This is a genomic window from Variovorax sp. V35, assembly GCF_041154465.1.
Classification (GTDB): Bacteria; Pseudomonadota; Gammaproteobacteria; order Burkholderiales; family Burkholderiaceae_C; genus Variovorax; species Variovorax boronicumulans.
On the sequence record NZ_AP028666.1, the window covers coordinates 2719989 to 2773841 of the forward strand.

Genomic DNA, 53853 nt, shown 5'->3' on the forward strand with positions numbered 1-53853 from the left:
GCCGCGCTCGGCCTGGCCGCCAGCGTCGGCTTCGACAAGCTGCAGGTCGCGCGCAAGCCGCGCGTGGCCATGCTCTCCACCGGCGACGAACTGGTGATGCCCGGCGAGGTCGCGCCCGACGCGATGAAGCCCGGTGCGATCTACAACTCGAACCGCTTCTTCATGCGCGCGCTGCTGCACCGCCTGGGCTGCGAGGTGAACGACCTGGGCATCGTGCCCGACAACCGCGAGGCCACCATCGCCGCGCTGCGCGAGGCGGCCGAGGCGAACGACCTGATCATCACCACCGGCGGCGTCTCGGTCGGCGAAGAAGACCACATCCGCGCGGCGCTGCAGTCGCTCGGCGAGCTGCAGCTGTGGTCGCTGTCGATGAAGCCCGGCAAGCCCTTTGCCTACGGCTCGATCGCGCGAAGGAACGGGCAGGGCGCCTGCCATGTCACGGGGCTGCCCGGCAACCCGGTGTCGAGCTTCCTGACCTTCCTGATGCTGGTGCGGCCCTTCCTGCTCGCGCTGCAGGGCGCCACGCGCGTGGCGCCCGCGGCCGTGCCGTTGCGCGCCGATTTCGACTGGCCGCGCGCCGACAAGCGCCGCGAGTTCCTGCGCGTGCGGCGGAACGCGGCGGGCGGGCTCGACCTGTTCGCCAACCAGAGTTCGGGCGTGCTCACCTCGATGGTCTGGGGCGACGGGCTGGTCGACAACCCGGCGGGCCGGACCATCCAGGCCGGCGACACCGTGAACTTCATTCCCCTCGCATCGCTGCTCGGCTGAACCACCCCATGAAGGTCCGCATCCGTTATTTCGCCTCCGTGCGCGAGGCACTGTCCAGCAGCGGTGAAACCGTCGACACGGCCGCCGGCACGCTGGCCGCCCTGCGCGACGAACTCATAGCCCGCGGCGGGGCCTACGCCATTGCGCTCGCACGCGGCAAGGCCGTGCGCATGGCGCTCGACCAGGCCATGAGCGACGAAGCCGCCGCGCTGAACGACGACTGCGAAGTCGCGTTCTTCCCGCCCGTCACGGGCGGCTGAGCCGCGCGTCCAGCGCCACGAGGCGCTCGCGCAGGCCGTCCGACGCGCGCGTCATCGGCGAGCGCAGTTCGTCGCGCAGTTCGCCCGCATGCGCCAGCAGCGCCTTCAGCGGGCCCGGGTTGGGTTCGGCAAACAGCATCTCCAGCAGCGGTTGCAGCGGTTGCCATTCGGCGCGCGCCTCGGCCAGCCGGTTCTCGGCCAGCAGGCGCACCAGCCGCACGAGGTGCTTCGTCTGCACATGGCCGCTGGCCGCGATGGCGCCCACGCCGCCTTCGGCCATGGTGGCGAAGATCTGGTGGTCTTCGCCCGTGAGCACCTGCAGCCGGCCGTCGGCGATCACCGCGCGCGTCTTGGCCATGTCGCCGCCGCAGTCCTTGATGCCGCGGATGCGCGGGTGCTCGGCCAGCGCCAGCATCGTCTCGCGCGAGATGGTCACGCCCGTGCGGTAGGGGATGTCGTAGACCAGCACGGGCACCGTGCTGGCATCGGCGATGGCGTGGAACCACTCGAGCACGCCGGCCTGCGACGGGCGGATGTAGTGCGGCGCGGCCACCAGCAGGCCCGCCAGCGGGCGTTCCGAGAGCCTGCGCACCCATGCCGTGGTCTTGCCCAGGTGGTAGCCCGACACGCCCATCACGACCGGCAGGCCACCCGCGGCGGTCAGCACGGTGTCGAGCACGGCCAGCTGCTCGGCCTCGTCGAGCGCGGCGGCTTCGCCGGTCGAGCCGCAGGGCACGAAGCCGGTCACGCCGTCGTTGGCGAGCCGGCGCACGAGCGCCGCCAGGGCGGTGTGGTCGACGGCGCCGTCGCGGAACGGGGTGACGAGGGCGACCCACAGGCCCGAGAAATCGGTGGCGGTGGCGGTGTCGGCGGTTGGTTGTTGATGTGGCACGCAGGCTTCCTTTCAGGAATCGACCGATGGAAAGAACCACCGTCCGATGCGCGCGCAACCCAAGAGGGGCCAAAGCCTTGGCAGGTTCCGTCGCTCATCCGACGACGGAACCTCGGCTCCGGTCAGACGAGCTTTGGTTTTTTGGCTTTGTTGCCCTGGCGCGCGCGTGCCTGGCCTTCGAACGAAGGCGAGAGGCGGATGGACGTGCGGCGCGAAGGCATGGGCTGCATTGTCGCGCCTAGGCCGGCGGTGCGGTGGCGCTGCGTTGCAGGCTCACGACACGGCCGCCCTCGGCGGCGCGGGCATTGCCCAGGAATTCGACCGTGACCTGGTTGCCCAGCTGCGCGTCGGTCTTGAGGTCGAGCGCGCCGAACAGCTGGCCGTCGACCCGGAACCAGCGCACCTCCGCCGTGTGCTTGCCCTGCGGCACCTGGGCCGTGAGGATTTCGGTGACCGGCCCGCTCACCGTGTGCAGGTGCGTGAACCGGCGTGCGCGCAGCAGCTGCGGCAGCACGCCGACCGCGAACACCAGCGCACAGATGGCGGCCGCGTACCCCGCCATGAACAGGCCGAAGCCCGGGCGAAAACCGTCGGCCCACGCCGTCCCGATCGCCAGGACCGCGCCGCCCGCCAGCACGACGCTCATGAAGCGGCGGTCCGAGCGCCCGGCGCGCCGACGGTCGCGCGAGGTGGCTGGCCGCTCGCTGCGCATGGCCTGGCGCGCCATCGGATAACGCGTGCGCAGCAGCAGATGCACGGCGTTGTCGCGCGCCACGCATTCGATCTCGACGGGCGCCTGCGCCAGGTGCCGCACCGCCGTCAGTGGTCGGCCCGTGGCGTGGCTGCGAGGCGCGTCCAGGCCCAGCACCGGCACGACGTCGACGTGGAACTGGCCGTCGACCGTGTAGCGCAGCGCGCCGCCGGGCAGGGCGGCCACGTGGTCCACGGTGCCGGCCACGGTGAACTTGCTATTTTTCGCCAGGGCCTCGCGGGTGGCCTGGGCCAGGCGCCGGTCGATCCGCGCCCGATGGGTGAACAGCCACACGCCCAGCAGCAAGGTGACCAGTGCCGCCGCGTTCATCGCCAGGGCCAGGCCCGGCGGGGCGCCGGCCAGCCGCCCGATCACCACGAAGACGAGGGCGCAGCCCGCCAGCAGCACGGCGAGCACCGCCAGGCCGGCGGCCGGGGTGCGCGCGGCAAGGTCGACGCGCCGCAGCATCTCGACATCGTCGGGTGTCAGGGGCTGCGACGTGGGGGCCGGCATCGGCGCAGTGTAGGGCGGCAGTGCCACAATTTGGGCATGTCCTCGCTCCCTCGCGTTTCCATCCAGACGGCCGACTTCGATGCCGGTGCCGAGATCGCCGCCCTGCGCGCGGCCGACGCGCGCGTCGGCGCCGTCTGCAGCTTCATCGGCACCGTGCGCGACCGCAACGACGGCAGCACCATCGCCTCGATGGAGCTGGAGCACTACCCCGGCATGACCGAGAAGGCCATCGAGGCCATGATCGACGAAGCCCACCGGCGCTTCGACATCCTGGGCGCGCGCGTCATCCACCGCGTGGGGCTGCTGCAGCCGCTGGACCAGATCATGATGGTGGCGGTGGTGTCCGCCCACCGCGGCCAGAGCTTCCAGGCCTGCGAGTTCCTGATGGACTACCTGAAGACGCAGGCCCCGTTCTGGAAGAAGGAGCAGACGCCCGAGGGCGCGCGCTGGGTCGATGCCCGCGTGACCGACGACGAGGCGCTGGCGCGCTGGGGCATCGCCGCCTCGAACAGCGCCACCTGAGCAGCGCGGTCGAGACTTACGGTGCGATCAGCGCCGAGGTCGCCAGCGCCTTGGCTTCCGCGTCGCAATCCTGAGCGGGCACCGCACCCGCCGCGCGTGCCTTCGCAATCTCCGAGCGGGCACCCGCCATCTGCGCCTGGAACACCGGATTCGTGTGCAGCTTCGCCACCGTCGCCGCGCCGACCAGCCGGCCGTTCTCGATGTCGCTCTGCCAGTGCACGCCGCAGATCGCGCGGCTCTGCGAGAAGGCCCGGCCGCGCTGCAGCAGCGCATCGGCGCGTTCGGGGGCGAGCTCCGTCAGCACCAGCGCCCAGGCCCAGCCCACGGCCGAGTGGCCCGAGGGGTAGGAGCCGTCCTTGGCCAGCGAGGCTTCTTCGGCGGGCGTGCAACTGCCGGTCTTGAACGCCACGAAGGGGCGCGTGCGGTTGTAGGTGTTCTTGGCCTTGTAGGTGGCCGAGCCGGCATCGGCGAGCGTGCGGCGCAGCAGCATGTTCAGGTTCGGCGTGGCTTGCTCGGAAATGGGCATGCCCAGCGCGCACGAGAACACCTCGGCGGCCTTCGGAAACTTGAGGTTGGCGTCCTGCACCGCCAGCGCACCGCGCGGCGTGCCCTGCAGGGCCGTGAGCGCGCGGAAGGTGGCGCCGTCGGCCGCCAGCGCGGCCGAGCCTTCGGCCGGGGGCGCCGGCAGCAAGGCGAGGCTGTCGGGCAGCTCGGCCGCCGGCAGGTAGCCCTTGAGGTAGCCCGAACCCGGGCGCAATTCGCCGACTTCGGCGGGGGAGATCGGCGCGGTGCTGCCGCAGGCGCCGAGCAGCAGCGCGGCCGCCAGCGAGGCGGCGAGGGTCGTGAATCGCATGAGGGATGTGTCTCCGGCTTTGTTGTTGGAAGGCGAGGGCCCATCGTAGAGGGGCCCCGCCGGGCCGGAAGATCACCCAGGTGACGGCCGTGCCGGGTCGTACCAGATCGCGCGACTCAGGGCTTGAAGCCGCTCGCCTGGATGATCTTTTCCCAGGTCTGCGTGTAGGTGCGCACGCGGCCCGCGAACTGGCCCTGGGGCTCGTAGCCGACCGTCAGGCCCATGGTGGTGAGCTTCTGCTTCACGTCGGGCATGGCCAGCACCTTCTGCAGCGCGTCGCCGTACCTGTCGATGACGGCTTGCGGCGTGCCCACTGGCGCGAAGATGCCGTAGTAGGGCAGGTCTTCCAGGTTCGCAAAGCCCAGCTCGGTGAAGGTCGGCACGTTCGGCAGCAGCGCCTGGCGCTTGGCGCCGATGGAGGCCACGATGCGCACCTTGCCGGCGCGGTGGTTCTCGATGAAGTCGGGCACCGAGGCGATGCCCGCCGTGATCTGGTTGCCCAGCATGTCGGCCGTCATGGGCGCGCTGCCGCGGTAGGGCGCGGGCTGCACGTCGATCTTGTACTTGTCCGAGATCATCTTCACGAGGAACTCGGGGATCGACGCCGGTGCGGGCACGCCGATGGTCTCCTTGCCGCCCTTTTGCGTGCGGATCCACTTCACGTACTCGTCGATGCTCTTGGCCGGCGTGCCGCCCGACACCGCCAGCACGTTGGCGAAGGTGGCAAAGCCGGCCACGGGCACGAAGTCGGTGGCGGGGTTGAAGCCCGGGTTCTTCACCACCTGCGGCAGGATCGAGATGGAGTGGTCATGCGACAGGAACAGCGTGTGGCCGTCGGCCGGCGCCGCCTTCAGCGCCTGCGCCGCGATCTGGCCGCCCGCGCCCGCGCGGTTCTCGACCACCACGGGCACGCCCAGCACGTCCTTGAGTTTTTCGCCCAGGGTGCGCGCAATGGCGTCGGTGCCCGCGCCGGCGGGAAAACCCACCAAGAGGCGCACCGGCGTGCCGCTCTGGGCCTGCGCCAGGCCGGCCATGCCCATGGCCGCTGCCAGGAGACCCACGCTGAACGCGCGGCGCATCGGTTGGACGCGCTGCATTGAAAAAACCATGATCGACTCCATTCGAATAAAGAAAGAGAGAAATGCCTACGGCAGGATGGTGCGGGGCCCGGTGCAATACCCGTGCCCAGGGTGCAAATCCGATTCGCAACCTTGAATCGTGCCCGAACAGCCCTATTTTGGATGCAGGAATACCACCATGCGACAAGACAAACTCACCACCAAATTTCAGGAAGCACTGAGCGACGCCCAGTCGCTCGCCCTTGGCAGCGACAACGCCTACATCGAACCGGCCCACCTGCTGGTCGCGATGCTGCGCCAGGACGACGGCCCGCGCGCCCTGCTGGAGCGTGCTGGCGTCAACGTGCCCGGGCTGCTGCAGGCCGCCGAGGGCGCCATCAAGAAACTGCCCCAGGTGCAGGGCCACGACATCGTGCAGGTCGGCCCCGAGTTGGGCAAGCTGCTGCAGGCGACCGAGAAGGAAGCCATCAAGCGCAATGACCAGTTCATCGCGGGCGAACTCTTTCTGCTCGCCGTGGCCGACAGCAAGGCCGACATCGGCAAGCTCGCCAAGGACAACGGCCTGAGCCGCAAGTCCCTCGAGGCCGCCATCGAGGCCGTGCGCGGCGGGCAGGGCGTGAACAGCGCCGACGCCGAAGGCCAGCGCGAAGCCCTCAAGAAATACTGCCTGGACCTCACCGAGCGCGCCCGCCTGGGCAAGCTCGACCCGGTCATCGGCCGCGACGAGGAAATCCGCCGCGCCATCCAGGTGCTGCAACGCCGCACCAAGAACAACCCCGTGCTCATCGGCGAACCCGGCGTGGGCAAGACCGCCATCGTCGAGGGCCTGGCCCAACGCATCGTCGCGGGCGAGGTGCCCGAGTCGCTCAAGGGCAAACGCGTGCTGTCGCTCGACATGGCCGCGCTGCTGGCCGGTGCCAAGTTCCGCGGCGAATTCGAGGAGCGCCTGAAGACCGTGCTCAACGAACTCGCGAAGGACGAAGGCCAGACCATCGTCTTCATCGACGAGCTGCACACCATGGTCGGCGCCGGCAAGGCCGAAGGCGCCATGGACGCGGGCAACATGCTCAAGCCCGCGCTCGCGCGCGGCGAGCTGCACTGCGTGGGCGCCACCACGCTGGACGAATACCGCAAGTACATCGAGAAGGACGCCGCGCTGGAGCGCCGCTTCCAGAAGATCATCGTGGGCGAGCCCAGCGTCGAGGCCACCATCGCCATCCTGCGCGGCCTGCAGGAGAAGTACGAAGTGCACCACGGCGTGCAGATCACCGACCCGGCCATCGTGGCCGCGGCCGAGCTGTCTGATCGCTATATCACCGACCGCTTCCTGCCCGACAAGGCCATCGACCTGATCGACGAGGCCGCGGCCAAGATCAAGATCGAGATGGACTCCAAGCCCGAGGTAATGGACCGCCTGGACCGCCGCCTGATCCAGCTGCAGATCGAACGCGAAGCCGTGCGCCGCGAGAAGGACGAAGCCTCGCAGAAGCGCTTCGGCCTCATCGAGGACGAGATCACCAAGCTGCAAAAGGAAATCGCCGACTACGACGAGATCTGGCAGGCCGAGAAGGCCCAGGCCCAGGGCAGCGCGCACGTGCGCGAAGACATCGACAAGATCAAGTTCCAGATCGAAGAGTGGAAGCGCAAGGGCGACTTCAACAAGGTTGCCGAGCTGCAATACGGCCAGCTGCCGGCGCTCGAGAAGCGCCTGAAGGAAGCCGAGGAAAGCGAAGCGAGCAAGGGCAAGTCCAGTGCGCCCACGCTGCTGCGCACGCAGGTCGGCTCGGAAGAAATCGCCGAGGTCGTGGCGCGCGCCACCGGCATCCCGGTCGCCAAGCTCATGCAAGGCGAGCGCGACAAGCTGCTCGTCATGGAAGACAAGCTGCACGAGCGCGTGGTCGGCCAGGACGAAGCCATCGGTGCGGTCGCCAACGCGATCCGCCGCTCGCGCTCGGGCCTGAGCGATCCGAACCGCCCCACGGGTTCGTTCCTGTTCCTCGGCCCCACGGGCGTGGGCAAGACCGAGCTGTGCAAGGCGCTTGCGGGCTTCCTGTTCGACAGCGAAGACCACCTGATCCGCATCGACATGAGCGAGTTCATGGAGAAGCACTCGGTCGCGCGCCTCATCGGCGCGCCGCCGGGCTACGTGGGCTACGAAGAGGGCGGCTACCTCACGGAAGCCGTGCGCCGCAAGCCCTACAGCGTGGTGCTGCTCGACGAGGTCGAGAAGGCCCACCCCGATGTGTTCAACGTGCTGCTGCAGGTGCTCGACGACGGCCGCCTCACGGACGGCCAGGGCCGCACCGTGGACTTCAAGAACACCGTCATCGTGATGACCAGCAACATCGGCTCGCCGATCATCCAGTCGATGGTGGGCCAGCCGAGCGAGGAGATCAAGGAAGCGGTGTGGGACGAGCTGAAGAACTACTTCCGCCCCGAGTTCCTGAACCGCATCGACGAGACGGTCGTGTTCCACGCGCTCGACGCGAAGAACATCGAATCGATCGCCGCGATCCAGCTCAAGGTGCTGCAGGCGCGCCTGGCGAAGATGGACCTGGGCCTGCAGGTGTCGCCTGCGGCGCTGGCCGAGATCGCCAAGGTCGGCTTCGACCCGGTGTTCGGTGCGCGGCCGCTCAAGCGTGCGATCCAGCAGCGCATCGAGAACCCGCTCTCGAAGCTGTTGCTGGACGGCAGCTTCGGGCCGAAGGACACGATCGAGGTCGAAACCGACCCGATCCAGTCGCCGGGCCAGTTCTCGTTCCGAAAGGGCGGGGAACCAACGGCGGCTGCATCGGCCTAAAGTCGGATGATGAACTTCATTCTTCGCGTCATTCTTCTGCTCCTGGGGCTGGTCTTCGCGGCCAGCCTGGCCGTGGCGGCCCTGCTGCTGGCGGCGGTGTGGGGTGTGCGCTACGCCTGGGGGCGCCTCACGGGCAAGCCCGTGACGCCCTGGGTCATGCGTTTCAACCCGCGCTCAGGCTTCGACCGTTTTCGCCATGCGGCACAACAGCCGGCCGAGCCCACGGCGGCCGACGTGGTCAGCGCCCGTGCGCGCGGCGAATCGGTGCGCAGCCCGGTCGTGCTGGGCCCCGCCGACGATGTGACCGACGTGCGGGCCCGGCCCGTGCGCGGCGACTGATCCTTTTTCTTCCCGATCAGGCGCTGTACAGCGCCTCGATCTCGTCGGCGTAGGCCTTGTAGATGCTGGAGCGCCGCACCTTCATGGTCGCGGTGACTTCACCGTCGTCATGGTCCAACTCTTTGGTGAGCAGGTGAAAACGCCTGATCTGCGACACCTGCGCCAGCTTCCCATTGCCGCGCGCCACTTCGGCCTCGATCAGCGCGCGCACCTTGGGTTCTTCCACCAGCGAGCGGAAATGCGTGAAGGGCAGGCGCTGCGCCTCGGCCCATTTGCCGACCGTCTCGTAGTCGATCTGCAGCAGCGCGCCCACGAACTTGCGGCCGTCCGCCACCACGATGCATTCCTTGATGAAGGGGCTGCCCTTCATGGTGTTCTCGATCTCCGAGGGCGTGAGGTTCTTGCCGCCGGCGGTGATCATGATGTCCTTCAGCCGGTCGACGATGCGCAGCTGTCCGCCGGCTTCCTCGCGCACCACGTCGCCCGTGTGCAGCCATCCATCGCGGATCGATGAGGCCGTGGCCTCGGGGTTCTTGTAGTAGCCCTCGAAGACCATGTCGCCGCGCACCAGCAGCTCGCCGGCTTCGCCCACGCGGTGCTCGGTGCCCAGCGTGGGCGGGCCGACGGTGCCGATGGTCACGGCGTCGGCGCGGTGGCCCGAGACCATGCCGGTCGATTCGGTGAGCCCGTACACCTCGACCAGCGGCACGCCCAGCGTGCGAAAGAAGCGCACCACGTCCGCCGGGATCGGCGCCGCGCCCGTGAGCGCGATGCGCGCGCGGCGCAGGCCGATGAAGTTCTGCAGCGCGCGCAGCACGGTCCAGTAGGCGAGGGCGAAGCGGCCGCGCTCGGCCAGCGTCCAGGCGCTGCGCGGCTTCTCGGCCAGCGGCGCGCAGGCCTCGATGGCCTTGCGGAACAGTGCGCGCTGCAATCTGCCTGTTTCCTGCATCTTGATGCTGATGCCCGCGTGCAGCTTTTCCCAGATGCGCGGTACGCCGAGGAACATGGTGGGCGCCACCTCGCGCAGGTCTTCCTGCACGGTGCGGATCGATTCGCCGAAGTTGACCTGCGAGCCCAGGTACAGCGGCACGAAGGCCGTGAGCATCTGTTCGGCCACGTGGCACAGCGGCAGGTACGACAGGTGCGTGGTGCCGCCGTCGAGCCCGAGCCGATCGACGATGCCAGGCACGACGCCGCGGATGTTGCGGTACGAAATCATCGCGCCCTTGGGCTTGCCGGTGGAGCCCGAGGTGTAGATCATCAAACCGATGTCGGCGAGCGTCTGGCGCTGCAGCGCGGCGTCGATCAGCGCGGTGCCGTCGCGTGCCAGCACCTCGGCGCCGGCCTGCTCGACTTCCGCAAAGGTCGCGATGCGCTCGCGCACCTCGGGCGGGTAGCTCGCGAGGCCCTTGGTCTCGATCACGACGATCTTGCGCAGGCGCGGCAGCTGGTCGAGGGCGTCGAGCACCTTGTCGGTCTGCTCCTGGTCCTCGCAGACGATCACCTCGATGTCCGCATGACCGACCACGTAGGCGACCTCGTTGCTCGGGCTGGTGGGGTACACGCCCACGGTCACGGCGCCGATGAGCCCCGCGCCCATCTGCGCGAGCAGCCACTCGACGCGGTTCTCGGAGATCACGCCCAGGTGCCCGCCGGGCGCGAGGCCCATCGCGTGCAGGCCCAGGCCGAAGCGGCTCGCGCGCTGCAGGTAGCCGGCCCAGTCCAGCGGATGCCAGATGCCGAAGTCCTTCTGCCGGATCGCGATGCGCTGCGGCTGCAGGCGTGCCTGCTCGCGCAGCATCTGCGGCAGGGTGAGCGAAGGGAGCGCGTTCATCGTCGGGGTCGTCATGACAGCCAGCGCTTGCGGCGCTTGTAGTGCTTCAGCTCGCGGAAGCTGCGCGATTCGCCGCTGCCGCCCACGCCCAGGTAGAACTCGCGCACGTCGGGGTCGGCGGCGAGGCGCTCGGCGCTGCCGTCGATCACGACCTTGCCGCTTTCCATGATGTAGCCCGTGTGGGCGATGGCCAGCGCCACGCTGGCGTTCTGTTCCACCAGCAGCATCGAGGTGCCGCGCTCGGCGTTGATGCGCGCGATGATCGTGAAGATGTCCTCGACCAGCTTGGGCGAGAGGCCCAGCGAGGGCTCGTCGAGCAAGATCAGTTGAGGCTGCGCGACCAGCGCGCGCCCGATGGCGAGCATCTGCTGCTCGCCACCCGAGAGATAGCCCGCAAGGCCCTTGCGGCGCTCGTGCAGGCGAGGGAAGTAGGCATAGACGTCGTCGAAGTTGCGCGACGCGGGCGCGACGCCCGTGCGGCCGGTCAGCGCGTAGGTCGCGGCCACCAGGTTCTCTTCGACCGTGAGGTCTTCGAACACGCGCCGGCCTTCCATCACATGGCTCAGGCCGCGCCGCACCAGTTGCTGCGGCGCGAGCCGCTCGGTGGGTGCGCCGTCGAACACGATGCGCCCGGCCTCGACCTCGCCGTCTTCCAGCGCGAGCAGGCCCGACACCGCCTTCAGCGTGGTCGACTTGCCCGCGCCGTTGCTGCCCAGCAGCGCCACGATCTGTCCGCGCGGCACGGCCAGCGACAGGCCGCGCAGCACCTGCACGACCTTGTTGTAGACCACCTCGATGTTGTTGACCTCCAAGACGAGGTCGGGCGGTGCCGCGCGCGCGTCCATCGTGTCGGTCAGTTCAGTGCGATCCAGTCCGACGCCGGCACCATCTTCTGCGCCTTCATGTCGGCCTTGTAGACGCGGCCCACGGGAATGGAGTTGCCCTTGATGGTGATCGGCGTGCCGATGATCCCGCCGGTGTCGAAGTCCTTGATGGTGTTGAGCGCGGCCTTCAGGTTCTTGCCGTCCAGCGGCTTGCCGGCGTCGAGCGTGCGCTTGGCGGCTTCGGTGAACAGCATCGCCGTGAGGAAGCCCTGCGTGTAGGCCGTGCTCTGGTACTCGGGGCGCAGCGCGCGGATCTTGTCGAGCATCGGCGCCTTGGCCGAGGTGTCGTAGTAGTAGCGGTAGGGCATGACGCCCATGAAGCCGTCGCCGCCTTCGCCCATCTTCATGACGGTGGAGCTGTCCATGGTCCAGAAGGTGCCCATCCACTTGCTGGTCATGCCCATCTGCTTGCCCTGCTGCACGAACTCGGGAATGGGCGCCAGGATGTAGCCGTGGAAGATCGTGTAGTCGGGCGCGGCGCGACGCAGCTTGATGACCTCGGTCGACACGTCGACGCTGCCCGCGGGCGTCATGAGCTTCACCGGCACGCTCAGGCCCAGCTTCTTGGCAGCAGCTTCGCTGGCCTCGATGGGGTCGCGGCCGAACTCGGAATCGGAGTACACGAAGGCCACCTTCGCGCCCGGCTTTTCCTTGGCGATGTGGCGCAGCAGGATGCCGATCTGCTCGGTGTAGTCGGGGCCGACCAGGAACTGATTCGGGTACTTGGCCGGGTCGTTGAGCTCGGTGGCGAACGAGGCGCCCGCCATCAAAATCTGGCCGCCGCGGTCCAGCTCGGGGTTGATGGTTTTCGAGAAACCGGTGGAATCGCCGTAGTAGAGGTTGACCTTGTTCTGGCTCGTGATCTTCTTGAAGGCCGCCACCGACACGTCGACCTTGTAGCCCGTGTCTTCCGGCACGTAGCGCAGCTTGCGGCCCTTGATGCCGCCCGCGTCGTTGACCATCTTCACGTAGTCGGCAATGCCGGCGTTGATGCCGACGCCCGCGAAGGCGAACACGCCGGTCATGGGAATCGAGCCGCCGATGACGATGTCCTCGTTGCCTTGCGCGTTCGCCGCGAAGGGCACGGCGGCGGCCAGGCCCGCGGCGATCAGCAGGGCGCGGCGCTGGGGGGAAAGCTTCTTCGTTGTCTTGGGCATGTGTGTCTCCTGGTTCTAGTTACGGAACGGCCATAGGTGAAAGAAGCGGCGTATGCGCCGCCACACTTCTGCGAGCCCGTGCGGCTCGAACACCAGAAATCCGACGATGAGCAGGCCGAAGACGACGGTGCGCACCGGCGAGAGGAACACGGTCATCTCGACGCCGCCCGGCAGCAGGTCGACCACCAGCTTGAGCAGCTCGGGCACCATGGTCATGAACACGGCGCCGAAGATGCCGCCCAGGATGGTGCCCATGCCGCCGACGATGATGGCCGCCAGGAAGAAGATCGACATCAGGAGCGGAAAGCTCTCGGGCGTGACGACGCGGAAGAAGTAGGCCCACAGGCCACCCGCCACGCCCGCGTAGAACGACGACAGCCCGAACGACAGCAGCTTGTAGCGCAAGAGCGGAATGCCCAGCACCTCGGCCGAGATGTCGCGGTCGCGGATGGCGATGAAGGCGCGCCCCACGCGCGTGCGAAACAGGTTGGCCGCGCCGAGCACCATGAGCACCATCACCGGCACGATCACCCAGTACAGGCGAAACGAGGTGTCCAGCGGCAGGCCGAAGAGCTGCGCGGGCGGCAGCGAGATGCCCGTGGTGCCGCCCGTGAGCTTGAGGTTGGCGAACAGGAAGTGCGTGATGAACGACGCGGCGATGGTCGCGATGGCCAGGTACAGGCCCTTCACGCGCAGCGATGGAATGCCGACGACCAGCCCGCCGAGCATCGCGACCACGCCGCCCGCGAGGATGTTCAGCAGGAAGGGCGTGCCCAGCCGCGTCTGCATGATCGCGACGGTGTAGGCGCCCAGCCCCATGAACGCGGCCTGCCCGAGGCTCACGAGGCCCGTGTAGCCCGTGAGGATGTTCAGCCCCGTGGCGCTGGCGACGTTGATGGCGACGAGGCACGCGAGGTACAGCCAGTAGTCGCTGGCCATGAAGGGGAACAGCACGAGCAGCGCCGCGCCGATCGCGAGCCACGCCTTCTGCGTGCGCGAATCGAACAGCGCCGCGTCGGCGATGTAGCTTTGCTTGAGGGTGCCGATGCGCATGGCTAGAGTCTCTCGATCTCGTGCGTGCCGAAGAGGCCGTAGGGCCGCACCATCAGCACGAACACCAGCACGATGAAGGTGGCGAGCAGCTTGTATTCGCCGCCCAGGTAAGAGCCGGCCAGCGCTTCGATGAGTCCGATGAGCACGCCGCCGACCAGCGCGCCGAGCACGCTGTCGAGCCCGCCGACGATCACCACCACCAGCACCGACAGCCCGAACACGCCCATCGACGACGAGATGCCGCCGATGGCGCCCACGATGATGCCGGCCACCGCCGCGATCATGGCCGAGGCCACCCAGGCCAGCGAGAACACGCGCGGCACGTGGATGCCCATCGAGTAAGCGGCGGCCTGGTCCGAGGCCGTGGCCCGCAACGCCACGCCGCCGCGCCAGAAGCGGAACAGCAGCAGCACCAGCCCGATCAGCACCACCGCGATCAATGCGCCGTAGGCGATCTTGGGCGCCAGGAAGGCCTCGCCGATCATCACGGGCGTGTTGGGCAGGAACTCGGGCAGGCGGCGCTGGTCGGCGGTCCAGATGATCTCGACCAGCCCGACGAGGATCGACGCCAGCCCCACCGTCACCATGAACACCGAGATCGGCGGCTCGCCCAGCAGCGGGCGGATCATGGTGCGCTCGATCACCGCGCCCAGCAGGCCGGTGCCGATCACCGAGCCCAGCACCGCCATCCAGATCGGCAGCGAGAAGCTCGCGGCGAAGGTGAAGAACAGGTAGGCGCCGACCATCAGCATCTCGCCGATGGCGATGTTGACCACGCGCGTGGCCTTGTAGACCAGCACGAAGGCCAGCGCCGCCAGCGCATACAGGCCGCCGCCGGCGATGCCGGTGAGTGCGATCTCGAAGAGGTAGGCCCAATCCATCAGACGGCTCCCACGGCAGCTTCGCCGCGCAGCCGGCGGCGCAGCTCGCCCACGTCGCCTGCGCCGAGGTAGGCGCGGATCACTTCCGGGTCGGCCTGCACCTGCGCCGGCGTGCCTTGCGCGATGACCTGGCCGAAGTTGAGCACCACCACGTGGTCCGACAGGTCCATCACCATGCCCATGTCGTGCTCCACCATCAGCACCGTGACGCCCCATTCGCGCCGCACGTCGAGGATGAAGCGCGCCATGTCTTCGGTCTCCTCGCGGTTCATGCCGGCCACGGGTTCGTCGAGCATCAGCACCTTGGGCTGCATGGCCAGTGCGCGCGCCATTTCCACGCGCTTCTGCAGGCCGTAGGGCAGGGCGGCGACGGAGGCGTGGCGGATGTGGTCGATCTCGAGGAAATCGATGATGCGTTCTTCCACGTCGCGGCGCAGCTCGGCCTCTTCGCGGCGCGCGCGGCCCAGGTAGAAGAGGGCGTCGAACACGTTGGTCTTCAGGTGGGCGTGGCGGCCGAGCTTGATGTTGTCGAGCACGGTCATGCCGCGGAACAGCGCGATGTTCTGGAAGCTGCGCGCCAGGCCGAGCGCCGCGCGCTTCGGGGCGGGCAGGCGGGTGATGTCGGCGCCCTCGAACAGCACGCGGCCCTGCGAGGGCTTGTAGAAGCCCGAGATGGTGTTGAACAGCGAGGTCTTGCCCGCGCCGTTGGGCCCGATCACCGCGGTGATGGAGCCGGGCGCGACGCTGAAGCCGACGTTGGTGAGCGCCTTCACGCCGCCGAATGCCAGCGTCAACGCCTCGGCCTGCAGCACCGGGGCCGTGGCGGAAGGTGCGGACATGGAGGTATCCCGTCGAGTCTCGTCAGGCATGGCTAAGGGGCGCGCCGCAAGGTCAGGGTTTGTGTCCAGCAGCGAAATGCTACTGGCCCGTAAAATTCCTACTGGCCGGTAATGTCCGTGTTCGCCGCAGTTCGCGGCATCGGGACTTTCCCCGCCCGCACAAACCCCATGCCCCGTTCCACCGCCGTTCCTGCTTCAGCCTCCCCGTGGGCGCCCGCCGACCGCCGTGCGCAGCAGCGCGAGGTCAAGCGCATGGCCGTGTTGCGCACGGCCGCCCAGCTCTTCAACGAGCGCGGCTTCCACGCGACCTCGCTCGACGACATTGCCGAGCGGCTCAACGTGAGCAAGCCCACGCTGTACTACTACATCGAGAACAAGGACCAGATCCTGCTCGAGTGCGTGAAGATGGCACTGGACCTCATGCAGTCTGGCATCGGCGAGGTGCGCGCCGCGGGCGGCAGCGCCATCGACCAGCTCAAGGCCTGCATGCGCATCTACTCGGGCGTGGTCACGCAGGACTTCGGCATGTGCGTGATCCGCATCGGCGAAGACCCGCTGCCCGACCCGCTCAAGAAGGAGCTGCGCCGCCTCAAGGCCGGCATCGACGGGCATTTCCGCCGCCTCATCGAAGAGGGCGTGGCCGAAGGCGCGCTCGCGCCCTGCGACCCGAAGATGGCGGCCTTCATGCTGGCCGGCGCCCTGAGCTGGATCGGCCGCTGGTACCGCCCCGACGGCGACCTCACGCCCGACCAGATCGCCGACCAGGGCATCGAGCTGCTGCTCAACGGCGTGCTGCAGCGCGCCCCTATTCAAGTGAACCCATGACGACCCAAGAGACTTCTTCTTCCGCCCCCCTGCTGGTGGGCCGCGAAGGCGCGGTGGCCACGCTGCGCTTCAACCGGCCGGCCGCGCTCAATGCCATCGACGTGCCGATGGCCACCGCCTTCCTCGCCGCCGCGCGCACCCTGGCTGCCGACAAGAGCGTGCGCGCCGTGCTGCTGAGCGGCGCGGGCAAGGGTTTCATGGCCGGCGGCGACCTCGGCGTGCTGAGCGCCGACCCGAAGCAGGGCGCGGCCGACCTCATCGGCCCGCTGCACGAGGCGTTGACCGTGCTCGACGCCATGGACGCGCCGCTGGTCGCGCAGGTGCACGGCGTGGCGGCCGGCGCGGGCCTGAGCCTGATGCTGCAGGCCGACTTCGTGCTCGCGGCCGAGGGCACGCGATTCAACCTGGCCTACGTGAACGTCGGCACCAGCTGCGACGTCGGCGCCTCGTGGGCGCTGCCGCGCCTGGTCGGCATGCGCCGCGCGCTGGAGATCGCGATGCTCGGCGACACCTACGACACCGCCGCCGCCGAACGCCTGGGCCTCATCAACCGCGTGGTGCCCGCGGCCGAGCTCGAAGCCGAGGCCATGGCCCTCGCGCAGCGGCTGGCCAAGGGCCCGACCGTGGCGCTGGGCCACCTGCGCCGGCTGATGCGCGGCTCGCTCGACCGCGACCTCGCGAGCCAGCTCGACGCCGAGTCGGCCGCGTTCCAGTCGTGCGCCGCCACCGCCGATTTCCGCATCGGCCTCGATGCCTTTTTCGGCAAGAAGCCCGCGGCCTTCACGGGCCGCTGAAGAATTCCTTGTTTTCGTTTTTTCAATCCAGGAGACCCATCCCATGACCCAACGCGACATCTTCGTGGTCGGCACCGCCCGCACCGCCATCGGCACCTTCGGCGGTGCGCTCAAGGACGTGCCCAACACGCAACTGGCCACCACCGCCGTCAAGGCCGCCATCGAGCGCAGCGGCGTGGCCGCCGACGCCATCGGCCATGTGGTCATGGGCAACGTGATCCCCACCGACGTGAAGGACGCGTACCTGAGCCGCGTGGCCGCCATCGACGCGGGCTGCCCGATCGAGACGCCGGCCTTCAACGTGAACCGCCTGTGCGGCTCGGGCCTGCAGGCCATCGTGTCGGCGGCGCAGGCCATTGCGCTGGGCGACTGCGACATCGCCATCGGCGGCGGCTCCGAATCGATGAGCCGCGGCCCGTACTTCGACACCTCGGCCCGCTACGGCGCGCGCATGGGCGACGCGGTGCTGGTCGACTACATGCTGGGCATCCTGCACGACCCGTGGGAGAAGATCCACATGGGCATCACGGCCGAGAACGTGGCCGCGCGCTACGGCATCACGCGCGAGCAGATGGACGAACTGGCCGTGACCAGTCAGCAGCGCGCCGCCGCCGCCATTGCCGCGGGCCGCTTCAAGGAGCAGATCGTTCCGGTCGAGGTGAAGACGCGCAAGGGCGTCGTGCTGTTCGACACCGACGAGCACGTGCGCGCCGACACCACCGTCGACACGCTGTCGAAGATGAAGCCCGCGTTCAAGAAGGACGGCCTCGTGACCGCCGGCAACGCCTCGGGCATCAACGACGGCGCCGCCGCCGTGGTGCTGGCCGAGGGCGGGCGCGTGAAGGCGCTGGGCCTGAAGCCGCTGGCGCGCCTCGTGGGCTACGCGCACGCAGGCGTCGAGCCGGCGTACATGGGCATCGGCCCGGTGCCGGCCACGCGCAAGGTGCTGGAGCGCACGGGCCTGAAGGTCGGCGACTTCGACGTGATCGAGTCGAACGAAGCCTTTGCCGCGCAGGCTTGCGCCGTCATCAAGGAACTGGGCTTCGACCCCGCCAAGGTGAACCCCAACGGCTCGGGCATCTCGCTGGGCCACCCAGTGGGTGCGACCGGCGCGATCATCACGACGAAGGCGATCGCCGAGCTGCACCGCACGGGCGGCCGCTATGCGCTGGTCACGATGTGCATCGGCGGCGGCCAAGGCATCGCCGCTGTCTTCGAACGCGTTTGAGGGCACACTCGCGGGCATGCTCCGCCCCCCACTCCTGATCGATCCCGACGAGGTCGACTTCAGCGCCATCCGCGCGCAGGGGGCGGGCGGGCAGAACGTCAACAAGGTGTCGAGCGCGGTGCACCTGCGCTACGACATCCATGCCAGCTCGCTGCCCGCCGATGTGAAGGAGCGGCTGCTCGCCCTGCGCGACAGCCGCATCACGCAGGAAGGCGTGTTCGTGCTCAAGGCGCAGCAGCACCGCACGCAGGAGATGAACCGCGCCGACGCGCTCGCGCGGCTGCAGGCGGTGATCGACAGCGTGGCCACGCCGCCGCGCGTGCGGCGCGCCACCAAGCCCACCTACGGTTCGAAGCAGCGCCGGCTCGAAGGCAAGAGCCAGCGCTCGCAAATCAAAAGCCTGCGCGGGCGGGTGCAGGACTGACGGGCTTGTCGCCGCGCAGCCGCTTGATCTGCAGCGTCACGCCGACCACGTACAGCGCGCCGAGCACCGCGGTGATCGCCTTCAGTTCGGGCGCCTCGGCGTTCGGCAGCAGCGGCGCGCCCAGCGGCAGGCGCGTCAGCGTTTCGGTGAAGGCCGGAATCCAGTGGAAGAGAAAGCTCGCCGAATAGGCGACGGCCTCGATGTAGCGCGACTTGGCCCCGAGCCGTCCGTATCCCGCCAGCGCCCCGACGGCCAGCGCCACCAAAGTGATGATGCCCAGCGCATGCGGCTTGCCGAAGCCGCCGTGCTGGAAGATGCCGAAGCCCGTGAGGCAGGTCAGCACCGTGGCCCAGACGAAGACCTGGCCCAGGCCAGTGCGCAGGGTGATTTCCTTGTAGCGCAGCAGGGCCCAGATGCCTGTGAACACGGCGATCAGGCTGATCGCCGTGTGAACCGTGCCGAGTGACGTCAATCCAAGCCATCCTGTGGGTGCCATGCGAATCTCCTCGTGGTCGTGGTGCGGGATTCTGGCGCTGCCTGTAACTTGTGTCATCTGTTTCAAAAAAACCGCAAGTCCTGCTTTGCACGCCTGAAACATGCCGCAAGCACAATGGAGGCATGAGTGCTTTCGTTTCGCGCGTCGTGTCGGCGTTGCTTGTGACCTTCGCGTGCATCGGACTGGCCGGCTGTGGCCAGGAGGGGGCGGGCGGGCAGGCCGCGGTCGCGCCGACCGCAAAGGAGTTGCCGTGGGACGCGCTGATCCCCAAGGAATGGGACCCCACCCAGCGCTACCGCAACATCAGCCTCGAGGCGCTGCGCGACAACGACCCGCGCGCGATCCAGATGCTCGACGAGATGCGCGCCGTCTGGGACAACGCGCCGGTCAACGTCGCGCTCGACGGCAAGCCCGCCACGCTCTCGGGCTTCGTCGTGCCGCTCGATGCCACGCAAGACGGCATCCGCGAATTTTTGCTGGTGCCGTACTTCGGCGCCTGCATCCACACCCCGCCGCCGCCCGCCAACCAGATCGTGCACGTGATCGCGCCCGCGCCCGTCAAGGGGCTGCACGCCATGGACACGGTGCGCGTGAGCGGCACGCTGAAGGCGGCGCGCTACGCATCGGCCGACATGGGCGTGAGCGGCTACGAGATCGCGTCGGCGGCGGTGGAGCGGGTGGCGGTCACGCAGGGGCCGTGAAGGCCGCCAGTTCGCCCAGCGCCGGCTGCAGCAGCCGGTAGCTCAGCCGCTCGGTCACCTGGAACGCGCCGAGCCCTTCATAGAACGCGATGCCCCGCGCATTCGTCGCCTTCACGGGCCAGTCGATGCGGTGGCACCCTTGGGCGACGGCGCGCGCCGCCACCCAGGCCATGAGGGCGCGGCCCGCCCCGGCGCTGCGGTGGCCCGACTTCACGTAGAGCTCCTTGAGCTGGCAGTGCCTGCGTTGCTCCGGTGCGAAGTCGACCAGCGAAAAGACCCAGGTGATCGCGGCCAGCCCGACCACGGTGCGCGCGTCTGTCGATGCCACCACGAGCTGGTGCGGCGAGCCGGGCGCCAGGAGATTGCCCAGCAGGTGTTCGCGCACCAGCTCGCGCGGCACGCGCGCGCCTTCGTTGTAGAAGGCGTGCAGCTCGGTCAGCAGCTCGATGAGCGAATCGTGTTGGGCTTCGGACATCAGGTCGACGTGCATGGCATTTCCTTGGGGATGTGTCTTCGTGACTGCCGGATTCTGGCCCGCCCCGGATTCACGACGATCTTGTTACTCCCCGCTCCAGCCTTCGCGCGACTAGATTGCCCTTCACCACTTCGAAAAGGACAAGAACCATGAACCCGGCCTACACCGGCGGTTGCGCATGCGGCGCCATCCGCTACGAGATTTCAGGGGAACCCGTGTTCCAGAACGACTGCCAGTGCCTGGACTGCCAGCACAAGAGCGGCACGGGCCACGGCTCGTACCTCAGCTTCGCGGGCGCCGAGGTGAAGCAGACCGGCGCGGCCACGCTGTGGAGCCTCAAGGGCGACAGCGGCAACATGAAGACGCGCGCGTTCTGCCCGACCTGCGGCTCGCCCGTGTACATGACCTTCGCGGCGATGCCCGGCGTCTTCACCGTGCATGCCGCCAGCCTGGACGACCCGGGGCGCTACCGGCCGCAGGCGGTCACGTACGCGGTGCGCGGGCACGCCTGGGACTTCCTCGACCCGGCGCTGCCGAAGTTCGAGCGGATGCCGCCGGGCTGAACTCAGCCGGTCAGCCCATCCGCTGCGACAGGAAATCGAGGAACGAGGTGATGCGCGCCGACAGCTGCGTGTTGCGGTAGTACACGGCGTTGACGGGCTGGCGCACGTCGACCGTGTCCTTGGGCAGCACCTGCACCAGCGCGCCGCTGGCGCGGTCGGTGGCGGTCATGAAGTCCGACAGGCAGACGATGCCCACGCCGGCCAGCGCGAGCTGGCGCAGCGTCTCGCCGCTGGACGCGACCACGGTGGGCGCGATGGTCCATTCGTCGCCGTGCACGCCGCGCAGCGGCCAGCGGTTGAGCGACTCGGGTTGGGTGAAGCCCAGCAGCGCGTGGCCGGCCAGCTCGTCGACCTTGCGCGGCTTGCCGTGGGCCTCGAGGTAGGCGGGGCTCGCGAGCACGCGCAGCCGGTGCGTGCCGAGCGGGCGCGCATGCAGCGTGGAGTCGCGCAGCGGGCCGATGCGGATCGCCACGTCGGTGCGCCGCTCCAGCAGGTCGATGGGCAGGTCGTCGGTGTCGAGTTCGAGGCTGATCTGCGGGTAGAGCCGGCGGAACTCCGGCACCAGCGGCACGATGGCGTGCAGCATGAAGGGCGAGGCCGCGTTCACGCGCAGCCGGCCGGCCGGCTGCTGGCGGCGCGCGGCCATGTGTTCCTCGGCGTCGTCGATCGCGTCGAGGATGGCGCGCGTGCGCTGCAAAAAGGCGGCGCCTTCCTCGGTGAGTTCGAGCCGCCGCGTGGTGCGGCGCATCAGCGTGGTGCCGAGCTTCTGTTCGAGCCGGCTCAGCGCGCGGCTGATGCCCGACACGGTCTGGTCCAGCTGCTCGGCCGCGGCGGTGATCGAGCCGGTGTCCACCACGGCGCGGAAGGCGACCAGTTCTTCGATGGTGGTTTTCATGGCGCCCGCGTCTGCGAAGAGAGGGGCGCGGTCAGGCCGCGGCTTCGGCCTCTTCGGGCATGTCGATGCGCGGCATCAGCGCGGCCAGCGCCTCGGCGTCGGTGCGGTAGCTGAAGAGCATCGGCCCCGGTGCGAGCAGGCCGGCGCGTTCCAGCACCTGCATCGCGGGCAGCTTCATACCGCTCAGGTGCAGGCGCACGCCCTTGGATTCCATCATCCGGCGGATCGAGCCGAACACCTCGGCACCGGTGATGTCGATGCGGTTGATCGGCTGTGCGAACAGGCACACGTCGGTCAGGTCGGGGCGCTCGGCCAGCGCGACCGTGAGCGCGCGCTCCAGCGTGGAGGCGGAGGCGAAGTCGAGTTCGGCGTCCATGCGCACCGCATACAGCTGCGGCGCGAGTGGCGGCAGCTTCCAGAGGTGGCGGTCGCGCAGGCTGCCGTCGGGGTGCAGGCCCACTTCGATGATGCGTGGGTGCAGGTGGCGGTACATGTAGTGCGCCAGGCTGGCGAGCAGGCCGCCCAGCACGCCCCAGTAGATGCTCGGCGCGGTGGCGATGGTGAGCACGAAGGTGCCGAAGGCGATGCCGGCCTCCAGCTTCGAGATGCGCCACAGCGCCGTGAAGCTCGACGGCTTCACCAGCCCGAGGATGGCCGTGACCACCACCGCCGCCAGCACGGCCTGGGGCACGTGGTATAGCAGCGGCATGAGCCACAGCAGCGCGCCGGCCACCACGGCCACGCTGAACAGCGTCGCCCAGCCGGTCTGTGCGCCCGCGTAGAGCGTGATGGCCGAGCGCGAGAATGACGAGCTGGTGGGGAACGACCCCGTGAAGCCCGAGGCCAGCTTGGCCAGGCCCTGGCCGATCAGGTCCTGGTTTTCGTTCCACAGCGTGCCGGCGCGGCCGTTGTCGACCTTGGCGCTCGACGCGGTTTCGAGAAAGCTCACCAGCGTGATCATCAGCGCGGGCAGCACCAGCGCGCTGAAGGTGTGCGCCGGCAGCAGGCCGGGCCAGTAGAACGAGGGTAGGCCCGAGGGCAGGGCGCCCACCACGGCGCCGCCGCGCAGCGCGTAGTTGATGCTCCAGCTGATGGCGGCCGCACCGGCCACCAGCGCCATCGTGGTCGGGAAGCGCGGCACCCAGCGCTTGCCCAGCCACAGCACGGCGATGCTGCCCAGGCCGAAGGCGATGGCCGTGAGGTCGGGCAGCGGTCCGCCCTGCAGCACTTGCGGAATGGTGCGGCCCGTGAAGCCCAGCAGCGCGGGCAGCTGCGAGATCGCGATCAGCACCGCCGCGCCCTGCGTGAAGCCGATCAGCACCGGCGAATTGACCAGCCGCAGCAGCCAGCCGAAGCGCCCCGCGCCGAGCACGATCTGGATCGCGCCCGACATCAGCGTGAGCCACACCGCCATCGACACCCACTCGTCGCTGCCCGCCACCGCCAGCGGCGCGAGCGACGCTCCCACCAGCAGGCTGGTGAGCGCGGTCGGCCCTACCGACAGCCGCTGCGACGAGCTGAACATCACGGCGATGAGCGCCGGGAACAGCGCCGCGTACACGCCCGTGACCAGCGGCATGCCGGCCAGCGCCGCATAGGCCACGCCCTGCGGCAGCACCATCAGCGCGACGGTGATGCCGGCCATGGCCTCGTTGCGCAGCAGTGCGGCGGATGGGCGGGGCCAGCCAAGACAGGGAACCCAGCGTGCGAGGCGCTGGCGAAGAGACGGTGCGGGGGAAGAGGAGGGAGAAGCCGGATTCATGAAGCGGGGAGCGCGCACGGCGGGCACGCCGCGCGCGGAGAGCGGGAGAGAGAAAGAGCCTAGATCAGTGAGGTCGCGTTCTTCAGGACGTAGTCGCAGGCCTTTTCCTTGACCTTCGACGACAGCCCCTTGAGGTTGAGCGACTTGCCGTCGCCGCCCTTGAGCAGGCCCTTGGCGCCGCTCGCGAAGTCGTTTTCCTGTTTCTTCTGGCCGGTGATCTTGGCGAGCAGCTTGTCCTTGACGGAGGCGGCATCGCCGCCGAGGTAGTTGTTCTTGACGCAGTACTCGAGCACGCCGGCCGCGCTGCCGATGGTGCTGGAGCCGATGGCGGGCATCTTGAAGCCGCCGAGGCTGAGGTTGCTGAGCGCCGAGCCGCCACCGCCACCGCTGCTGCTGCTGCCTTGCGAGTTGACCGCCGCGCCGGCCTGTTCTTTCAGCTGGTCGAGCAGGTTGTTGGCCTGCACCGAGGCACCTGCGGCGAGCAGGGCAAGGGCGACGAATGTGGAGCGAACGTGCATGGTGGCCTCCTTGGACGGACATGGGGGGAGAAGCGCCCACCAGCATACCGGAGAGCCCGGAATGTCTCTATCGCGCGGGGCACAGCGCCACGGGGTGCGCATGGCCCACAAGTGCGCGCGGTTCAGCCCCGGCGGAACAGCAGCACGGAGTTCGTGCCGCCGAAGGCGAAGGAGTTGCTGATGGCGGCCTCGAGCGCGGGTGCGGCGCTGTCGCCGGGGGCGACGAGGTTCATCCGGCAGTCGGGGTCGACCTCGCGGCAGTTCGCGTTGGGCGGCAGCTCGCGCCGGTACAGCGCCAGCACCGTGATGAGCGCCTCGATGGCCCCGGCCGCGCCCAGCATGTGGCCGTGCAGCGCCTTGGTCGAGCTGACGCGCAGGGCATCGAAATCGGCGCCCCAGACCTCGGCCAGCGCGTTGCGCTCGACCACGTCGCCGATGCGCGTGGCCGTGCCGTGGGCATTGCAGTAGCCCACGTCGCGTGGCTGCAGGCCGGCCTGGCGCAGCGCGGCGCGCAGGGCGCGGGCCTGGCCCGGTGCGTCGGGCTTGGTGAGGTGGGTGGCGTCGCTGCTCAGGCCCCAGCCGGCCAGCGTGGCGTAGCGGCGGGCGCCGCGCGCGCGGGCGCGTTCGGCCGATTCGAGGATGAGGAAGGCCGAGCCTTCGCCCAGTGCGAAGCCGCTGCGGTCGGTGGCAAAGGGGCGCACCGCGCCGGCCGCTTCGCCGGGCTGGAAGCCGGCCAGCGTCTGCATGGCCTGCCAGGCGAGCACCACGCCCGGGACGATCAGCGCTTCGCTGCCGCCCGCGATGGCGATGTCGACCTCGCCGCGCTGCACCGCCTTGGCGGCCTCGGCGATGGCCACCGACGACGAGGCGCAGGCGACCGAGTACGTGAGCACCGGGCCCAGCACGCCGTTGCGCATCGCCACATGGGCGGCCGGCGCGTTGGGCATGAAGGCGGGAATGGTGAGCGGCGAGACCCGTCCGTTGCCGCGGTAGGCGGCTTCGAGCGCGGCGGCGCCGCCCATGCCGCAGCCGGCGTAGACCCCGACGCGCTCGGCATCGATGCCGGTGTTGCCCAAGGCCAGGCCGGCATCGCGCAGGGCGAGGTCGGCGGCGGCCACGGCCAGCTGGCTCACGCGGTCGACGCCGGCGAGCTGCAGCTTGGTGAACCAGCGCGTCTCGTCGAAGGCGACCGTGGCGGCGGCGGCGGGTTTGGGGAGTTCAGGAAAGACCGGGGCGATGGCCGAGCGGCCCTGCAACAGCGCGTCGAACAGCGCGTCGGGCGCGTCGCCATGCGGCGCCATGACGCCCAGCCCGGTGACGGCGACTTCGTGCGTGCTCACGCTGTCTTGGCGGCCCGGACCTTGTCGACCAGCTGCGCGAGCTCGGCCAGGGTGTCGATGCTCGCGTCGTCGTCGGGCATGGTGATGCCGAAATGGTCTTCGATGGCGAACAGGAATTCGGCCAGGGCCAGCGAATCGAGTCCGCCGGTTTCACGCATCGAGGCGTGGGGGTCGAGCTTGGACGGTTCGATGCCGTACTTCTCGTGGATCAGGTCCTGCAATTCCTTCAGCGAACTCATCTGCGATGCCTGTCGTCTTGTGCCGCCGTTGATCGATGGGCTGCCTGTCCCTTGCGGGTGGCGGGCCACGGGGTCGATCCCTTCCTCGTTCGGCCTGTGTTGATGATCAATGGTGATTGATGATATCCGCTTCGACCTTAGGGAAATCCTCGGGGCGGCCCCGGATCAACGGGGGCCGGGGCGCCAGCGCAACGAGGGCAGCGCAAAGGCCAGCCCGAGCAGCGCGCCGGCCACCGCGTCCAGCACCACATGCTGCTTGACCGCCAGCGTGGAATAGGCAATGGCGGCAAACCAGGCCCAGTTGATCGCCTGCAGCAGCCACGGCGTGCGCGCCGCGCGCAGCACGTCGGCCAGGCGCACGGCGGTGAAGATGGCCACCGCCACGTGCATCGAGGGGCAGGCGTTGCCCGCCGCGTCCACGCCCTGCAGCATCGCGAAGCCGGGGTAGCCCGAGACGTCGATGTCCAGCGGCGGGATCTGCGTCGGCCAGAAGTAGAAAAGGCCCAGGCCGCTCAGGCACAGCGCGCCGATCCACAGCCCGTAGACCACCAGCTCGCGAAACGTGAGCTGCAGCCCCGGCGCAAAGCCCACGTACACCCACAGCGACAGGTAGGCACCGAGCGTGTAGGGCTGGAACGGAATCAGGTGGTCCAGCGGCGTCAGCGGCATCACCGTGACCGGAAAGGCCGGGTTGCGCAGCAGGTGGAAGTAGCCGATGAAGAACAGCCAGGTGAAGGCCGTGGTGCCGACCGCCTTCAGCAGGAAATGGCGGCGGATGCGCAGCCAGATGTCGGCGGTCCACGTTGCAGGCCTGGCCTCGGCCGCGATGTGCAGGGGGATCGGTGAGTGCATGGTGTCGGTGTCGGTCGCCGATCTTGCCAGAGCACCATGGCGTGCCCGGTCCATGCCCTGCGGCATCAAAGGGTGGCCGGTCGCTTGCGGTGCTGGAACGAGGTGGGCGAGCGCCCGGTGGCCGCCTTGAACATGGCGCAGAAGGCGCTGTCGGTGGCGTAGCCGCTGGCCGATGCCACCTGGCTCACGGCCATGCCGCGCGCCAGCAGCGGCAGCGCGTGCGCCATCACGGCCTGCTGGCGCCATTGCTGCCAGCTCATGCCGAGCTGGTCGCGGAACAGCCGCGCCACCGTGCGCTCGCTGGCGCCGATGGCGGCGGCGCGCTCGGCCAGCGTGGCGCGGTCGGCCGGGTTGCGCAGCAGCGTCTCGCACAGCTGGCGCAGGCGCTTGTCGGAGGGCAGCGGCACGTCGATGCGGATCTGCGTGGCGCGCTCGACCTCGTCGACCAGCAGCGGCGCGATCATGCGTTCGCGCTGCGGCGCATGCGGGTCGGCCGGGGGCAGGCCGTCGGGCGTGGTGTCGAGCGCGAGCATGAGGGCGCGCAGCAGCGGGCTGATCTCGAGCACCTCACACTTCTCCCAGGTGGGCGCGATCCAGGCGTGCAGGTAGACGGTGCGCAGCTCGGCGTCTTCGATCAGCGTGATGCTGTGCGGCATGTTGGCCGGCACCCACAGCGCGCGCGAGGGCGGCACGATGTAGCTGCCGTCCTGTGTGCTCAGGCGGATCACGCCGCGCGTCGAGAACGTGAGCTGCGGCCACGGGTGCTCGTGCAGTTCGACCAGCGTGTCGGCGCTCAGGAAGTGTTCCTTGGCGCGCAGCGGTCGCACCGCGTCGGGGGCGTACAGGTGCGGCGTGAGCGGGCCCACGCTGTTGGTCGGCGCGGTGGGCGTGCCGCGCGCCTTGGCGGGAGTGGCTGGCTCGGGAGCGGGCGGAGCGTGGGGGGGGACGGCGCTTGGCATGGTTTCGACAAATGTTGTCGCTGTATCGCCATTCTGCCGCGTCGGTGCCGCATAGCATCGGTGCCCGCACCGGTTTTTTGTAGCAATCCATGTCATCCACTTCCTCGACAGCCGTTCCCGCCACCACTTTGCGCACCGACGCCCAACTGATCGGGCTGGTCGGCCTGGCGCATGCGGTGAGCCATTTCAGCCAGCTGATCCTGGCGCCGCTGTTCCCGTGGCTGAAGGACGCGTTCCAGGTGAGCTATGTCGAGCTCGGGGCGGTGCTCACCGTGTTCTTCGTGGTCTCGTGCATCGTGCAGGCGGCTTCGGGCTTCATCGTCGACAAGCTGGGCCCGCGCCCGGTGCTGTTCGTCGGGCTGGGCGCGCTGGGGCTCGCGGCCTTCGGCTATGCCATGGCGCAGAGCTACTGGATGCTGCTGGCGTGCGCGGTGGTCGGCGGCATCGGCAACGGCGTGTTCCACCCGGTCGACTACACGCTGTTCAACCGCAAGGTCGCGCCCACGCGGCTGGGCCATGCCTACAGCGTGCACGGCATCACCGGCAGCCTGGGCTGGGCGTTGGCGCCGGCCTTCGTGGTGCCGATCGCCATTGCCTTCTCGTGGCGCGTGGCGCTGGCCTCGGCCGGCGTGGTGGCGATCGTGGTGTTGCTGATCCTGTGGATCTACCGCAGCGTGCTGGCGCTCGATGCTGCGGCCGTGCACAAGGCCACGGGGCAGGGCGAGCCCGCACCGGTGGGCGGCGAGTTCGACTTCCTGCGCATCCCGGCCGTGTGGATGTGCTTCGGCTTCTTCTTTTTCTACGCCGCCGTGATCAGCGTGGTGCAGACCTTCGCGCCCGTGGCCGCGGGCCATCTGCACGCGGTGCCGGTGGCGCTGGTGGCGGTGTGCCTCACGGTCTACATGGTGGCGAGCGCGGCCGGCATGGTGGTGGGCGGCTTCCTGGCCTCCGACCCCTCGCGCTGCGAGCGCATCGTGGGCGCGGGCTTCGGCGTGGCGGCGGCGCTGGCGCTGGTGCTGGCCTTTGCACAGTTTCCGCCGGTGATGGTGCCGGTGCTGTTCGGTGCGATGGGTTTCGTCTCGGGCATCGCCGGGCCGTCGCGCGACCTGCTGGTGAAGAAGTCGACGCCGCCCAATGCGACGGGGCGCGTCTACGGCGTGGTGTATGCGGGCCTGGACATCGGGCAGGCCGTGGCGCCGCTGGTGTTCGGCCGGCTGATGGACCACGGCCAGTACACGAGCGTGATCGTCGGGCTGGCGCTGGTGCAGGGCGTGCTGATCGCCAGCGCCTTCAATGTGCGGCGCGTGCGTCGCACGGCGCTGGTGCCTGCGTCGGCATAGACCTTCTCCGGGCGTGAGAGCTTCTGCATGCGGCCCCTATCATCGGCCGCATGCAAGCCTTGTATGTCTATGTGATCGTCGGCGCTGTGCTGGCGGGGTTCGTGCAGGGCCTGTCGGGCTTTGCCTTCGGCATGGTCGCGATGTCCGTGTGGGCCTGGACGCTGGAGCCGCAACTGGCCGCCGTGCTCGCGCTGTTCGGCGCCCTCACGGGGCAGGTGATTGCGGCGCTCACGGTGCGGCGGTCTTTCGACAAGCGCATCCTCTGGCCCTTCGTGCTCGGCGGCCTGATCGGCGTGCCCTTCGGTGTCTGGCTGCTGCCGCACTTGGACATCGTGCTGTTCAAGGTGTGCCTGGGCACGCTGTTGGTGCTGTGGTGCCCGGCGATGCTGATGTCGCAGCACTTGCCGAAGATCACTTTTGGCGGTCGCGCAGCGGACGGCGTGGCAGGTGCCATCGGCGGTGTGATGGCGGGCATCGGGGGCTTCTCGGGTGTCGTGCCCACGTTGTGGTGCACGCTGCGCGGCTTTCAGCGCGACACGCAACGTGCTGTGATCCAGAACTTCAATCTCTCGATGTTGGCTGTGGCATTTGCTGTGCATGTGGCGAGCGGGAGCATCGGGCGGTCGGTTTTGCCGTTGCTGGTGTTGGTCGCGGCGGCTGTTGCTGTGCCGGTGTTGCTGGGGGCGCGGCTTTACATCGGGATCAGTGAAGCGGCGTTTCGCAAGATCGTGTTGAGCTTGTTGACGTTGTCTGGGGTTGCTATGTTGGCGTCGGCTTTGCCTGCTTTGCTGGCTCGTTGAATTCCTGTTGTGGGTTTGCTTTCCGAGGCCGGGACTCGCCCCGGCGGGCGACTTACTTTCTTTTGCTTCGCCAAAAGAAAGTAAGCAAAGAAAAGGCGACCCCACTGTCTGCGTCCCTCCGCTTCGCTACGGGCAACCTGCGGTGCTCGCGTTTCGCGGGGTCTCGCAGAACTCGCTTCGCTCAAACAGCTGCGAGCCCTGATCCGCGAAACGCTGCGCTCCTCGGCGCAGCCAGAGGGGAGGGGACCGCGGGCCGTCGCTTCGCTCGGCCCGGCAGTTGCCAACGGCCGAATCGCGTGCTCGCGTTTGCGACTACGCGCTGCGCACGCACCACTACCAATCCCAGCCGCAGCAGGCGCGCAGCGCCTGCTGCGGCCCACTGGCCGAGCGAAGCGATGGCCCGTTGGTATCCCAACCCCTTCTGTATGCGCCGAGGAGCGCAGCGTTTCGCGGATCAGGGCTCGCCCTTGTTTGAGCGAAGCGAGTTTGGGCGAGACCCCGCGAAACGTGAGCACCGCAGGTTGCCCGTAGCGAAGCGGAGGGACGCAGACAGTAGGGTCGCCTTTCTTTTGCCTACGTTTCTTTGGCGAAGCAAAGAAAAGTAGGTCGGCCGCCGGGCCGAGACCCGGCCCCGGGAAGCAAACCCACAGCGATGCTGAAACTACCGAGGCAGAGCCAACGCAAACGGCAAGCTAACCACCCCCAAGATCGTAGACAGCGTGACCAGCCCCGCCACATAAGGCCCGTTGTATCCCATCCGCGCCGCCAGCACATAAGCACTGGAAGCAGTAGGCACAGCAGAAAAAGCCATCAACACCGAAGCCTGCGTAGCGTCCAGCTTCAGTACAAGCGACAACCCCCAAGCCACGAGCGGCAAAAAGAAATGCCGTATCGCCAGCACCGACACCGCCAACACCTTCCCCCGCCCCAACGTCGCGAACTGCATCCCCGCCCCCGCCGCAAGCAACCCCAACGCCAGCGACGCCGCCCCGATCCGCGTGAGCGTCGGCGTCAGCCAGCCAGGCACCGTGAGCCCCAGCACATTGGCCAGCAGCCCCGCCAGCGTCGCCACGATCAGCGGATTGCGCACCAGCTGCCGCACGAAGCCGGTCTGCGCATGCCGCGTCATCGGCCAAACAGCGGCGATGTTGAACATCGGCACGCACACGCCGATCAGCACCGCGATCAGCAGCAGGCCTTCGGGCCCGGCCAGCCGCTCGGCCAGCGCCAGGCAGATGAAGGAGTTGAAGCGGAACGCGATCTGCGCGCTGGCGGCGTGGTCGTGCCGGTCGATGTGCGAGCGCAGGCCCGGCACGAAGGGCAGGGCGTAGGCCATCGCGATGCCGGCCAGCCCGACGCCCACACCCGCGGTCAGCAGGCTCGAGGTCGCACCGAAGTCGAGCGGGCTGCGCACGATCGAATGGAACAGCAGGACGGGAAATAGAAAGTAATACACCAGGCTCTCGACCTGGTCCCACACGCGGCGGTCGAGCGCGGTGTAGCGGCACAGGAGCCAGCCGATGGCGATGAGGGAGAAATCGGGGAAGAGCAGCTGCGCGTAGTTCACCGCTTCGAGCATAAACCGGCACAACCGTGGGTATTCCACAGCATGACGGAAAGCCCCGACCCGCTAGCATCCGGGCTTCGCTTTTTTCCGGCCGCCCCGGCCGGTCCCGTCTAGTCAAGGAGTTATCGATGCAACGTCGTCAATGGAGCGCGCTTGCGGGCGCCGCCGCGCTGGTCGCAGTGGCAGGTCAGAGTTTCGCGCAGGGCTATCCCACCAAGCCGGTCGAACTGAGCGTGCCGTTCGCACCCGGCGGCACGACGGACATCGTGGCGCGCGTGATCGCCGACCCGCTGGGCAAGGTGCTGGGCCAGCCCGTGGTGGTGATCAACCGCGCCGGTGGCGGCGGCATCGTGGGCGCGGCCGAAACGGCGCGCGCACCGGCCGACGGCTACAAGCTGGGCGTGGCCACGGTGTCGAGCACCGCCGCCAATCCGGCCATCAACCCGAAGACGCCGTACGACCCGATCACCGACTTCACGCCGATCATCAACATCGCGGCCACGCCGAACGTGATCGCGGTGAACCCGAGCTTCCCGGCCAAGAACTACGCCGAGTTCGTGGCCGAGCTGAAGAAGAACCCGGGCAAGTATTCGTACGCCTCGTCGGGCACGGGCGGCATCGGCCACCTGCTGATGGAGCTGTACAAGAGCCTGACCACCACCTTCGTCACGCACATCCCGTACCGCGGCGCAGGCCCGGCGCTGAACGACGTGGTGGCCGGCCAGGTGCCGATCATCTTCGACAACCTGCCCTCGGCGATGCCCTTCATCCAGAGCGGCCGCCTGGTGCCGATCGTGGTGTCGGCGCCGACGCGCGTGGCCGGCCTGCCGAATGTGCCGACCTTCAAGGAAGTCGGCCTGGAGCCGGTCAACCGCATGGCCTACTACGGCATCCTCGGCCCCAAGGGCCTGCCGAAGGAAGTGGTCGACAAGATCAACGCCGGCGTGAAGAAGGCGGTGGAAGATCCGGCCGTGAAGAAGCGCATCGAAGACACGGGTTCGCTGATCGTGGCCAACTCGCCCGACCAGTTCGCCGCGCAGATCAAGGCCGAGTTCGACGTGTACAAGCAGGTCGTGAAGAAGCAGAACCTCAAGCTCGACTGAGCGGCTTCGCTCCCAATAAAAGCCGCCCGCGTTCCGGGCGGCTTTTTCTTTTGTTATCTTGCACCGCATGACCGAGGCCGCCGCCGCTCCCCCCAACGCCGACATCGACACCTTCATCGACGCCCTCTGGCTCGAGGATGGGCTGTCGAAGAACACGCTGGCCGCCTACCGCCGCGACCTCGCGCTGTTCGCGCAGTGGCTGCGCGAGCAGCGTGACGGCATGGGGCTGGACGCCGCGCGCGAGACCGACCTGCAGGCCTACATGGGCGTGCGCCTGTCCACCAAGGGCAAGGCGACTTCTGCGAACCGTCGGCTCACGGTGTTCAAGCGCTACTACCGCTGGGCGCTGCGCGAGCGCCGCATCACGGCCGACCCGAGCATCCGCCTCATGCCCGCGCGCCAGATGCCGCGCGCCATCAAGACGCTGTCCGAGAAGCAGGTCGACGACCTGCTGGCCGCGCCCGATGTCGAGAGCCCGCTCGGCCTGCGCGACCGCGCCATGCTGGAGCTGATGTACGCGAGCGGCCTGCGCGTGAGCGAGCTGGTGGCGCTGAAGGCGATCGACATGAGCCTCAACGACGGCGTGCTGCGCGTGCTCGGCAAGGGCAACAAGGAACGCCTTGTGCCCTTCGGCGGCGAGGCGCGGCGCTGGATCGAGCGCTACCTCGACGAAGCGCGCCCCGTGATCCTCGACGGCCAGCAGACGCCCGACCTGTTCGTGACCGCGCGCGGCGCGGGCATGACGCGCGTGATGTTCTGGGTCATCGTGAAGAAGCAGGCTGCGGCTGCCGGCATCCACGTGCCGCTGTCGCCGCATACGCTGCGCCACGCCTTTGCCACGCACCTGCTGAACCACGGCGTCGACCTGCGTGCGGTGCAGCTGCTGCTGGGCCATGCCGACATTTCGACCACCACCATCTACACGCACGTGGCACGCGAGCGCCTGAAGCAGCTGCACGCGGCACACCATCCGCGCGGCTGACCCAGCCTTCGTTCTCAGCTCTTGCGCTTGCGCGCTTCGATGGCGGGCACCAGCGTGTCGTAGAAGGCGCTGACCATGCGCATCTCGCGTCGCTCGGCCAGGCACAGCACGTGGGCGTAGGTAAAAATTTCGGTGTCGCTGAAGCCGACCATGTGCAGGTTCGGCCCCGGCACGAACTCCACGCCCGACACGGCCGCGATGCCCAGGCCTTGCGCCACGGCTTCGCGGATCACTTCGCGGCTGCTGATCTCCATCACCACGTCGACCTCGACCTTGGCCTTCGCGAGCGCCAGTTCGAGCGCCTTGCGCGTGGTCGATCCTTGTTCGCGCAGGATGAGCCGTTCGCCCTGCAACTCCGCGAGGCGGATGTTGCGCCGCTTCGCGAAGCGGTGCGTGGAGGGCACGAACATCACGACCGGGTGCTGGCTGAAGGGCACCGACAGAAAGCGGTCGTCGCGCACCAGCTGCGCGAGCACGCCGACGTCGGCGCTGTAGTCGAGCAGGCGGTCGAGGACGTCCTGTGAATTGCCGGTGCTCACCGTGACCTTCACGTCGGGGTAGCGCAGGCTGAAGTCGACCAGCATCTTGGTCACGTGGTACGGGCCCACGGCCGCCACACGCAGGTGGCCGGTGCGCAGCTTGCCGGCGTCGCCGAGCAGCGCCACCGCATCGCCTTCGAGGCTGAAGATCTGCTGCGCCAGCTGCATGAGCTGCTCGCCGATCTCGGTGAGCTGCACGCGCCGGCCGCGCCGGTGAAAGAGCTCGACCTGGTAGGCCTCTTCGAGAAAGCGAACCTGCGTGGTGATGGTGGGCTGGCTCACATGCAGGTGCTCGGCGGCCCGCGTGAAGCTGCCTTCGCGGGCCACGGCATAGAAGGAACGCAGCTGGGTGAGGCGCATCGCGGGAGCCTTTCTGATCTATAGGTTCAGTATATAGATCATCGAAAAAATTTGAATTTGATCGATATGAGTACCAGTGATGTACTCGCGCTCAAGACGGACCAGGCCTCGACAGAAACACGCCGGACGTCCCGAATCCTCACGTTGTCATGACCATGACACGCACGACTGGAAGACTCGAGACGGGTACTTTTGCCCTTCGAAACGACCTGAGGATTCCATGCAACGCAGACCACTGGAGACAACCATGATGAAGCGTAGAAAGCTGCTGCTCGGCACTGCCGCCGTGACAGCGTCCGCCTTCGTGCCGATGGCACGGGCACAGCAGGTTCTCACTGTCGGGCTGATTCCTTCCGAGGACTCGCGCGCCATGATTGCCAACAGCCAGGCCATGATGGACATGCTGTCCAAGGCCCTCGGTTTCGCGGTCAAGCCCTTCGTGGCGGCCGACTACAACGGCGTGATCGAAGCGCTGCGTTCCAAGCGGCTCGACGTGGCCTACCTCGGCCCCTTCTCGTATGTGCTGGGCACCACGGTGGCCGACATCGAGGCCTTCGCGGTGGCCGAGACCAAGAAGGCCGGGCGCACCTCGTACCACAGCCAGATCGTGACCCACAAGGACACCGGCATCAAGACGGTGGCCGACCTCAAGGGCAAGACCTTCGCCTTCGTCGATCCGAGCTCCACCTCGGGCCATCTGTTTCCCAAGGCCGGCCTGCTGAAGGCGGGCTTCAACCCCGACAAGGATTTCGGCCGCGTGATCTTCTCTGGCTCGCACGACTCGAGCGCGATCGCGGTGCAGAACAAGAAGGTCGATGCCGCGGCCATCGCCGACCGCATCCTCGACGCTGCCGTGTCCAAGGGCCTGGTCAAGCGCGAAGACCTGGTCGAGGTCTGGAAGTCGGACCCGATCCCCGAGTCGCCCACCGTGTGGCGCAAGGACCTGCCCGCCGACCTGAAGACGCGCGTGCAGGCCGCCTTCCTGCAGGTGAAGGACATCCCCTGGTCCGACCAGGGCCTGCTCAACGGTTTCCACCCGACCAACGACGCGGCCTACAACATCATCCGCGACACGGCCAAGGTGCTGAACCTCGACCTGAGGAAGATGAAATGATCGAGATCCGCGGGCTGTGCAAGCGCTACGGCGACTTCACCGCACTCCATCGTGTGGACCTCACGGTGGCCAAGGGTGAGTTCGTCGTCATCCTCGGTGCGTCGGGTGCGGGCAAGTCGACGCTGCTGCGTTGCATCAACCACCTGGCCGAGCCGAGCGAAGGCGAGATCCACGTGGACGGCGAGCGCTCGCGCGGCGACCGCGCCGGCCTGCGCAAGGTGCGCCGCGACGTGGCGATGATCTTCCAGCACTACAACGTGGTGCCGCGCCTGTCGGTGCTCAAGAACGTGCTGACGGGGCGGCTGGGTTCGATGCCCGCGCTCCTGTCGTGGTTCCAGGTGTTCCCCGCGAAGGACATCGCCATCGCCCGCGAATGCCTGCGCCGCGTCGAGCTCGACCCCAAGGCCGACCTGCGCACCGACACGCTCTCGGGCGGACAGAAGCAGCGCGTGGGCATTGCGCGCGCGCTGGCACAAAAGCCCAAGGTGATCCTGGCCGACGAGCCCGTGGCCAGCCTCGACCCGAAGACCTCGCGCAAGGTGCTCAACTACCTGAAGCAGGCCAGCCGGCAGGACGGCATCACGGTGATCTGCAACCTGCACCAGGTCGACTACGCCCGCGAGTTCGCGCAGCGCGTGATCGGCGTGGCGGCCGGACGCATCGTGTTCGAAGGCCGGCCCGACGAACTGACCGACGAGGTGCTGCACCTCATCTATCCGGGCGGTGTGGAAGAGGGCACCGAGGCCGCCGTTGCGGGCGCAGAGCCCGACACCGCAACGCCGAGCGTGCCCGCTGCGGCCCTTCATGCGGCGCCGGTGCGCACCGCCCCGCAACTCGCCATGGAGCAATCATGATCGCCCTCGGACGCTACAACCTGCTGATCGCCCGAAGCTCCGGCAACCCCGGCTGGTGGAAGTACGCCGTGGCCGTGCTCGCCGGCATCGGCGTGCTCTGGTGGGCGGCCATCGGCAGCCAGGTGAGCTTCAGCGAACTCGGCAAGGGCATGCCCTGGATCGCCGACTTCCTCGGGCGCATGCTGCCGCCCAACTGGGAGTTCATGGGCAAGCTCGTGAAGCCGGCCATCGAGACCGTGCAGATCGCGCTGTGGGGCACGCTGCTGGCGGTGATTCTTGCGGTGCCGCTGTGCTTCTTCGCGGCGCGCAACATCTCGCCGAACGTCGCCGTGTTCCACGCGATGCGGCAGGTGCTGAACATCACGCGCGGCATCAACGAGATCATCCTGGCGCTGATCTTCGTGGCGGCCGTGGGCCTCGGTCCGTTCCCCGGCGTGCTGGCGCTGGCATTGCATGGCGCGGGCATGCTCGGCAAGTTTTTCGCCGAGTCGATCGAGGAGATCGACCAGGGCCCGATCGAAGCACTGCGCGCCACCGGCGCGGGGCCGATCCAGACCATCATCTTCGGCGTGATTCCGCAGGTGGTCACCGCGTGGATCGGCGTGATCGTCTACCGCTTCGAGACCAACCTGCGCCAGGCCACCGTGCTGGGCATGGTGGGCGCGGGCGGCATCGGCTTCGAGCTCGTGGGCAGCATGAAGCTGTTCCAGTACCAGGACACGGCGACCTGCATCCTGGTGATCGTCGTGATGGTCATGACGGCCGACTACCTCTCGACCCGGCTGCGCGGCTGGATCCAGCAGGGCGCGCGCTGATGGCCCGCTCCCTCCCAGCGTCTCTCCCCGCGGCGTTCGCCGCCTCCTGAAGCCACTCCCCATGAGCGCCAACTACCACAACCCCGTGCACAGCGTGTACGGGGCAGGGGCCCTGCTGTCCCTGCCGAAGCTGCTCGAAGGCCGGCGCGCCGCGCTGGTGACCTTTCCCGAGGCGCGCGCGCTGGGCCTGCTCGATCGGCTGGCGTCGGTGCTCGGCGACGCGCTGGCCTGCACGCTCGACCAGACGCGGCCCAACCCCGACGTGGCGGAACTGGCCGAGACCTACGAATGGTTCTGGCGCACGCATGCCGACGTGGAGGTGATCGTCGCGGTCGGCGGCGGCAGCGCCATCGACACCGCGAAGGCGCTGATGGTGGCCGACGACCACGGGCGCTTCGCGGACCTGGTGGCGGGCCTCGCGGGCGAGCGGCCCTTCGTGGCCACGCGCCACAAGACGCTCATCGCCGTGCCCACCACGGCCGGCACGGGCAGCGAGGTCACGCCCTGGGCCACCATCTGGGACCGCGAGCGCCAGAAGAAGTACTCGCTGCATTTGCCGCAGACCTGGCCGACCTATGCGGTCATCGACCCCGAGCTGATGCTGTCGCTGCCGGCGGCCGTCACGCTGCAGAGCGGGCTCGATGCGCTGTCGCACGCGCTCGAAGCGATCTGGAACGTCAACGCCAATCCGCTGTCCGACACCTTCGCCGTGGCGGCCGTGCAGGACACGCTGGAGGTGCTGCCGCAGCTCATGGCCCGGCTCGATGACGTCGACCTGCGCGGGCGCATGGCGCTCGCAGCACTGAAGGCAGGCATGGCGTTTTCCAACACCAAGACCGCGCTCGCGCATTCCATCTCGTACGAGATGACGCTGCGCTACGGCCTGCCGCACGGCATCGCCTGTTCGTTCCCGCTGCCGATGGTGCTGGCGCGCGCGATCGGTCGCCGGCCCGACCGCGACGCGGTGCTGGCGCAGGCGCTGCGCATGCCGCTGGCCGACGCGCCGGCGCAGCTCGCGGCCTTCATCGAATCGCTGGGCGTGAAGACGCGCTTCGCCGACTACGGCGTGGGCGAGGACGAGGCGCGCGAGATGCTGCGTCATGCGCAGGGCGGGGCGCGCGGGCGCAACTTCATCGGCAACGACGTGGAGGCGCAGGAAGCCTGAGCAGGTGCGAGCCGGAGGTCCGGCGATGTTTCAAAATGGATGCTCTTCTTCAAGAGACATCGAGAGACATCCATGAACCTTCGCAGACTCTGCACCGGCCTCGCACTGGCCACGACCGCCGGCCTTGCCATCGCCCAGGGCTTTCCCACCGCCAAGCCCATCCGCCTGATCGTCGGCTACCCGCCCGGCGGTGGCATCGACTTCGCGGCGCGCACGGTGCAGGTGCCGCTGCAGGAAGCGCTCAAGCAGCAGCTGGTGGTCGACTACAAGCCGGGTGCCAGCGGCATGATCGCGGCCACCGAGCTCACGCGCCAGCCGGCCGACGGCTACACGCTGCTGCTGGCCAACACCGGCCCCTTCGCCATCGCGCCGTACCTGCAGAGCAAGCCGCCGTACGACCCCATCAAGCAGTTCACCTACATCGGCCAGATCAGCCAAGGCAGCTACATCGCGGTGACGCGGCCTGACCATCCGGCGAAGAACCTCAAGGAGTTCGTGGCGTGGGCCAAGGGCCAGCCCGGCAAGGTCAACTTCGCCTCGGGCGGCAACGGCACCTCGACGCACCTGAATGGCGAGCTCATGAACCAGGTGACGGGCCTGGACATGACGCACGTGCCGTACAAGGGCAGTGCGCCGGCCGTGCAGGACCTGCTCGGCGGGCAGACGCAAATCCTCATCGACGCGGGCAGCGTGCTGCTGCCGCAGGTGAAGGGCGGCAAGCTCAAGGCGCTGGCCGTGACGGGGCCGGTGCGCGATCCGCAACTGCCCGACGTGCCGACGGTGAAGGAGCTGGGCCTCGCAGGCATGGAGGCGGTCGGCTTCCAGGGCCTGGTCGGTCCCGCCAACATGCCCAAGGAGGTGGTCGATCGTTTGTCGAGTGAACTCGCCAAGGCCTTGGCGACACCCGAGATCAAGGCCAAGTTCGCGACGGCCGGCGCCGAGGTGCATCCGCTCGGCCCGGCGGCCTTTGCGGCTTTCGTCAAGGCGGACAATGAGAAGTGGTCCAAGCTGATCCGCGAGCGCAAGCTGCAGCTGGACTGACCGATCCTTCTTCTTCTCTTCGACGCATGCCTTTCATCGACACCATGAACTTCCTCGCCGCCTCCAAGCCTTCGCGCCGCACCACGACCCGGCTGCTCGCCGCCGCGGCGCTGTGCGCGGCCAGCGGCGCGCATGCGCAGGCCGTGCCGCGCACGGTGCGGCTCATCGTGGCCTACCCGGCGGGCGGCGTGAGCGACGTGGTCGCGCGCGCGCTCGGCGACCGGCTCGCCGTGCAGCTGGGCACCACGGTGATCGTCGACAACCGCGCGGGCGCGAGCGGCGCCATCGGCATGGACGCGGTGGCCAAGGCCGCGCCCGACGGCGCGACGCTGGGCTTCTCGGCCATCAGCCCGCTGGTGCTGAGCCCGCACCTGGGCAAGCTGCCGTTCGACCCGCTGAAGGACATCGTGCCGGTGGCCAGCGTGATGTATTCGCCCGTGCTGCTGGTGGCCACGCCCGCCAGCAAGGCGAAGGACTTTCGTGCGCTGATCGCCGAGGCCAAGGTGCAGCCCGGCGCGGTGCGCTGGGCCACGTCGGGGCCGGCCTCGCTCGGCCACATCGTGCTCGAGCAGGTGCGCGCGACGGCCGGCGTGGACATCACGCACGTGCCGTACAAGGGCGGCGGCCAGCAGCTCAACGATGCGCTGAGCGGGCAGTTCGAAATCCTGTCGACCAACGCCAGCCCGACGCTGTCGGCGCACATCCAGTCGGGCAAGCTGCGCCCGCTGGCGGCCGGCGCGCCCGCGCGGCTCGAGAGCCTGCCGCAGGTGCCCACGCTGGCCGAGCTGGGCTACAGCGCGGCCAACATCCATTCGCTGTTCGGCGTGTTCGCGCCCGCGGGCACGCCGGCGGCGCTGGTTGCGAAGTACAACGCCGAGATCAACAAGGCGCTCGCCAGCCCCGAGCTGCGCGCCAAGCTCACGGCCACCGACAACGTGCCCGCCCCGGGCACGCCGGCCGCCTTCGCCAAGGAAATCGCCAGCGAGTTCGAGAGCAACGGCCGCATCGTGAAGGCCGCGGGCACCAAGGCCGATTGACCCCGGCGCTTGCAGGGTGGCGTTTCCCTACCTTATAGTAGGTAGATGCACGACGCTTCCACCCTGGCTCCCGGCGGCACCCGCGATCAGATCCTCGCGGTGGCGCGTGGGCTCATCGAAACCCGTTCCTACCTGGGCTTCAGCTTCCAGGACGTGGCCAACGCGGTGGGCGTGCGCAAGGCGAGCCTGTACCACCACTTTCCCACCAAGGAAGCGCTGGGCATCGCGGTGATCCAGGGCGCCACGCAGGGCTTCAAGGACTGGGTGGCGGCGCGCGCGCGAGAGCCCAAGGACGCGCTCGAATCCTATTTCCGCATGTACCGCAACACGCTGAAGGCGGGCTCGGGCCTGTGCCCCGCGGGCGCGCTGGCGCCGGGCTGGGACTGCATCAACGAAGACCTGCGCCAAGCCGTGCAGGCGCTGCGCAACACGCAGGTGATGTGGCTCACCGGCGTGCTCGGCGCGCTGGTGCCGGCGCAGGCGCAGAAAGACAACCCCGTGGCTTCGCTCGCGGCCTTCGTGTTCTCGTCGTGCCAGGGCGCGCTGCTCGCGTCCCGCATGACGGGCCGCGTCGAAGACTTCGACGACGCCATCGCCCAACTGCGGCGCGCACTGCTGCTGGACTGACCGATCCGTTTCACCACGGGCACGCCGGGCGTGCCTTTTTTTGAACCCCGAAGCCTACCGATTGGAAGGTAGTTTTCCCCAAGGAGTGTTCCCATGAAAGCCGTGATTTCCGCCTACGCCCGTTCCCCGTTTCACTTCGCCAAGAAGGGCGCGCTGGCCGAAGTGCGCCCCGACACGCTCGCCGCCGGCGTGGTGCAGGGCCTGCTGCAGCGCACCGACCTCGACCCGGCGCTGCTCGAAGACATCATCCTGGGCTGCGCCTACCCCGAGGCGTCGCAGGGCAACAACCTCGCGCGCATCGTCGGGTTGCTGGCCGGGCTGCCGCACGAAGTGGGCGGCATGACGGTGAACCGCTTCTGCGGCTCCTCGATGCAGGCCGTGCACATCGCCGCCGCGCAGATCGAGGCGGGCATGGGCGACGCTTTCCTGTGCGTGGGCGTGGAGTCGATGACGATGGTGCCGCAGGGCGGCTTCAACTTCTCGCCCAGCCCCGAGCTGCTGGCCAGCACCGATGCCTACATCTCAATGGGCGAGACGGCCGAGAACGTCGCGCAGCGCTGGAACGTGAGCCGCGCCGACCAGGAGGCGCTGGCCGTCGAATCGCACCGCAAGGCGACCGAAGCGCGCGCGCAGGGCCGGCTGGCCGGCGAGATCGTGCCGGTGCGCCTGGCCTCCGGCGAGGTGGTCGATGCCGACGGCTGCATCCGCCCCTCGACCTCGGCCGAGGCGCTGGCCAACCTCAAGCCCGCGTTCCGCCCCGATGGCGTGGTCACGGCGGGCACCTCGTCGCCGCTGACCGATGGTGCGGCTGTCGTGCTGGTCACCAGCGACGCCTTCGCTGCGAAGCACGGCCTGAAGCCGCTGGCGCGCATCCGCTCGTTCGCGACCGTGGGCGTCGACCCGGCCGTCATGGGCATCGGCCCGATTCCCGCCACGCGCAAGGCGCTCGCACGTGCGGGCCTGGGCGTGGCCGACCTCGACGTGGTCGAGATCAACGAGGCCTTCTCGTCGCAGGCGCTGGCCTGCATCCGCGACCTCGGGCTCGACCCGGCCACCGTCAACCTCGACGGCGGCGGCCTGGCCATCGGCCATCCGCTGGGCGCCACCGGCGCGCGCATCACGGGCAAGGCGGCTGCGCTGCTGGCGCGCGAGAACGGCCGCTACGCGCTGGCCACGCAATGCATCGGCGGCGGGCAGGGCATCGCCACCATCCTCGAGCGCGTCTGATCGTCCGAGAATGACGGGCAACGCAACAAGGAGACTTCCATGGACAAGCTGTATCTCGAAGACCTGAAGGTCGGCGACCGTTTCCAGAGTGGCGAACACCTGCTCGACGCGGCGCAGATCAAGGCCTTCGCGCAGCAGTTCGACCCGCAGCCCTTCCACACCGACGAAGAGGCCGCCAAGAACACCTTCTTCGGCGGGCTGGCCGCGAGCGGCTGGCACACGGCGGCGCTCACCATGAAGCTGCTGGTCGACAGCGGCATCCCGCTGGCCGACGGCATCATCGGCTCGGGCGGCGAGCTGCAGTGGCCCAAGCCGACGCGGCCCGGCGACGTGCTGCATGTGGTGAGCGAAGTGGTCGACATCACGCCCTCGCGCTCCAAGCCCGGTCGCGCGATGGTCTCGATGCGCTGCCAGACGCGCAACCAGCGCGGCGAGGTGCTGCAGTACTTCACGCCCAAGCTGGTGGTGCACAGCCGCACCGCGACGTCCTGACCCTTCGGCGGCTCAGACGACCCGCAGGCCCAGTTCCTCGACCAGCGCGGCGGCCTGCCGGTGGGAGATGGTCGCGCCCTTGAACGGCGCGGCGTTGGCCAGCCGCAGGCCGCCCAGGTCCACGTCGCGCAGGTCGGCGCCTTCGAAGCGCGCGAGCTTCAGGTGCGCGTTGCGCAGGCTGCCGCCTTCGAAGATGGCCTCGCGGAAATCGCAGCCCGAGAGGTCGGCCTCCGACAGGTCGAGCTGCGCGAGCGTCTGCTTGCGGAACGACAGGCCGCGCAGGTGCGCGTCGACCAGCAGCGAATCCTTGAACACGACGCCCAGCGCCGACACCTCACCGAAGTGCGCGCCCGTGAGCTTCACGCCCGTGAAGAGCGCCGAGGGCAGCTTGGCGCGCGCCCATTGCGTGTTGTTCAGGTCGCAGTCCTGGAAGCGCGCGTTCGTGAGGTCGGCCAGGCCGAAGTCGGCCTGGCGCGCGCGGCAGCCGACCCAGCGCGTGTCCGCCAGTTGCGCGCGGTCGAACGAGGTCTCGGCGAAGCTGCACAGCATGAACTGCGCGCCGCGCAGATCGAGGCGCGACAGGTCGGCCTCGTCGAAATGGCAGCGTTCGAAATGCGGCGGCGTGTCGCGACCCTGCAGGCAGGCTTGCAGGTCGGCGCGTGACCAGGTCTGGTCGGAAATCACTTCAGTCATTCGGGGCGGGAGTCGGTCAGCGCGCGCAGCTCTGCGGGGCTGAAGCCCGCCCGGCCGCGTGCTTCGAGGTTGAAAGGTGGCTTGTGGCGCGGCGCGTCGTAGTGCGCGACCAAGGCCGGGTAGTTGGCTTCGGCGTCGAGCCCTGCGCGCTCGCACAGCCAGCGGTACCAGTGGTTGCCGATGGCCACGTGGCCCACTTCATCGCGCAGGATGATGTCGAGGATTTCCACGGCACGCAGCGCATCGGGCGTGTTCACGCGCTTGAGCTTGGACTGGATCAGCGGCGTGGCGTCGAGCCCGCGCGCTTCGAGCGTGCGCGGCACCAGCGCCATGCGTGCGAGCACGTCGTCCTTCGTCTTCTCGCACATGTTCCACAGGCCATCGTGGCCCGGAAAGTCGCCGTAGCGCCAGCCCATTCCCTGCAGGTGCGTGTGCAGCAGCGTGAAGTGCTGCGCCTCCTCGTCGGCCACGCGCAGCCAGTCGCGGTAGTAGGCCTCGGGCATGCCGTCGTAGCGCCACACGGCGTCCAGCGCGAGGTTGATCGCGTTGAACTCGATGTGGCAGATCGAATGGATCAGCGCGGCGCGGCCTTCGGGCGTGAAGGGCGAGCGCTTTTGCACGGCGGTGGCGGCCACGCGCAGCGGGCGCTCGGGGCGGCCGGGCACACCGTCGTCGTCGCCGGGCGTGCGCAGGGGCTCGAGCGCTATGGAAATGGTAGCTGCCTGTGCAGCCGTGGCGCGCGTGGCGGCCACCTTGTCGTCGGGGTCTGTCAGGCGCAGCGCGGCCAGCGCGCTCAATCGGGGGTGCATCCCTACAATTCTAGTTTTGCCCCTCCGGAGACAACCACGATGGCGATTTACGAATTGGATGGCATTGCACCGCGCCTTGGCGAAGGCGCATGGGTCGCGGACAGCGCCCAGGTCATGGGCAATGTCGAACTGGCCGAGAACGCGAGCGTCTGGTTCGGCGCCGTGCTGCGCGGCGACACCGAGGTGCTGACCATCGGGCGCAACAGCAACATCCAGGACCTGTCGGTGCTGCACGCCGACATCGGCTGCCCGCTGACCATCGGCGACAACGTAACGGTGGGGCACCAGGTGATGCTGCACGGCTGCACCATCGGCGACAACTCGCTGATCGGCATCCAGGCGGTGGTCTTGAATAACGCCAAGATCGGCCGCAATTCGATCGTTGGCGCCGGCAGCGTCGTGACCGAGGGCAAGGAGTTTCCCGACAACTCCCTCATCATCGGCTCGCCCGCCAAAGTGGTGCGCACGCTCGACGATGCGGCCGCTGCCAAGCTGCGCCAGAGTGCGGAGCACTATGTAGAAAACGCCCATCGCTTCGCGAAGGGCCTGAAGAAAATTGGCTAACCCCCAGGCTTGCCCACTTCGTGTGGCCTCCTACCCCTTGCAGGGGGCAATACCTGCGGCCCGGCAAAGCCGGTTCCGCGGTATTCCACGTGAAGACAGCCTGATTGAGAGAAAGACGATGTTTTGAGCGAGCTGCACAAATTCCTGTTCGATGGCCTGCCGGTGCGCGGCATGATCGTGCGCCTGACGGATGCGTGGCAGGAGATCCTTGCGCGGCGCGCCTCCAACACCGCCACCGGCGCCTACCCGCCGCCCGTGGCCGAGCTGCTGGGCGAGATGACGGCCGCGGCCACGCTGATGCAGGCCAACATCAAGTTCAACGGCGCGCTGATCCTGCAGATCTTCGGCGACGGCCCCGTGAAGGTGGCCGTGGCCGAGGCCAAGCCCGACCTGAGCCTGCGCGCCACCGCCAAGGTGATGGGCGACCTGCCGGCCGACGCGCACCTGCCCGACATGGTCAACGTGAACAACAAGGGCCGCTGCGCGATCACGCTCGACCCGAAAGACAAGCTCCCGGGCACCACGCCGTACCAGGGCGTCGTGCCGCTGTTCGGCGACGATGGCCAGAAGCTGGGCAAGCTCAGCGACGTGCTGCAGCACTACATGCTGCAAAGCGAACAGCTCGACACCACGCTGGTGCTCGCCGCCGACGACAAGGTGGCGGCCGGCCTGCTGATCCAGCGCCTGCCCATCAAGGGCGAAGGCAACCTTGAAGGCACCTCGCAGCAGACGCACGACGAGGCGCACCAGGACCAGATCGGACGCAACGAGGAATACAACCGCATCTCGATCCTGGCGTCGAGCCTCACGCGCGACGAGCTGCTCACGCTCGACGTCGAGACCATCCTGCGCCGCCTGTTCTGGGAAGAGAAGCTGCTGCGCTTCGAACCGCAGGCCGGCCTGCTGGGCCCGCACTTCGCGTGCACCTGCGGCCGCGAGCGCGTGGCGCAGATGATCCGCGGGCTCGGCGTGGAAGAGGCCGAGGAAATCCTCGCCGAGCGCGGTGACATCGAGGTCGGCTGCGACTTCTGCGGCAAGCAGTACCGCTTCGACGCTGTCGACACCGCGCAGCTGTTCAAGCCGCTGGGCGACCAGCTGCCGGGCAGCCCGGTCGTCCAGTAGGCGCGACGCGGTTCAAGCGGGCTGCGGCGGCTGCCGCAGCACCTTGACCATCGCGGCCAGGCGCTCGTTGCCCAGGCCCGCGCGCATCGCGCGCTCGAACTGACCCATCAGGAAATCCGGAAAGCCCGCATCGAGCTGCGCCTCGCGCGCCTGCTTCACGAACAGCCGGCCCGATCCCGCGCAGGTGGCCATCGAGCTCTCGGGCTCGCCGTACTGGCTGGCGTAGATGGCTTCGCCCTCGGCCTGGATCATTTCGCCGAGCACCGGCGAGATCGCGCCGATCATCTGCGAGAACCCGTCAACCGGCAGCCCTTCGGCTTCGCAGATGCGCACGCCGTGAAAGAACCCGCTCATCGCACCGAACATGCACGACAGCGTGGCCAGGTCCCAGGCCGCCGCGTTGCCGATCGGCTCGCCCATGTGCTGGATGTTGCCGGCGATGGCGTCGAGGAGCGGCCGGCAGGCGGCGAGGGCGCGTGCCTCGCCGGAGATGAAGAGCGGCGTGTCGGGCCGGCCGATCTGCCCCGGCGTGGCGAGCAGGGCGCCGTCGAGGTAGGCCACGCCGCTCAGCGCGGCCCAGTCGTCGCGCGCGTCCTGCGATGTGCCGGTGCTCAGCTGCACCAGCACCTTGCCGCGCAGCGCGTCGTGAATGCCGGGCGAGGCGAGGATGGCGCGCGACGCCGGGTAGTCGGCCACGCAGACCAGCACCACGGGGCTGGCCTGCACGGCGGCCAGGGCCGTCGGTGCGAGCACCGTGCCCTGATTCAACAGAGGCTTTGCGCGCTCGGCGGTGCGGTTCCACACCGTCAGCGTGAACTTCGACGATTGAAGGGCGCGCGCGAGGGCGATGCCCATGGGGCCGAGGCCGATGAGGGAAACGTCGGTCATGTGAGGTCCTTGGTGAGAGATCGGATCAGGCGGCCGCCGGCGTCAGGCCCTGGCCCAGCCCGCCATCGACGGTGAGGCGCGCGCCGGTCGTGAAGGTCGCCTCGAAGGCGAAGAACAGCACCGCGCGCGCGACTTCGGCCGAGCTGCCGTGGCGCCGCATCGGCGTGATCTGGTCGCCCAGGCGCATGAACTCGGCGCGCTCTTCGGCGCTCGCGTCGGTCACGCCGAGCGTGGGCGTGTCGATGAAGCCGGGGCTCACCACGTTCACGCGGATGCCGCGCGTCACCAGTTCGGCTGCGAAGCCCGAGGCCATCGAGCGCAGCGCGGCCTTGGTGGCGCTGTAGACGCTCATGCCATGCATGCCGCCTTCGTCCGCGATGGACGAGGTGAAGACGATGGCGCTGCCCGCCGGCATCAGCGGCGCCAGGCGCTGCACGGTGAAGAACGGGCCTTTGGTGTTGACGGCGAAGGCGCGGTCGTAGCCGGCCTCGGTCACCTGCTCGAAGGGCTCGAGCGACGAGATGCCCGCGTTGATGTGCAGCAGGTCGATGCGGCCGAAGCGCTCGCGCACCGTGGCGGCCAGTGCATCGATGTCGGTCAGCGAGGCCGTGTCGGACGCCAGCACGTGGGCCCGCTCGCCGTACGGGCCGAGCACGCGACGCGCGGCCTCCAGGTTCTGCGGGTTGCGGCCGGTCACGAGCACGTCGGCGCCGCCGTCGAGCAGCGCCTGCGCGGTGGCCAGGCCCATGCCGAGGGTGCCGCCGGTGATGACGGCTTTCTTGCCTGCGTAAGGAGTGTGGGGTGTGGTGTTCATGGCCGTCGATGATCCGGATCGCACGGCTTTCGGTCGCGCACGTTCAGCCGTGGGGGAGCACAAACGGCCGACGGCATGCACGCCGCGCGCGGCCCACAATGTTTCGATGAGCGATACCGATCTGGACACCGATCTGCACGGGCACGGTGGTGCGGCGTCCGAGGTGGCGCTGTCGGCCGACAGCTTCGTCGCGCCGCCCGCCACCGACAGCCTGCGCGTCGACGTGCGCCAGACCTCCGGCGGCGTGGTCGGCTACGAGGCGCTGCCCGACCACCGCCTCAAGCTGCACGCGGGCGCGCCGGTGGCGGGCGCCTGCCAGTTCCACCGCTTTCTCTACACGCGCGGCGACCTCGACATCCTGCCGGCCGGCAGCACCGACATCTGGCATGAAGAGTCGCCGAGCACCTCGGTCGTGGTGCGCATGGCGCCCGCGCTGCTGGCGCGCACGGCCGACGAGATGGGCCTGCCGGCCGAGCGCGCGGTGCTCGGCGAGCGCCACCAGTTCCGCAACCCGCAGATCGAGCACATCGCGTGGGCGCTCGACGCCGAGCGCCGCGCGGGCTTTCCCAACGGCCGGCTCTACACCGACAGCCTCGGCACCGCGCTCGCGGTGCAGCTGATCGCGGCCGGCCCGCAGGTGGCGCCGTCACCCGCGCGGGGGCTGACGCGGTTGCAGCTGAAGCGCGTCACGGAGTTCATCGAGGCGCACCTGGACGGCGACCTGTCGCTGGCCGCGCTGGCCGAGGTCGCAGGCCTGAGCGCCTCGCACCTGAAGACGCAGTTCAAGCGCTCCACCGGCCAGGCGGTGCATGCCTACGTGGTGCATCGCCGCGTCGACCGCGCGCGCAGCCTGCTGCTGAACAGCGAGCTGCCCGCCAGCCTCGTGGCGCTCGAGAGCGGCTTCTCGCACCAGAGCCACATGGCGCGCTGCATGCGCCGCGTGCTGGGCCTCACGCCCGGCGAGGTGCGGCGCGCGGCCTGAGGCTGGTGGTCAGCGCGCTTCGTCGTCGAAGCCGCCGAATGCGATGTCGGGCGCGCTCGTGTTGTGCTTGGAGGGCAGGCTGCGGCCGAAGCGCACCTGCGTGGCGTTCAGCGTCTTCACCTCGGGCAGCGGCAGCGCCTGCTCCGCCGCCTGCGGCGAGGCCTGCCAGCGCACCTCGCTCATGTCGGCGTTGTCGGGCGTCACGTACATCGAGCGCAGCACCGCGAAGGGTTGCTTGGCACTCGATGTGGGTTGGGAGAGCGTCACGTCGAGTGCGGTGCGGGTGCGGCTGATCTCGGTCACGCGCGCCACGGCCTTGCCGCCGTCGGCGAAGCGCAGGTGGATGGCCAGCGGCTGGGGTACGACGCGGATCGACGCGATGTCCACCACCGGCCGCCCGGCCTGCACGACCGGGCCGAGCAGGAACGACGAACCGTACACGCCGTCGCCGAAGCGCGCCTCGGGCAGCGGCTTGAGGCGCCAGTAGCCGTCGGACGGGTAGAGCACGATGGCCTCGAGCGCCTTGCCGTTCTCCTTCTTGAACACCTGCAGCAGGTGAAAGCCGCGGTCGTGGCGCGCGCCGACCTGCACCGGCACGCGCGCCGGACGCCAGAAGGTCGGCAGCGTCATGCCGACGATGCGCCACTGCGCGTTGTCGAGCAGCACGACGGTGCGCTTCTTGAAACGGTGCGCCGGGTCGGTGGGGTGGGCGCCGCCGTCGAAGTTGCAGCCCGAGAAGTCGGGCGCGGTGACGTCGTTGCCGATGGTGCCGAGGTAGCTCGGCTGCAGCGCTTCGATGCGCAGGCGGCGGATGCCGTCGCCGCGTAGCACCATCGACACGTTGTCTTCCTCGGCGCAGGCCGTGGGGGTGGTGGCGTTCTCGACGGTGGCGGCAACGGGGGCTGCAGAAGCCGCGCTGGCGGTCAGCAGCAGGGCGAGGAAAGCGGCGGCGGGAGCGCGCAAGGCAAGGCGCGCAGCGGTCGAAATGGGCATCGGGTCTCCGGTGAAGGGGAGAGGGCGCGCGAACGCGCAGGAGCCGGAAGGCTCAGGGCGGGTCGCGGCGCGCCATCAGGTCGCTGAGGAGCTTATGTTCGCATTCCGGGTCGGAACACTTCTCGCAAGGCCATGTCCACGAGGCGGGCTTGGCATCGCGGCGGGTGCGCGTGCGGGCACGGCCCTCGTTGCCGGCGATGGTGTTGATCGCATTCCATGCGTTCGCCAGCCGTTCGCCGCCGCTGCCGTGCACCACGGCATACGAGAGCCCCGCGCGCGAGAGCGCGGCGCGCACCAGCGTGTCGGTCGGCTGGCGCGCATGCGGGCCGTCGCGCATGTCGTCGGCCACCCAGGGCAGGTCGAGCGCGGTGAGCAGCGTGATGGCGTAGCGCCGCTGCGCGGCCAGCGCGCTGTCGTACAGCGAGGTGTCGGCGAACAGCTGCTCGCTGTAGACCGCTGTCATGAGTGCCGTGGTGTCGGCCACCACCACGCCCGTGGCCGCAGCGGCGTCGATGCGGCGCATCTGTTCGTCAGCGATGGCCTGCTGCTCGTCGGGGCGGGGCGTGCGGCCCTCGCGTTTGCACCATTCGCGCAGGTATTCGCCCACCAGCGTGACAGGCGTGCCGCGGTCTTGCAGGCGCTGCGCGATGGCGCGCGAGAGTTCGGTCTTGCCGGTGCTCTCGGCACCCACGAGCGCGATGACGCAGCCGGTCGACAGGTTCGGTGTCATGCGGGCACCGCCTTCGTGGTGGCCTTTGGCAGGCGTCGTTGCCATGCCAGGAAGCCGGCCACGCTGAGCACGGCGAACACCGCGTACAGCGCCGTCGTGAGCCACAGGCCCTTGTGGATGAACAGGCCCACGCTGACCACGTTCACGGCCAGCCAGATGAGCCAGTTCTCGATGAACTTGCGTCCGAGCAGGAACTGCCCGACCAGGCTCAGGCCGGTGACGAAGCCGTCCCACCAGGGCACGTCGGTGTTGGTAAAGCGGCGCAGGAAGAGGGCGACCACGGGCCACGCAATGGCGCAGGCCAGGAGGGCGTACGCGGTCCCGCGCGGCGACAGCCGGCTGACCCGCAAGGCGCTGCCGTCGGCGCGAAAGCCGCGCAGCCATTGCGCCCAGCCCCACAGGGCGACGAAGGCAAAGAAGACTTGAAGGGAGGCGTCGCCGTAGATGCGCGCGTTGGCGAACACCACCACGTAGAGCAGCGAGCTGACGATGGCCAGCGGCCAGCCCCAGTGGATCTCGCGCATGTTGCAGCCGACCATCGCGAGCGCGAGCACGGCGGCGACGAGTTCGAGCCAAGTGACGGGAGAACCCCACAGCGCAAAGGCGGAGGCCGAGAGAAGCTCTGGCATCGAGAAGCAGCGAAGGAAAGGATCAGTGCGCGATCTGCACGAAGACTTCGTTCGGTTTGACCATGCCGAGTTCCGCGCGCGCGCGTTCCTCGACCATCTCGAGGCCGTCTTTCAGGTCATTGACTTCGGACGCGAGCCGCTCGTTGTTGAGGGCGGCCTTGGCGTTGGCGTCCTTCTGGTCGGCCAGCTGGGTCCTCAGCTGGGCGACCTCGCGCACGCTGCCGCGCCCGTTCCACAGCTGCCACTGCAGGATGACCAGCAGCAGCACCAGGATGAGAGGAGGGACGAAGCGCGCGCGCATGCAGGCTGCGAGGCGCTACTTGAGGTTGTAGAACGCGCCGCGGCCCGGGTAGACGGCGATGTCGCCGAGGTCTTCTTCGATGCGCAGCAGCTGGTTGTACTTGGCGATGCGGTCCGAACGCGACAGCGAGCCGGTCTTGATCTGGCCGGCGTTGGTACCCACGGCGATGTCGGCGATGGTGCTGTCTTCGGTTTCGCCCGAACGGTGCGAAATGACGGCCGTGTAGCCTGCGCGCTTGGCCATCTCGATGGCGGCGAAGGTTTCGGTCAGCGTGCCGATCTGGTTGATCTTGATCAGGATCGAGTTGGCGATGCCCTTGTCGATGCCTTCCTGCAGGATCTTGGTGTTGGTGACGAACAGGTCGTCGCCCACCAGCTGCACGCGCTTGCCCAGGCGTTCGGTCAGGTGCTTCCAGCCGTCCCAGTCGCCTTCGTGCATGCCGTCTTCGATGCTGATGATCGGGTACTTGTCGACCCAGGTCGCGAGCATGTCGGTCCAGCTTTCGGCCGTGAGCGACAGGTTTTCGCCCGACAGCACGTACTTGCCGTCCTTGTAGAACTCGCTGGCCGCGCAATCCAGGCCCAGGGCGATCTGTTCGCCGGCGGTGTAGCCGGCCTTGTCGATGGCTTCCAGGATCAGCTGGATGGCTGCTTCGTGGCTCTCGACGCTGGGGGCGAAGCCGCCTTCGTCGCCCACGGCCGTGCTGATGCCGCGGTCGCCCAGGATCTTCTTCAGGGCGTGGAACACTTCGGCGCCGTAGCGCACGGCCTCGCGGAAGCTCTTGGCGCCCACGGGGATGATCATGAACTCTTGCAGGTCCAGGCTGTTGTTGGCGTGCGCGCCGCCGTTGATGACGTTCATCATCGGCACCGGCAGCTGCATGCCGCCCATGCCGCCGAAGTAGCGGTACAGGGGCAGGCCCGACTCTTCGGCCGCGGCGCGGGCCACGGCCATCGACACGGCGAGGGTGGCGTTGGCGCCCAGGCGAGCCTTGTTGTCGGTGCCGTCCAGGTCGATCATCGTGCGATCGAGGAAGGCCTGTTCGCTGGCGTCCAGGCCCAGCACGGCTTCCGAGATCTCGGTGTTGATGTTCTCGACGGCCTTCAGCACGCCCTTGCCGAGGTAGCGGCTCTTGTCGCCGTCGCGCAGCTCGATGGCCTCGCGCGAACCGGTCGAAGCGCCCGAGGGCACGGCCGCACGGCCCATGGTGCCCGACTCGAGCAGCACGTCGCACTCGACGGTGGGGTTGCCTCGGCTGTCGAGAATTTCGCGGCCGACGATGTCAACGATTGCACTCATCTCTATCTCTTTCTCTGGGTCTCTTGGTGGAGTGGACTGGCAAAAAACGGAATCAAAGGCCTTCGACCGCGATCATGTTCATGATGGCGGCGCCGGCACGCGCTTCACGCGCCTTCAGGTATTCGGGCGTCTCGTAGAAGGCCTTGGCCTTCTCGAAGCTGGGGAATTTGAGCACGACGACGCGGGTGGGCTTCCAGTCGCCTTCGAGCGGCTGCACCTGGCCGCCGCGCACGCAGACTTCGGCGCCGTGCGCCTGCATCGCGACGCTCGACCACTTCTTGTATTCCTCGTACTGCGTCGGGTTGGTGACTTCGACGTGGGCAATGACGTAACCGCTGCTCATGCTTGAAAACTGTCCTCGAGGAATGCGTTTTTCTTGGTGACCCGGTCGAGCGCGACGAGCGTTTCGAGCAGGGCCTTCATGTGCTTGAGCGGCACGGCGTTGGGGCCGTCGCTCAGGGCTTTGTTCGGGTCGGGGTGGGTCTCCATGAAGAGACCGGCCACGCCCACGGCCACGGCCGCGCGCGAGAGCACCGGCACCATTTCGCGCTGGCCGCCCGAGCTGGTGCCCTGGCCGCCGGGCAGCTGCACCGAGTGGGTGGCGTCGAACACCACGGGCGCCTTCGTCTCGCGCATGATCGCGAGCGAGCGCATGTCCGAGACGAGGTTGTTGTAGCCGAAGCTGGCGCCGCGCTCGCAGGCCATGAAGCTGTCTTCGTCCAGGCCGGCTTCCCTGGCGGCAGCGCGGGCCTTGTCGATCACGTTCTTCATGTCGTGCGGTGCGAGGAACTGGCCCTTCTTGATGTTCACCGGCTTGCCCGACTGCGCCGCGGCGTGGATGAAGTCGGTCTGGCGGCACAGGAAGGCAGGCGTCTGCAGCACGTCGACCACCTTGGCGGCCTCGGTGATGTCTTCATGGGTGTGCACGTCGGTCAGCACGGGCAGGCCGAGTTCGCGCTTCACCTTGGCCAGGATCTCCAGGCCCTTGTCGCGGCCCGGGCCGCGAAAGCTCGTGCCCGAGGAGCGGTTGGCCTTGTCGAAGCTGCTCTTGAAGATGAACGGGATGCCCAGCGACGCCGTGATTTCCTTCAGCGTGCCGGCCGTGTCCATCTGCAACTGTTCGGATTCGACCACGCACGGGCCGGCGATCAGGAAGAAAGGCTGGTCCAGCCCGATGTCGAATCCGCAAAGCTTCATGCCACTGCCTTGAGCGTCTTGTTGGTGCTGCCCGCGCCCTTGTCCTTGTGGTCGAGCGCCGCCTTGATGAAGGCGTTGAACAACGGATGGCCGCCCCACGGCGTTGACTTGAACTCAGGGTGGAACTGCACGCCCATGAACCACGGGTGCACGTTCTGCGGCAGCTCGACGATCTCGGTCAGGTGCTCGCGCTGCGTGAGCGCCGAGATCACGAGGCCGGCGTTGCGCAGCTCGTCCAGGTAGTTGACGTTGGCTTCGTAGCGGTGGCGATGG

At 68.6% G+C, this 53853-nt stretch carries 60 protein-coding genes (2 of these 60 running past the window's edge); 27 read left to right on the forward strand and 33 right to left on the reverse strand.

The features are described from left to right. Both glp and ACAM42_RS12580 read left to right on the forward strand, forming a co-directional pair. Positions 1-768, forward strand: the 3' portion of a protein-coding gene (gene glp, locus ACAM42_RS12575) for a gephyrin-like molybdotransferase Glp (RefSeq protein WP_369632192.1). 522 nt of this gene lie to the left of the window's left edge; 768 of the gene's 1290 nt are visible here — the last part of the coding sequence; its start codon lies beyond the left edge, outside the window; the stop codon is at positions 766-768. Positions 769-776: 8 nt separating this feature from the next. Then, on the forward strand, positions 777-1028 hold the full coding sequence (locus ACAM42_RS12580) for a MoaD/ThiS family protein (RefSeq protein ID WP_062472983.1): 252 nt from the start codon (positions 777-779) through the stop codon (positions 1026-1028). Here the strand turns inward: ACAM42_RS12580 and dapA are convergent. Then, entirely contained in the window at positions 1015-1920 is a 906-nt protein-coding gene (dapA, locus tag ACAM42_RS12585; protein ID WP_369632193.1) for a 4-hydroxy-tetrahydrodipicolinate synthase, read from the reverse strand. The two genes, ACAM42_RS12580 and dapA, sit on opposite strands and share 14 nt — an antisense overlap. Positions 1921-2158: 238 nt before the next feature. After that, on the reverse strand, positions 2159-3184 hold the full coding sequence (locus ACAM42_RS12590) for a hypothetical protein (protein ID WP_369632194.1): 1026 nt from the start codon (positions 3182-3184) through the stop codon (positions 2159-2161). Between the two features lie 36 nt (positions 3185-3220). Here ACAM42_RS12590 and ACAM42_RS12595 point away from each other — a divergent pair, with 36 nt between their 5' ends. Beyond that, positions 3221-3706, forward strand: coding sequence for a molybdenum cofactor biosynthesis protein MoaE (locus tag ACAM42_RS12595; protein WP_062472978.1), 486 nt, complete (start codon positions 3221-3223; stop codon positions 3704-3706). A gap of 16 nt (positions 3707-3722) precedes the next feature. On the opposite strand, the gene ACAM42_RS12600 is transcribed toward ACAM42_RS12595, so the two are convergent. Then, positions 3723-4559 (reverse strand): phosphatase PAP2 family protein, encoded by an 837-nt coding sequence (locus ACAM42_RS12600; RefSeq protein ID WP_369632195.1) that lies wholly within the window; start codon positions 4557-4559, stop codon positions 3723-3725. A gap of 116 nt (positions 4560-4675) precedes the next feature. After that, positions 4676-5668 (reverse strand): Bug family tripartite tricarboxylate transporter substrate binding protein, encoded by a 993-nt coding sequence (locus ACAM42_RS12605; RefSeq protein WP_369632196.1) that lies wholly within the window; start codon positions 5666-5668, stop codon positions 4676-4678. 148 nt (positions 5669-5816) lie between these two features. On the opposite strand from ACAM42_RS12605, the gene clpB reads away from it, so the two are divergent. Together clpB and ACAM42_RS12615 are read left to right on the forward strand one after the other, a co-directional pair. Then, positions 5817-8438, forward strand: coding sequence for an ATP-dependent chaperone ClpB (gene clpB / locus ACAM42_RS12610; RefSeq protein WP_369632197.1), 2622 nt, complete (start codon positions 5817-5819; stop codon positions 8436-8438). Positions 8439-8447: 9 nt separating this feature from the next. Beyond that, positions 8448-8777 carry a hypothetical protein gene (locus tag ACAM42_RS12615; RefSeq protein ID WP_223301262.1) on the forward strand — a complete coding sequence of 110 codons (330 nt, stop codon included), beginning with the start codon at positions 8448-8450 and terminating at the stop codon, positions 8775-8777. 16 nt (positions 8778-8793) lie between these two features. On the opposite strand, the gene ACAM42_RS12620 is transcribed toward ACAM42_RS12615, so the two are convergent. Genes ACAM42_RS12620 through ACAM42_RS12645 form a run of 6 tightly spaced genes read right to left on the reverse strand, consistent with a single transcriptional unit; the run spans position 8794 to position 15425 of the window. Beyond that, on the reverse strand, positions 8794-10611 hold the full coding sequence (locus ACAM42_RS12620) for a long-chain fatty acid--CoA ligase (protein ID WP_369632198.1): 1818 nt from the start codon (positions 10609-10611) through the stop codon (positions 8794-8796). A gap of 11 nt (positions 10612-10622) precedes the next feature. Further along, positions 10623-11456 carry an ABC transporter ATP-binding protein gene (locus tag ACAM42_RS12625; protein WP_095744716.1) on the reverse strand — a complete coding sequence of 278 codons (834 nt, stop codon included), beginning with the start codon at positions 11454-11456 and terminating at the stop codon, positions 10623-10625. An 8-nt stretch (positions 11457-11464) separates the two neighbouring features. Next, the gene (locus ACAM42_RS12630) at positions 11465-12652 is read right to left on the reverse strand and encodes an ABC transporter substrate-binding protein (protein ID WP_307586122.1); all 1188 of its coding nucleotides are present in this window, start codon (positions 12650-12652) and stop codon (positions 11465-11467) included. Positions 12653-12667: 15 nt separating this feature from the next. Continuing rightward, on the reverse strand, positions 12668-13705 hold the full coding sequence (locus tag ACAM42_RS12635) for a branched-chain amino acid ABC transporter permease (RefSeq protein ID WP_369632199.1): 1038 nt from the start codon (positions 13703-13705) through the stop codon (positions 12668-12670). Between the two features lie 2 nt (positions 13706-13707). Continuing rightward, on the reverse strand, positions 13708-14586 hold the full coding sequence (locus ACAM42_RS12640; RefSeq protein WP_062472963.1) for a branched-chain amino acid ABC transporter permease: 879 nt from the start codon (positions 14584-14586) through the stop codon (positions 13708-13710). Further along, on the reverse strand, positions 14586-15425 hold the full coding sequence (locus tag ACAM42_RS12645; protein ID WP_369632200.1) for an ABC transporter ATP-binding protein: 840 nt from the start codon (positions 15423-15425) through the stop codon (positions 14586-14588). The genes ACAM42_RS12640 and ACAM42_RS12645 overlap by 1 nt, the downstream gene beginning before the upstream one ends. A gap of 168 nt (positions 15426-15593) precedes the next feature. Here ACAM42_RS12645 and ACAM42_RS12650 point away from each other — a divergent pair, with 168 nt between their 5' ends. Genes ACAM42_RS12650 through arfB form a run of 4 tightly spaced genes read left to right on the forward strand, consistent with a single transcriptional unit; the run spans position 15594 to position 18696 of the window. Beyond that, positions 15594-16250 carry a TetR/AcrR family transcriptional regulator gene (locus tag ACAM42_RS12650; RefSeq protein ID WP_369632201.1) on the forward strand — a complete coding sequence of 219 codons (657 nt, stop codon included), beginning with the start codon at positions 15594-15596 and terminating at the stop codon, positions 16248-16250. Beyond that, on the forward strand, positions 16247-17044 hold the full coding sequence (locus tag ACAM42_RS12655) for an enoyl-CoA hydratase/isomerase family protein (RefSeq protein ID WP_369632202.1): 798 nt from the start codon (positions 16247-16249) through the stop codon (positions 17042-17044). The genes ACAM42_RS12650 and ACAM42_RS12655 overlap by 4 nt, the downstream gene beginning before the upstream one ends. A gap of 43 nt (positions 17045-17087) precedes the next feature. Then, positions 17088-18272: an acetyl-CoA C-acyltransferase family protein gene (locus ACAM42_RS12660; RefSeq protein ID WP_369632203.1), complete on the forward strand. Its 1185-nt coding sequence runs from the start codon at positions 17088-17090 to the stop codon at positions 18270-18272. A gap of 16 nt (positions 18273-18288) precedes the next feature. After that, positions 18289-18696, forward strand: a complete 408-nt coding sequence (gene arfB, locus ACAM42_RS12665; RefSeq protein WP_095744721.1) for an alternative ribosome rescue aminoacyl-tRNA hydrolase ArfB — start codon at positions 18289-18291, stop codon at positions 18694-18696. Here arfB and ACAM42_RS12670 read toward each other — a convergent pair. Continuing rightward, complete coding sequence (locus tag ACAM42_RS12670) at positions 18665-19192, reverse strand: hypothetical protein (protein ID WP_369632204.1); 528 nt, start codon at positions 19190-19192, stop codon at positions 18665-18667. The two genes, arfB and ACAM42_RS12670, sit on opposite strands and share 32 nt — an antisense overlap. Before the next feature lie 122 nt (positions 19193-19314). On the opposite strand from ACAM42_RS12670, the gene ACAM42_RS12675 reads away from it, so the two are divergent. After that, entirely contained in the window at positions 19315-19893 is a 579-nt protein-coding gene (locus ACAM42_RS12675; protein WP_369632205.1) for a DUF3299 domain-containing protein, read from the forward strand. On the opposite strand, the gene ACAM42_RS12680 is transcribed toward ACAM42_RS12675, so the two are convergent. Next, positions 19877-20383: an N-acetyltransferase family protein gene (locus ACAM42_RS12680; RefSeq protein ID WP_369632206.1), complete on the reverse strand. Its 507-nt coding sequence runs from the start codon at positions 20381-20383 to the stop codon at positions 19877-19879. The genes ACAM42_RS12675 and ACAM42_RS12680 overlap by 17 nt on opposite strands. A gap of 134 nt (positions 20384-20517) precedes the next feature. Between ACAM42_RS12680 and ACAM42_RS12685 the strand changes: the two genes are divergently transcribed. Continuing rightward, on the forward strand, positions 20518-20931 hold the full coding sequence (locus ACAM42_RS12685) for a GFA family protein (protein WP_062472948.1): 414 nt from the start codon (positions 20518-20520) through the stop codon (positions 20929-20931). A 10-nt stretch (positions 20932-20941) separates the two neighbouring features. Here ACAM42_RS12685 and ACAM42_RS12690 read toward each other — a convergent pair whose 3' ends face one another. From ACAM42_RS12690 to ACAM42_RS12720, 7 genes are all read right to left on the reverse strand, one after another. Continuing rightward, entirely contained in the window at positions 20942-21826 is an 885-nt protein-coding gene (locus tag ACAM42_RS12690) for a LysR substrate-binding domain-containing protein (protein WP_369632207.1), read from the reverse strand. A gap of 31 nt (positions 21827-21857) precedes the next feature. Beyond that, positions 21858-23588 carry a SulP family inorganic anion transporter gene (locus ACAM42_RS12695; protein WP_369632208.1) on the reverse strand — a complete coding sequence of 577 codons (1731 nt, stop codon included), beginning with the start codon at positions 23586-23588 and terminating at the stop codon, positions 21858-21860. 59 nt (positions 23589-23647) lie between these two features. Next, positions 23648-24106, reverse strand: a complete 459-nt coding sequence (locus ACAM42_RS12700; protein WP_369632209.1) for a DUF2501 domain-containing protein — start codon at positions 24104-24106, stop codon at positions 23648-23650. A 122-nt stretch (positions 24107-24228) separates the two neighbouring features. Next, positions 24229-25446, reverse strand: a complete 1218-nt coding sequence (locus ACAM42_RS12705; RefSeq protein ID WP_369632210.1) for a beta-ketoacyl synthase — start codon at positions 25444-25446, stop codon at positions 24229-24231. Then, complete coding sequence (locus ACAM42_RS12710) at positions 25443-25685, reverse strand: acyl carrier protein (RefSeq protein WP_062472943.1); 243 nt, start codon at positions 25683-25685, stop codon at positions 25443-25445. The genes ACAM42_RS12705 and ACAM42_RS12710 overlap by 4 nt, the downstream gene beginning before the upstream one ends. 165 nt (positions 25686-25850) lie before the next feature. Next, complete coding sequence (locus ACAM42_RS12715) at positions 25851-26537, reverse strand: phosphatase PAP2 family protein (protein ID WP_095950754.1); 687 nt, start codon at positions 26535-26537, stop codon at positions 25851-25853. Between the two features lie 65 nt (positions 26538-26602). Next, positions 26603-27496 (reverse strand): helix-turn-helix domain-containing protein, encoded by an 894-nt coding sequence (locus ACAM42_RS12720; RefSeq protein ID WP_235926665.1) that lies wholly within the window; start codon positions 27494-27496, stop codon positions 26603-26605. A gap of 89 nt (positions 27497-27585) precedes the next feature. On the opposite strand from ACAM42_RS12720, the gene ACAM42_RS12725 reads away from it, so the two are divergent. Then, positions 27586-28836 (forward strand): MFS transporter, encoded by a 1251-nt coding sequence (locus tag ACAM42_RS12725; protein WP_159277520.1) that lies wholly within the window; start codon positions 27586-27588, stop codon positions 28834-28836. Positions 28837-28886: 50 nt separating this feature from the next. Beyond that, positions 28887-29636 (forward strand): sulfite exporter TauE/SafE family protein, encoded by a 750-nt coding sequence (locus ACAM42_RS12730; RefSeq protein ID WP_369632211.1) that lies wholly within the window; start codon positions 28887-28889, stop codon positions 29634-29636. 661 nt (positions 29637-30297) lie between these two features. Here the strand turns inward: ACAM42_RS12730 and ACAM42_RS12735 are convergent. Further along, the gene (locus tag ACAM42_RS12735; RefSeq protein WP_369632212.1) at positions 30298-31215 is read right to left on the reverse strand and encodes an AEC family transporter; all 918 of its coding nucleotides are present in this window, start codon (positions 31213-31215) and stop codon (positions 30298-30300) included. Positions 31216-31331: 116 nt separating this feature from the next. Here ACAM42_RS12735 and ACAM42_RS12740 point away from each other — a divergent pair, with 116 nt between their 5' ends. Together ACAM42_RS12740 and xerD are read left to right on the forward strand one after the other, a co-directional pair. Continuing rightward, positions 31332-32306, forward strand: coding sequence for a tripartite tricarboxylate transporter substrate binding protein BugE (locus ACAM42_RS12740; protein WP_099796264.1), 975 nt, complete (start codon positions 31332-31334; stop codon positions 32304-32306). Between the two features lie 67 nt (positions 32307-32373). Then, positions 32374-33288, forward strand: a complete 915-nt coding sequence (gene xerD / locus ACAM42_RS12745) for a site-specific tyrosine recombinase XerD (protein WP_369632213.1) — start codon at positions 32374-32376, stop codon at positions 33286-33288. Positions 33289-33302: 14 nt separating this feature from the next. Here the strand turns inward: xerD and ACAM42_RS12750 are convergent, their stop codons facing one another. Next, positions 33303-34187 (reverse strand): LysR substrate-binding domain-containing protein, encoded by an 885-nt coding sequence (locus ACAM42_RS12750; RefSeq protein WP_062482221.1) that lies wholly within the window; start codon positions 34185-34187, stop codon positions 33303-33305. A gap of 310 nt (positions 34188-34497) precedes the next feature. Here ACAM42_RS12750 and phnD point away from each other — a divergent pair, with 310 nt between their 5' ends. The 9 genes from phnD (at position 34498) to ACAM42_RS12795 (ending at position 42559) form a co-directional block, all read left to right on the forward strand. Next, positions 34498-35301: a phosphonate ABC transporter substrate-binding protein gene (gene phnD, locus ACAM42_RS12755; RefSeq protein WP_235926855.1), complete on the forward strand. Its 804-nt coding sequence runs from the start codon at positions 34498-34500 to the stop codon at positions 35299-35301. Next, positions 35298-36155 carry a phosphonate ABC transporter ATP-binding protein gene (gene phnC / locus ACAM42_RS12760; RefSeq protein ID WP_139705637.1) on the forward strand — a complete coding sequence of 286 codons (858 nt, stop codon included), beginning with the start codon at positions 35298-35300 and terminating at the stop codon, positions 36153-36155. Before phnD ends, phnC begins: the two co-directional genes overlap by 4 nt. Continuing rightward, positions 36152-36970 carry a phosphonate ABC transporter, permease protein PhnE gene (gene phnE / locus ACAM42_RS12765; RefSeq protein ID WP_369632214.1) on the forward strand — a complete coding sequence of 273 codons (819 nt, stop codon included), beginning with the start codon at positions 36152-36154 and terminating at the stop codon, positions 36968-36970. Before phnC ends, phnE begins: the two co-directional genes overlap by 4 nt. Before the next feature lie 61 nt (positions 36971-37031). Beyond that, complete coding sequence (gene psrA, locus ACAM42_RS12770) at positions 37032-38135, forward strand: iron-containing alcohol dehydrogenase PsrA (RefSeq protein WP_062482228.1); 1104 nt, start codon at positions 37032-37034, stop codon at positions 38133-38135. Positions 38136-38207: 72 nt separating this feature from the next. Continuing rightward, the gene (locus tag ACAM42_RS12775) at positions 38208-39176 is read left to right on the forward strand and encodes a Bug family tripartite tricarboxylate transporter substrate binding protein (RefSeq protein WP_369632215.1); all 969 of its coding nucleotides are present in this window, start codon (positions 38208-38210) and stop codon (positions 39174-39176) included. Positions 39177-39220: 44 nt separating this feature from the next. Next, positions 39221-40213 (forward strand): Bug family tripartite tricarboxylate transporter substrate binding protein, encoded by a 993-nt coding sequence (locus ACAM42_RS12780; protein WP_369632216.1) that lies wholly within the window; start codon positions 39221-39223, stop codon positions 40211-40213. Between the two features lie 45 nt (positions 40214-40258). After that, entirely contained in the window at positions 40259-40840 is a 582-nt protein-coding gene (locus tag ACAM42_RS12785; protein ID WP_369632217.1) for a TetR/AcrR family transcriptional regulator, read from the forward strand. Positions 40841-40933: 93 nt separating this feature from the next. Further along, on the forward strand, positions 40934-42067 hold the full coding sequence (locus ACAM42_RS12790) for an acetyl-CoA C-acyltransferase (RefSeq protein WP_369632218.1): 1134 nt from the start codon (positions 40934-40936) through the stop codon (positions 42065-42067). A gap of 39 nt (positions 42068-42106) precedes the next feature. Beyond that, complete coding sequence (locus ACAM42_RS12795; RefSeq protein ID WP_062474638.1) at positions 42107-42559, forward strand: MaoC family dehydratase; 453 nt, start codon at positions 42107-42109, stop codon at positions 42557-42559. A gap of 12 nt (positions 42560-42571) precedes the next feature. On the opposite strand, the gene ACAM42_RS12800 is transcribed toward ACAM42_RS12795, so the two are convergent. Next, on the reverse strand, positions 42572-43252 hold the full coding sequence (locus ACAM42_RS12800) for a pentapeptide repeat-containing protein (protein ID WP_369632219.1): 681 nt from the start codon (positions 43250-43252) through the stop codon (positions 42572-42574). Continuing rightward, a complete protein-coding gene (locus ACAM42_RS12805) occupies positions 43249-44061 on the reverse strand; it encodes a ferritin-like domain-containing protein (RefSeq protein WP_369632220.1) in 813 nt (270 codons plus the stop codon). Before ACAM42_RS12805 ends, ACAM42_RS12800 begins: the two co-directional genes overlap by 4 nt. Positions 44062-44100: 39 nt before the next feature. On the opposite strand from ACAM42_RS12805, the gene ACAM42_RS12810 reads away from it, so the two are divergent. After that, positions 44101-44625, forward strand: a complete 525-nt coding sequence (locus tag ACAM42_RS12810; protein ID WP_159272463.1) for a gamma carbonic anhydrase family protein — start codon at positions 44101-44103, stop codon at positions 44623-44625. A 123-nt stretch (positions 44626-44748) separates the two neighbouring features. Further along, complete coding sequence (locus ACAM42_RS12815; protein WP_369632221.1) at positions 44749-45747, forward strand: Hsp33 family molecular chaperone HslO; 999 nt, start codon at positions 44749-44751, stop codon at positions 45745-45747. Between the two features lie 12 nt (positions 45748-45759). Here ACAM42_RS12815 and ACAM42_RS12820 read toward each other — a convergent pair whose 3' ends face one another. Continuing rightward, positions 45760-46635 carry an NAD(P)-dependent oxidoreductase gene (locus ACAM42_RS12820; protein WP_369632222.1) on the reverse strand — a complete coding sequence of 292 codons (876 nt, stop codon included), beginning with the start codon at positions 46633-46635 and terminating at the stop codon, positions 45760-45762. A 25-nt stretch (positions 46636-46660) separates the two neighbouring features. Then, entirely contained in the window at positions 46661-47449 is a 789-nt protein-coding gene (locus ACAM42_RS12825) for an SDR family oxidoreductase (protein ID WP_369632223.1), read from the reverse strand. 106 nt (positions 47450-47555) lie between these two features. Between ACAM42_RS12825 and ACAM42_RS12830 the strand changes: the two genes are divergently transcribed. Continuing rightward, positions 47556-48431: a helix-turn-helix domain-containing protein gene (locus tag ACAM42_RS12830; RefSeq protein ID WP_369632224.1), complete on the forward strand. Its 876-nt coding sequence runs from the start codon at positions 47556-47558 to the stop codon at positions 48429-48431. 9 nt (positions 48432-48440) lie between these two features. Here ACAM42_RS12830 and ACAM42_RS12835 read toward each other — a convergent pair whose 3' ends face one another. The 8 genes in view from ACAM42_RS12835 to ACAM42_RS12870 are tightly spaced (at most 52 nt apart) and all read right to left on the reverse strand, a layout consistent with a single transcriptional unit that may run on beyond the window. Beyond that, positions 48441-49424 carry a hypothetical protein gene (locus tag ACAM42_RS12835; RefSeq protein WP_369632225.1) on the reverse strand — a complete coding sequence of 328 codons (984 nt, stop codon included), beginning with the start codon at positions 49422-49424 and terminating at the stop codon, positions 48441-48443. 52 nt (positions 49425-49476) lie between these two features. Then, positions 49477-50154, reverse strand: coding sequence for an AAA family ATPase (locus ACAM42_RS12840; RefSeq protein WP_369632226.1), 678 nt, complete (start codon positions 50152-50154; stop codon positions 49477-49479). Then, positions 50151-50783 carry a nicotinamide riboside transporter PnuC gene (gene pnuC / locus ACAM42_RS12845; protein WP_139705619.1) on the reverse strand — a complete coding sequence of 211 codons (633 nt, stop codon included), beginning with the start codon at positions 50781-50783 and terminating at the stop codon, positions 50151-50153. Before pnuC ends, ACAM42_RS12840 begins: the two co-directional genes overlap by 4 nt. A gap of 22 nt (positions 50784-50805) precedes the next feature. Beyond that, positions 50806-51084 carry a cell division protein FtsB gene (ftsB, locus tag ACAM42_RS12850; protein ID WP_070059525.1) on the reverse strand — a complete coding sequence of 93 codons (279 nt, stop codon included), beginning with the start codon at positions 51082-51084 and terminating at the stop codon, positions 50806-50808. A gap of 15 nt (positions 51085-51099) precedes the next feature. After that, a complete protein-coding gene (gene eno, locus ACAM42_RS12855) occupies positions 51100-52383 on the reverse strand; it encodes a phosphopyruvate hydratase (protein WP_062474653.1) in 1284 nt (427 codons plus the stop codon). 52 nt (positions 52384-52435) lie between these two features. After that, positions 52436-52726, reverse strand: coding sequence for a DUF1330 domain-containing protein (locus ACAM42_RS12860; protein WP_062474654.1), 291 nt, complete (start codon positions 52724-52726; stop codon positions 52436-52438). Next, positions 52723-53580 carry a 3-deoxy-8-phosphooctulonate synthase gene (gene kdsA / locus ACAM42_RS12865; RefSeq protein WP_369632227.1) on the reverse strand — a complete coding sequence of 286 codons (858 nt, stop codon included), beginning with the start codon at positions 53578-53580 and terminating at the stop codon, positions 52723-52725. Before kdsA ends, ACAM42_RS12860 begins: the two co-directional genes overlap by 4 nt. Next, positions 53577-53853: the end of a CTP synthase gene (locus ACAM42_RS12870; RefSeq protein ID WP_062474658.1), read on the reverse strand. The gene runs 1406 nt beyond the window's last position; 277 of the gene's 1683 nt are visible here — the last part of the coding sequence; its start codon lies beyond the right edge, outside the window — the gene reads right to left on this strand; the stop codon is at positions 53577-53579. Before ACAM42_RS12870 ends, kdsA begins: the two co-directional genes overlap by 4 nt.

Coding starts and splice junctions, on each gene's coding strand:
- ACAM42_RS12580 (WP_062472983.1), top strand. CDS start 777: ATGAAGGTCCGCATCCGTTATTTCGCCTCCGTGCGCGAGGCACTGTCC.
- ACAM42_RS12590 (WP_369632194.1), bottom strand. CDS start 3,184: ATGCCGGCCCCCACGTCGCAGCCCCTGACACCCGACGATGTCGAGATG.
- ACAM42_RS12595 (WP_062472978.1), top strand. CDS start 3,221: ATGTCCTCGCTCCCTCGCGTTTCCATCCAGACGGCCGACTTCGATGCC.
- ACAM42_RS12600 (WP_369632195.1), bottom strand. CDS start 4,559: ATGCGATTCACGACCCTCGCCGCCTCGCTGGCGGCCGCGCTGCTGCTC.
- ACAM42_RS12605 (WP_369632196.1), bottom strand. CDS start 5,668: ATGGTTTTTTCAATGCAGCGCGTCCAACCGATGCGCCGCGCGTTCAGC.
- clpB (WP_369632197.1), top strand. CDS start 5,817: ATGCGACAAGACAAACTCACCACCAAATTTCAGGAAGCACTGAGCGAC.
- ACAM42_RS12615 (WP_223301262.1), top strand. CDS start 8,448: ATGAACTTCATTCTTCGCGTCATTCTTCTGCTCCTGGGGCTGGTCTTC.
- ACAM42_RS12620 (WP_369632198.1), bottom strand. CDS start 10,611: ATGAACGCGCTCCCTTCGCTCACCCTGCCGCAGATGCTGCGCGAGCAG.
- ACAM42_RS12625 (WP_095744716.1), bottom strand. CDS start 11,456: ATGGACGCGCGCGCGGCACCGCCCGACCTCGTCTTGGAGGTCAACAAC.
- ACAM42_RS12630 (WP_307586122.1), bottom strand. CDS start 12,652: ATGCCCAAGACAACGAAGAAGCTTTCCCCCCAGCGCCGCGCCCTGCTG.
- ACAM42_RS12635 (WP_369632199.1), bottom strand. CDS start 13,705: ATGCGCATCGGCACCCTCAAGCAAAGCTACATCGCCGACGCGGCGCTG.
- ACAM42_RS12640 (WP_062472963.1), bottom strand. CDS start 14,586: ATGGATTGGGCCTACCTCTTCGAGATCGCACTCACCGGCATCGCCGGC.
- ACAM42_RS12645 (WP_369632200.1), bottom strand. CDS start 15,425: ATGTCCGCACCTTCCGCCACGGCCCCGGTGCTGCAGGCCGAGGCGTTG.
- ACAM42_RS12650 (WP_369632201.1), top strand. CDS start 15,594: ATGCCCCGTTCCACCGCCGTTCCTGCTTCAGCCTCCCCGTGGGCGCCC.
- ACAM42_RS12655 (WP_369632202.1), top strand. CDS start 16,247: ATGACGACCCAAGAGACTTCTTCTTCCGCCCCCCTGCTGGTGGGCCGC.
- ACAM42_RS12660 (WP_369632203.1), top strand. CDS start 17,088: ATGACCCAACGCGACATCTTCGTGGTCGGCACCGCCCGCACCGCCATC.
- arfB (WP_095744721.1), top strand. CDS start 18,289: ATGCTCCGCCCCCCACTCCTGATCGATCCCGACGAGGTCGACTTCAGC.
- ACAM42_RS12670 (WP_369632204.1), bottom strand. CDS start 19,192: ATGGCACCCACAGGATGGCTTGGATTGACGTCACTCGGCACGGTTCAC.
- ACAM42_RS12675 (WP_369632205.1), top strand. CDS start 19,315: ATGAGTGCTTTCGTTTCGCGCGTCGTGTCGGCGTTGCTTGTGACCTTC.
- ACAM42_RS12680 (WP_369632206.1), bottom strand. CDS start 20,383: ATGCACGTCGACCTGATGTCCGAAGCCCAACACGATTCGCTCATCGAG.
- ACAM42_RS12685 (WP_062472948.1), top strand. CDS start 20,518: ATGAACCCGGCCTACACCGGCGGTTGCGCATGCGGCGCCATCCGCTAC.
- ACAM42_RS12690 (WP_369632207.1), bottom strand. CDS start 21,826: ATGAAAACCACCATCGAAGAACTGGTCGCCTTCCGCGCCGTGGTGGAC.
- ACAM42_RS12695 (WP_369632208.1), bottom strand. CDS start 23,588: ATGAATCCGGCTTCTCCCTCCTCTTCCCCCGCACCGTCTCTTCGCCAG.
- ACAM42_RS12700 (WP_369632209.1), bottom strand. CDS start 24,106: ATGCACGTTCGCTCCACATTCGTCGCCCTTGCCCTGCTCGCCGCAGGT.
- ACAM42_RS12710 (WP_062472943.1), bottom strand. CDS start 25,685: ATGAGTTCGCTGAAGGAATTGCAGGACCTGATCCACGAGAAGTACGGC.
- ACAM42_RS12715 (WP_095950754.1), bottom strand. CDS start 26,537: ATGCACTCACCGATCCCCCTGCACATCGCGGCCGAGGCCAGGCCTGCA.
- ACAM42_RS12720 (WP_235926665.1), bottom strand. CDS start 27,496: ATGCCAAGCGCCGTCCCCCCCCACGCTCCGCCCGCTCCCGAGCCAGCC.
- ACAM42_RS12725 (WP_159277520.1), top strand. CDS start 27,586: ATGTCATCCACTTCCTCGACAGCCGTTCCCGCCACCACTTTGCGCACC.
- ACAM42_RS12730 (WP_369632211.1), top strand. CDS start 28,887: ATGCAAGCCTTGTATGTCTATGTGATCGTCGGCGCTGTGCTGGCGGGG.
- ACAM42_RS12735 (WP_369632212.1), bottom strand. CDS start 31,215: ATGCTCGAAGCGGTGAACTACGCGCAGCTGCTCTTCCCCGATTTCTCC.
- ACAM42_RS12740 (WP_099796264.1), top strand. CDS start 31,332: ATGCAACGTCGTCAATGGAGCGCGCTTGCGGGCGCCGCCGCGCTGGTC.
- xerD (WP_369632213.1), top strand. CDS start 32,374: ATGACCGAGGCCGCCGCCGCTCCCCCCAACGCCGACATCGACACCTTC.
- ACAM42_RS12750 (WP_062482221.1), bottom strand. CDS start 34,187: ATGCGCCTCACCCAGCTGCGTTCCTTCTATGCCGTGGCCCGCGAAGGC.
- phnD (WP_235926855.1), top strand. CDS start 34,498: ATGGCACGGGCACAGCAGGTTCTCACTGTCGGGCTGATTCCTTCCGAG.
- phnC (WP_139705637.1), top strand. CDS start 35,298: ATGATCGAGATCCGCGGGCTGTGCAAGCGCTACGGCGACTTCACCGCA.
- phnE (WP_369632214.1), top strand. CDS start 36,152: ATGATCGCCCTCGGACGCTACAACCTGCTGATCGCCCGAAGCTCCGGC.
- psrA (WP_062482228.1), top strand. CDS start 37,032: ATGAGCGCCAACTACCACAACCCCGTGCACAGCGTGTACGGGGCAGGG.
- ACAM42_RS12775 (WP_369632215.1), top strand. CDS start 38,208: ATGAACCTTCGCAGACTCTGCACCGGCCTCGCACTGGCCACGACCGCC.
- ACAM42_RS12780 (WP_369632216.1), top strand. CDS start 39,221: ATGAACTTCCTCGCCGCCTCCAAGCCTTCGCGCCGCACCACGACCCGG.
- ACAM42_RS12785 (WP_369632217.1), top strand. CDS start 40,259: ATGCACGACGCTTCCACCCTGGCTCCCGGCGGCACCCGCGATCAGATC.
- ACAM42_RS12790 (WP_369632218.1), top strand. CDS start 40,934: ATGAAAGCCGTGATTTCCGCCTACGCCCGTTCCCCGTTTCACTTCGCC.
- ACAM42_RS12795 (WP_062474638.1), top strand. CDS start 42,107: ATGGACAAGCTGTATCTCGAAGACCTGAAGGTCGGCGACCGTTTCCAG.
- ACAM42_RS12800 (WP_369632219.1), bottom strand. CDS start 43,252: ATGACTGAAGTGATTTCCGACCAGACCTGGTCACGCGCCGACCTGCAA.
- ACAM42_RS12805 (WP_369632220.1), bottom strand. CDS start 44,061: ATGCACCCCCGATTGAGCGCGCTGGCCGCGCTGCGCCTGACAGACCCC.
- ACAM42_RS12810 (WP_159272463.1), top strand. CDS start 44,101: ATGGCGATTTACGAATTGGATGGCATTGCACCGCGCCTTGGCGAAGGC.
- ACAM42_RS12820 (WP_369632222.1), bottom strand. CDS start 46,635: ATGACCGACGTTTCCCTCATCGGCCTCGGCCCCATGGGCATCGCCCTC.
- ACAM42_RS12825 (WP_369632223.1), bottom strand. CDS start 47,449: ATGAACACCACACCCCACACTCCTTACGCAGGCAAGAAAGCCGTCATC.
- ACAM42_RS12830 (WP_369632224.1), top strand. CDS start 47,556: ATGAGCGATACCGATCTGGACACCGATCTGCACGGGCACGGTGGTGCG.
- ACAM42_RS12835 (WP_369632225.1), bottom strand. CDS start 49,424: ATGCCCATTTCGACCGCTGCGCGCCTTGCCTTGCGCGCTCCCGCCGCC.
- ACAM42_RS12840 (WP_369632226.1), bottom strand. CDS start 50,154: ATGACACCGAACCTGTCGACCGGCTGCGTCATCGCGCTCGTGGGTGCC.
- pnuC (WP_139705619.1), bottom strand. CDS start 50,783: ATGCCAGAGCTTCTCTCGGCCTCCGCCTTTGCGCTGTGGGGTTCTCCC.
- ftsB (WP_070059525.1), bottom strand. CDS start 51,084: ATGCGCGCGCGCTTCGTCCCTCCTCTCATCCTGGTGCTGCTGCTGGTC.
- eno (WP_062474653.1), bottom strand. CDS start 52,383: ATGAGTGCAATCGTTGACATCGTCGGCCGCGAAATTCTCGACAGCCGA.
- ACAM42_RS12860 (WP_062474654.1), bottom strand. CDS start 52,726: ATGAGCAGCGGTTACGTCATTGCCCACGTCGAAGTCACCAACCCGACG.
- kdsA (WP_369632227.1), bottom strand. CDS start 53,580: ATGAAGCTTTGCGGATTCGACATCGGGCTGGACCAGCCTTTCTTCCTG.